The sequence below is a fragment of the Microcoleus sp. D3_18a_C4 genome (assembly GCF_036702415.1).
In the GTDB taxonomy this organism is placed as follows: Bacteria; Cyanobacteriota; Cyanobacteriia; order Cyanobacteriales; family Microcoleaceae; genus Microcoleus.
The window spans coordinates 1-57,671 of record NZ_JAUBTI010000019.1; the positions used below are offsets into that span (position 1 = coordinate 1).

Below are 57,671 nucleotides of genomic sequence, written 5' to 3' on the forward strand. Positions count from 1 at the left end.
CGTCCTTTTTGGACGGGCGGGACGCCCATCCCACAATAACAATTAAAATTGTAAGTTATTTAATTCGCGATCCTAAGCGGAGGAATTTGACCGGGCATGATATCCCGCTTGCATAAATCACTCGATAGGTTTTCAAAATGTTCGATCGCAGATAGGGATTTTTTAACTGCTTTTTTTCCACCAAATCTACAGAACGGTGAAATAAATCCTCTATTTCTTCCTGCATACTCAATAAATGAGACAGCGTGAGGCGGTGGGATGGCTCGTAAGTAACTAATACATCCACATCGCTATCAGGGCGAAAATCATCCCGCAGCACCGAGCCAAACAGGGCAAACTCGACTATGTTCCAGCGCTGGCAAAATTGCGCGATCGCATCCAGAGAGACTTTTAATCGATCGCTCACTACATATTGTAAATCCGATTGCAACTCAATCATGCGCGAGAAAACCTCCAACGAGAGCAACTAACGTCTGAGCTAAAGTGAAGCAATGGCATCGCTAACTTTCACCATAAGTGTCATCGGATCGATCTGCGAAACAGTAAACCCGCACTTCTGGTAAAACTGCTTCGCATCTTCGGAGATAGCGTGTACGAGAATTACCCGTATCCCTGCAATCTCAGCAGCTTGCAAAGTGCGAAGAATTGCATCCCGCAGCAAAGCGCGTCCGATGCCGCAGCCTTGCCAGTTGCGATCGCAGGCAAGCCTTCCAATCACCATAACAGGAATCGGATCGGGCATATTGCGCCGGACTTTACCCGTTGCAGCAGTTTGTGCTATTGCTCCAGTTGCAAGACAATAGTACGCAATGACTGCTTGGCGATCGCACAAAACATAAGTCCGTGAAGCCCCCTCTGACTCATTTTTCAGAGCGCGGCGCTTGAGCCATTCATCTAACTGAATGTTGCCTGAATCAAAGGTCTCAATTTGATGTAACGAGTTCAGTTTTTCAGGCGGGCAGAGTGGGTCTAAATCTCGATCTAATCCCACGGAGATTTTGTTTTTAGTAATGCGTTTAGCTTCTGATTTGGCGTCGGCGGTGCATCCAGCAGCGCCAAAAATTGCTTAAATTTAAGTTCATCTAACCCAAAAAAACAGCGGTCTAGAAGAACATCTTGAGCTTTTTGGTAAGCTGATTCAAGCATAAACTCCGATCGGCTCTTTCCCTGTAATTGGGCCGCGCGATCGATTACAGCGCGTTGATTCGGCTTAGCCCGAATGTTGATTGTGACATCGCGGGTCTGGCTGACTGATTCTTCAGATGCTGGCGGGTGCATAACAGTTACCTGTGGCTAGATACAGTAGTAATTAGAGCTAGTAGCCCTAGCATATTTATAATATTATGATTTTTTGTATACACAATGTCAACACATCTACTGAAATCTGCGATCGCGGATCTAGTTAACCGCGATGGAATCGTGAACTCACGCATTGTACGGGCAGCCTCCGCCGCCCCTGAGACAGGAGCGGCCTAAGTCCTGATGTTGCCTTTCTAGGCCTGTTTTTGATAGTTGACACAAATTTTTTAAACTTGTGTTAACTCTTGACTTACAGACTTACACAGTGAAAATATGCTAAGACGCAAGCAACAAACAAACCAACCTATGAACTTTTCCAAGAACTCAGGGGGCAAAAGTGCCACATCCCCAAAAATCAACTCAACACAGAATCTCGCCGTCGGAGGATTGCGGAAATTACTTTTTGCCGCCGGAATAGCCTCTCTGTGCGCTAGCTGTCAAAATCCTCAAGCACCCACCGCCACAACTCCCGGAGGCAGCCCCGGAACCAGCCCCGCAGCCACTCCCGTCGCAGTCAGCAGCCCCGGAGACCCAAATACTGTCAAAATTGTCTCCATGCTGCCCATGACAGGCAGCGCCTTGGGTCAAGCTCAAACAATGGTCAACGGCATCCAACAAGCCCTCGCCGAAACCAACTCCAAAGCTTGCGACGGCAAAATCCAAATCCAATACGAAGTTTACGATGACGCCACCGCCGCCGCCGGCAAATGGGACCCGGCCCAAGTAACCTCGAACTCCAACAAAGCCGTGGCTGACGCTTCGGTAGTTGCCGTCATCGGTCACTATAACTCCGGTGCCGCCAAACTTTCCATTCCCGTGCTCAACCAAGCTAACATCGTCATGATCAGTCCGGCCAACACTTATCCGGGACTGACTAAACCAGGAAAAGGCGAAGCCAAAGAACCCAACGTTTATTATCCCGCTGGCACTCGCAATTTCACCCGCGTTGTCCCCGCTGACGACCTTCAAGGGGCTGTAGCTGGCAACTGGGCGAAATCTTTGGGCGTGCAAAAAGTCTACATTCTCGACGACCAAGAACTCTACGGCAAAGGCATCGCTGATGTTTTTGAAGCAACTTCTAAAAAGTTGGGAATTCAAGTCCTCGGAAGAGAGGGAATTGATATTAAAGCTAGCGACTATAAGGCGTTAATGAATAAGATCAAAGCTTTAAATCCCGACATGATTTACTTCGGTGGCACTACTCAGAGCAACGCCGGACAAATAATTAAAGACATGAGAAATGTTGGGATGGCGGCTGATGCAGTTAAGTTCATGGGGCCCGATGGCATTAAAGAGCAAGCTTTAATTGACGCGGCTGGCAAAGATGCGGAAGGAATTTACGCTACTTTTGGCGGCTTGCCTCCTCAAGAATTGACTGGTGCGGGCGCGAAGTGGTACGAAAGTTACAAGGCAAAATATAATGCTGAACCGGAAGCTTATGCAGCTTATGCCTATGAAGCTGCTAAAGTTGCGATCGGCGCAATTAATAAAGTTTGCAAAAATGACCGCGCTGCTATCCGCGAAGCTGTCTTGGCAACTAAAGACTTTAACGGGGTACTCGGCACTTGGAGTTTTGACACCAACGGCGACACGAGCTTGACTACAATGTCAGGAAATGTTGTTAAAGGTGGCAAGTGGGAGTTCGTGAATGCGCTCAAGACGGAATAATTAATTAGAAGGAAGAGGGAAGTTCGGCAACGGATTTTATAACGGATGTAACGGATGTAACTGAGATCTTGCACCATTCTCAATTAGCCGTAGGGGCGGGTTCGCCAACAGCCTTAAAGCTTGCAAATAGGTTCTATAAACCCGCCCGACCCCACGAAAAATCCTCTTATTGATATTGCTGCAAGATGTCATATGTAACGGATATCGGGAAGAAGGAAGAAGGAAGAAGGGATAATAAAAGATTATGCCTTTTTCCTTCTCCCTCCAATGTCCGATGCCCGATTCCCAATTCCCAATTCCCAATTCCCAATTCCCAATTCCCAATTCCCAATTCCCAATTCCCAATTACTCAAAAACATGAAGAACTGGAAAAGTATTCTCTTATATCTAGGTGTAGCTTATATAGTTTTGTTGTTAGGCCCGATCGCAGGATTTGATTTGCCAAAAATCGTTGGAGAAATAGTCAGCAATCCTGAAGTTTTTATCCAACAATTATTAGTTGGTCTGGTCAACGGCGCGCTGATTGCAATTATTGCTTTGGGTTACACTATGGTTTATGGCATTATTGAGTTAATCAATTTTGCTCACGGCGATTTGTATATGTTGGGTGCTTTTGCTTCCCTAACCGTGTTCGGGGCTTTTGGGATGCAAGATGGCGCACCTTTGGCTATTGCTATACCGGTGATGTTAGTTGCTTTAATTGTATGTTCGGTGTTTTGTGCTGGACTCAATATTGTTGTGGAAAAGTACGCTTATCGACCTTTGCGAAATGCTCCTCGTTTAGCTCCTTTAATTTCAGCGATTGGAGTTTCTTTTATTTTCCAAAATATGGGGCTGTTTTGGGGAGGATTGAAAGCTTTTATTCCGGTGATGGGTTCTAATTCTGCTGCGCCGAAAAGTTTTCCCGATTTGTTGCCGCGAGTTGATATTTTCAAAGCTTTGGGAATTCAAACGAGTATTGTATTTACTACGAAAGATTTAATTGTGTTGGTGGTGGCGGTGGTATTGATGGTTTTGCTTCATGTGTTTGTGCAATACACTCGTCTGGGAAAGGCGATGCGGGCAACTGCTCAAAGCCGCGATGCTGCTAAAATTATGGGAATTAATGTGGATCAGATTATTGCTCTGACTTTTTTGATTGGGGGAGCTTTGGCGGGTTCGGCTGGGATTCTGGTTGGTCTGTACAACAATACTATTGTTTTTACGATGGGGTTTACGGCAGGTTTGAGGGCTTTTACGGCGGCGGTTTTGGGGGGAATTGGCAATATTGTCGGGGCGATGTTAGGAGGGGTTTTGATTGGGTTGCTGTCGTCTTTGAGCGATCAGTATTTGTCGAGCCGCTGGACTAATGCTTGGGTGTTTGGGGTTTTGGTGGTGATTTTGGCTTTTCGGCCTGGGGGTTTGTTGGGCGAGAATGTTCAGGAGAAGGTTTGAAGGTGCTGGGTTGAAAAAATGGCAAAAGACATTTATCATTATAATGTAAGGGCTGCCTTAGAAAAGGACGGGTGGATAATTACAGACGATCCTCTGACTCTACAATTTGGTTCGCGCGGTGTGTTTGTGGATTTGGGAGCTAAAAAGCTGTTAGCAGCCGAACGCGAGGGACAAAGAATTGCAGTTGAAATCAAAAGTTTTGTCGGCAAATCTCTAGTAAAAGATTGGGAAAATGCGATAGGGCAATACATTTTGTATTTAAAAATACTATCTAAAAAAGAACCCGATCGCACCCTCTATCTAGCAATTACTGAAGAGATTTATACCAGCTTCTTTAAGGAAGATATCGTACAAGTTGTACTTGCAGACGGAGTAATCAAAATTGTCGTTGTCGATACTATTCAGGAGGTTATTACCAGATGGATAAACTAGACAAATACCGCGACTTAATTTATAAAATTCTGTCGTACTATGCCAGCCTACCGTACAGATACGCCGAGATTAATAACAAAGTCATTGTCAGCGAAGACCGAAATGATTTTTTATTGATGAGTGAAGGCTGGGAGGGCCAAAAGCGACTTCACTACTGCCTCGTTCACGTTGAAATTCGCAACGGCAAACTCTGGATTCATTATGACGGTATTGAAGACGGGATTACCGATGAATTACTGGAGGGTGGGGTTCCTGAAAATTGCATTGTTTTGGCATTTCATTCGCCGGAAGTCCGCAAACATACCGGATTTGCGATCGCCTGAAAAATCCCCTTGCAAAATATCGAGTTAACCTGCGCTATCAAATTAAATATTCCCTGGTTTCAACCAGCCAAAAACTTCGCCTAAAGTCAACTGCATTTCCGGCATAAAATTGGGCATCGGAAGTATATCTGTTGGTTCTTGCAAGGAAATAGGCTGCTGCCTTGCGGGATAGGCTAAAATGTTTTTTTCATCCGGATCGAGCAACCAACCCATCTGACAGCCGGCATTCAAACAGTGCAAAATATTGTTTGTGACTTTGGTTTGGCTTTGGGCTGGGGACAATATTTCTATTGTCCAGTCTGGGTGAGCATTAAATGTATTGGCAATTTCGCCGTCAGCGTCTAGGGGAATGCGATTCCAAACAAAAATCGCGACATCGGGGACAATAGAACGTCCGCCAAACGTGCAGCGAAGTTCTGGTAGGGCTAGGGCAATTTGCGGTTTCTCTGCGATGTCGTTGGTGACTGTTACGAGTCTTCCTTGTAGTTTGCTGTGTTTTCCTTGCGGCATAGGTTTTTGGACGATCGCACCTTTGATGTATTCGCTAGCGGGTTTGGTTTCTGGGAGTTGCAAAAACTCGTCGAGGGTGATAGTTTTTTGAGGTGCTTGTACCATATAGCGATCGCCCGTTTGAAGTGTGTTGCGGTAACAGTTCCAGTATATTTGAAGTTTCGTCACTTTTGGTGCAATAATCGAACTCAAAAGACTCTAAACTGTAGCTAGCCCGATCGCCAGTTTCTAAAACCAACACTCGATGCGAGAAGAATATGATTTTTTTCTTCCTTCTTCCTTCTGACGAATACCTCACGCCTGATAATTAATCCGTGTATCCGTGTCAAAATCCGTGTCGTGCCTTCATTCTTCCTATGTCAAAAAAAATAATTAATGCGATCAAATCGACTGGTATTTTAGGGGCGATCGCCTCTTTGACTGTTTTGTTATTCGGCGGTTGGAGCGGCACTGTGATCGGCTGGCTGATGGGTACGGCTGCGGGCTTTATGAGCTGTCGGGATCAGAAGGTTTACAGCCCCAAAATGGGTGCGACTATCGGCAGTTTAGCGGGTTTGGGATTGGGAGTTTGGCTGTTAGTTGCGAGTGTGGTAGAAGGGGTTTTGATTAGACCTTTGTCGGGTCAACCTGCTGTTGCTTTGCCGACGACGCTGCTGTACGGGATTTGCAGTTTGACGATCGCAATTTTGACAGCTACGTTAATGGGTGCTTTGCAGGGTTTGCAGGGGGAACGCCAGCGACTGGCAACTCTGGTGACATTAGCTTTTATTCTAATTCTGTTTCCGTTTATCGACATTCAGGCTCAGACTGGCTGGATTGCTACTGTAGTACAGATTCAAATCTTTATTATGTTGGCGCTGGGTTTGAATATTACTGTGGGTTTTGCGGGTTTGTTGGATTTGGGATATGCGGCGTTTTTTGCGATCGGCGCTTACACGACGGCTTTGCTATCTTCTGGACAGTTAAATATTGCTTGGAATTTTTGGGTGGTACTGCCGATCGCGGCCGGTGTAGCTGCGATCGCGGGCGTAATCCTGGGTATTCCCACACTGCGGCTCAAGGGCGATTATTTGGCGATTGTTACCCTCGGTTTTGGCGAAATTATCCCGGTTGTCTTTAGGAATTTAACGGCGATTCGCATCGACGAACCAGTCTCGAAGATTGTTGCGGCGGTTTTGGGTAAACCTGAGTTGGTGCTGTGTCTGGTTGGGTGCGATCGACCTTTTAACCTCACCGGCGGCGAAGCGGGAATAAACCCGATCGGGCGTCCATCTCTCCCCATCGTCGGCACTTTCAGCACCGGCAACTACTTTCCCTGGTACTACCTAATTTTACTGCTAGTTGTCTTCGCTTACTTCATGATTTCGCGGCTGCGAGATTCCCGCTTGGGCAGGGCGTGGAATGCCATGCGCGAAGATGAATTAGCGGCTAGTGCGATGGGGATTAACCTCGTCAAAACCAAACTTTCGGCTTTTGCGATGGGAGCGACGTTTTCGGGCTTTGCAGGCGCATTTTACGCCGCCTATATCAGCGCAATTTTTCCCAGCGTTTTCGATTTCTCGGTGTCGGTAATCATCCTGTGTATGGTGATTTTAGGCGGTTTGGGCAACATGACCGGGGTGATTTTGGGCGCTATCATTATCATGTCTGCCGATCGACTTTATCTGCCACAATTAGCGCAAGTCCTCAAGGGTTTTCTGAATACTTTTGTACTCCCCAGGATTGCAATTCCCCAGTTGCGAGACTTTCTGGCCACCAGTTTAGACCCGATTCAAATGCGCTTATTTCTATTCGGCCTAACTCTTGTTGTCATGATGCTCGTGCGGCCGGAAGGACTGATTCCTGATAAAATACACCAAGCTGAACTGCATTCGGATGCTGAAGCGAGCAATGAGTCTTTAGCCGATGCGAGAAGTCAATAAGTAGGTAAGGGCAAAAACCATAGTATTTTGTAGGCGGGTTTAGCTAAGAATCTAGGATGCAACTCACATTTTGCACCATTCTCAAGAACAGGCTTTTCGGCCTGTTCCACAATAAAATTCACTCTTTGTGGAACAGGCCGAAAAGCCTGTTCATAAAAACCTTATTTAGAATGGTGCAACATCTCAGATACAAGGAAGTTTAGGGGTGTAAAAACCCCCTCCCCATCTAATGTTTATTTGTCACCAACTACTTAGTAAGGGTGAAAGATTAGCCATGAAAAATGTAACTGGTACTGCTTTTATCGTTGCGGAATTTAGAGCAGAAGAGAATGAAGAGGCAATTCCTCTGTATACTGATCATGTAGTAAAAATATGGCTGAATGAGGAAACAAAAAAAGTAGCTAGCCACATAGCTCAAAGCTCTCCCGCCGCTAAAGAAATGGTTAAGTTGCGGACTAAATATTTTGATGATGTTTTGTCCAATCAAATTTTAGGAGGTTGCAAGCAAGTAGTTATTTTAGGTTCTGGCTTGGATACTCGCGCTGCTAGAATTAATGGAGAAAAAGTGATTTATTTTGAAATAGACGATCGCGCGACTCTTCAATTAAAAGAAGAAAGTCTCAAAGCTAACAAAGTTACTGCTAATGTTCGCTACATCCCCGGCGATTACATAAAAGACGGTTTAATCTCCTTGCTCAAACAGAGTGAATTTGATTTCGCTCGACCGACCTATTTTTTGTGGGAAGGCAACACTACTTTGGTTGACAAAAAAGATGTAATAGTTGTGTTAGAACAAATTCGCGACAATGTTCCTAATTTTCGAGTGTCCTTTGATTATATGTCGGAAAAGGTGATTTTCAGAACGACGGGCTACCAAGATATCAATGATTACATAGATAAATACGAAAGTATGTATGCACCGTGGATTACTGGGTTTGAAAAGATTGCAGCTTTGGCTGACGAACTCAATCTCAAAGTTATTGAAAACTTTTCGACTGCCGATTTACACGCACAATATCGCCCTGGCCGTTCGCTAGAATCTAATCTTTTTAAGTTCTATTTTGTCTGTACGTTAGAAAATGTAGTAGGGTGCGTCAATCGATTTTAGATTTTAGATTTTAGATTTTAGATTGACCCCACGGATAAATGCGGGGGCTTGAAGATTTTCGATTTTCGATTTTGGATTGATTCCACGGATAAATCACGTGGCGGGTACCACCTTTGAAATTCTTGGTCACTCAAGAGATTTGAGTCAACTCACACAATTTGCTGCTGACGCACCGCAGAGTACAGACGATCGCACTTTGTCGGTACCCTAGAAAATGCAGGAGGGTGCGTCAGTGATTTCTTGGACAATCGCAAACCATTTATTAGGTCAAGCGAATTCGTAAAGAATCAATAAGACCCTGTTTAGCCAACCAATCTTTTACCTCTGGCGTTAAAAGTCCCAGGGTAGCACCCTCATTAGCAGCCACTCTCAGAAAACGAAGCACTGCTTCAGGAACCTCATCAGCATTTAAGCTATCCCAGCACTGCTTTAATTCCTCAATTAGCCGATCGACTTTATCAAAATCCTCCCTGCTTTGGGGAATTGAGTTAGACTTGCGAATTTGCACATCTAAATTTCTAATTCGTTGGACAGTTGGCTTAAATGCCGAAACTCGATCCAGCACATTCAGGAATTCCTTATTCGTGTTCGGCATCTTTTCAGTTCGGTACAGCCCCCAAGCTTGACTCAATTGCTCTCTCAGAGCTTTTTGTAAGTCCTTTACCCGAGAGTCAAAATTATTTCTGTTGAAATTTTCATTGTCTATAATCCACTCAGGATTTTTTTTAAATTCTGCCTCAACATTAGCAATAAATGTCAGCAAAATCTCAGCCTTTTGAGTTAAATCAAAATTGGCAATTCCTCTTTCGCGAAAAGCTCTTAAAGATTGCACAAAAAGTAGAGTTCCAGTGACAGCTTGCTCGATCTGTTTTTGTCGAGAGTGAAACCCTTCATAATTCTCTGCATACTTCCGAAGATTAATTGTCTTTTGAGACAACTCACTCAATTGATAGGATTTTTCTAGAAGCATATTGTCTATCCTTTAACCTCAGTAATTAGATTCCGCAGTTTAGCCAATCCATCTTGAATAGCTCTATGGCTCGATTCTACCGTTCCACCGCCTGACACTTCTAACTCCTCAATCCGGTCATTAACCTCGGCTAGAGAAGCATCAAGAAAATTATTGGTACTATTGAGAAATTCAGAAGATTCTGTCATTGCTTTTTGATGATTTTCGCTGAGATACTTGAGCAGCTTCCCAGGTTGAATGTCTGGACTATCTTTTTCAATTTGCAAGCGTTTCATGGTATCTACATAGCTAGAAAGCTCGATCGCCTTAAACTGTTTCAAGACAGGTATTAGGTCATCGAAATTTTTCTCCCCCCGAACTACACCTGCTTCTTTGGCTCGCTCCATTGCCTGTTTTACAACATCATAAACCTCCTTTTTATTGAGATTTTCTCCTAATTCAGATACTAGGGAACGATAAACAGCAAGTTGCCGATCGCACTCTTCTTGAATCGCTTTTTCTAGCATTTCATCCACAGCTTGACGCGCTTTATCAATTTCCGAGAACTTCTCCCGAACATCGGCCGGAATTTCAGATTGAGGCTGCCAAGATTTGCTAACCTGCTTCAAAGGTTCCAAAATTTGAACAGTATCAATAATTTGAAATTGTGTAGAGCTTCCTTTCGTGCAAGCGGTTCGACTCCTAACAATGTCTAGTAAAGCATCGCGGTGTTTTTGTAAAGTACCAAATAGCTTTTTCCAAGTAGCTGAACGATTTTCTAAATCTTTGGGCTCTAGTTTGAGAAACAAAGCATTGATCGAATCTTCAGTAGAATTGGTAGAATGTCCTGCCATTGTGGCGGCGATCGCCAGTAGCTCAACTGCAGCAGGTACAGGGTTCCAAGGTTCCCCAGACTCGCGGGGATACAGGCGAATTTGCTCTAAAACATATTGACTCCATTTTTCCAGTTGTTTGGCGTAGGTGCGAAAGTAGCGAGATCCATCGGGGAACCTCCAATGCTTGTAATGGCTGTATTGCAACATACCTTGAAAGGCGATCGCGGTTTCCCGAAACTCATCTGCATCATCAGGATTCAGAGGAAGAGATAGTTTAACTCCAGAAATCGTCTCCCTCGTCACTTTTCGACTATAAAAAGTAATATTTCTGCTTTTAAAATATGTCGTCCCACTACTAGCAAAAACCCCCTTAAGCAGCATTTCCGTATCCCATTCGATCCGCTCGCCGATAGCTGAGTAAATCAACGGCCGCAGTTCCCCAGCGAGATCTTGCGGGAAACTTTCTTGAGTGTTGTTCCACCTATCAAGAAATTCTTTTTGCCTAGTCAGCTTGTCGGGAACTTGTCCGGCTGCTGCCAGATTTTTTTTAGTTTTAGATTGTGACTCAACTTGATACTTACTAACAGAAGACCTAGACTCTTTAGCACCCGAAATAGATGATGATTTTTTTGTAGGCTGAACCTTCACGCCCAGCGCCGGAATATCAAATGCAGAGTGAACTTCTGGGTGCAAATCGCAAAGCTCGTTACTATCCGTCCACAAATCTAGGAGAATCTGGCGGCGATCGCTATTTTCTGGATCTTTCGCTTGAATATCTCCCTGAACAATTGCACTCAGCCGCATTTTGCCAAAGTGTTCTCGAACAGAAATAGCAGGAAACTCTCCGCCCTCGATATCAGCAGCAGAATTTTCTAGCGTCCACTTAAGAACATCTTTAATCAAAATCCGAGGGTTAAAATTGCCGGGATTGACTCTAGAAAGCATTTGTTCTAATCCTTCAGGCGTAAAAGGATACAAACCCAAAGCGTCTGCTTCTGAAAAACCTGCATGACAAGCTAATTTGTGTTCGCATTCATTGCAAGCACTAGGTAGAGATTCTCGATCCGCACCTTCGCGATTGCGAGAGTCAGCCCACCAATTTTGAATTGTTTTATCCTCCAAACGCACGGCGTTGAGATATCGACCCACAAATTGTTTGATATCTGCATAATTCACTAAAGATTGTTCGCCAACTGTGCCAAGGTCAAGATTAACGCTAAAAGTAATCCGCTGTTTTACAGTATCTAACCTCAAACTGTCAAAATAGCCCGTAGTACAAGCTAACGCCGTTCGGATCGCGCACAAATGTTTGCCACCCGCTTGTTGAGGTCGCGCTAACACAGCTTCTAAAACTTCGCGATCGATGCCTTGCAATTTAGCAAAATCTTCAATCAGCAAAACTAACTCTATTCCTTGTTGGGCTAAAGTTTCGCGAACTTCCCCCATCAATCTTTGTAAATCTTCCCGCCCCAAGCTCAAAACCTGAGCTATGGCTTCATCTAAATGTCGGTTCAACCAATCTACAGTTGCCCTTTGAATATCCTCATCGCCGATGAGTAAGCTATAAAATTCCCGCGCAGACTGCCCAGCTTTTTGCAAGTTTAAAACATTGAGAGGCAAGTCATTTAGCGAAAAATGTCTCCGTTCTTCCACAACTTCTACCGTATCTCGCTGTCCGAGAATGTGGATAACTAATTGATGGATAATACCCCCATCCTTTAGCCAGTATTCTTTTCGGAAAAATGGATCGTATAGGAAAGAATCAACAGCACCAACTAGGTAATCTTCCACGTCCGACAGTTTTGTGCGATCGCCCCGACCGTTTGGGCCAACAGCAGCCGCAAGCTGATTCAGAAGTTGTTCCCGCGCTTGCGCTTCTGTCAAGCTGCTAGTGGCTCGATTTAAACGCTGCCGGTATTCATCAAAAGTTGCTCCTGCCATCCCTTCTAATATTAAACTGAGAATATCTTTGAGATTCGTTCCAATTTTGGGTATGAGCAAAACTCGGCGCTTTTGGGTCGATTCAATATTGGCGGCCAGCCAGCGAATCAGGTGAGATTTTCCCGTCCCCGAACTGCCTAAAACTGGCACGAAAGCGAAATCTTGTTCAGCGAGAAAGTCTTTCAGAAATTGTTCCTCACTGTAGGTAACACGCGACGGTGCATCGATAAGTTCCTGGCGGTACATGGCAATTGGATGGTGAGTTGCCAGAAATATACTATCTGGAGTTTGGGTAGCCTCCACACCCATTACGCGGCGAACGCGATCGACATCCCAGCACACAAACTTTGTAAATGTCATAGTTCTACTCCCGTCCAAATAATATGAGAAAATCCTTCTTCATTTCCTACCCCGGGAAAGATGAATAAATCGGCATCAGACTCTTTTACAAGCTTGATGCACTTATCATCCTGAAGGCGAAATAAAGCAAATGCCGTGCTAGTTGATAAGTGATTGGGTAAGCGAAAACCAAGTTTTTCTTCTACCTGTTCTCGAAATTTTCCCGTTTCAAACAGAGGACATTTTTGAGCTAGGCGATCGATAAACTCTCTGATTGAAAGTTTAGCTTTTGCTTCTCCTTGAAATAAATCCTTTAAATTTCGTCTGAGATAAGCAGTTGGCTCAGCCACAACAAGTTTTTTGTTGGAATCTGAAGCATGACCCCAAGCAAACCCTAAATAACACATCCAGTCCTCGACTTGACCAAACAAACTATTGCTGGATATTTTCAAATCTAAAGACTCAGCAACTCCCTGCTCTGCGACACGCTGTTCTACTTCTTGCCATGTACCGGGAGCATCATAAATATCCTGTGCTAAATACCATGCTATTAACCGACCTAAATCTTCTTCATCTTCGTTATCAGAAGCAAACAATAGCTGTACCAGCGTATCGGGTAACAGTTTATCACCCATTTTAGGATGTCGAGATGCTTTGGGAAGCTCAAAATTTATAGCAATATCATCATTCTCTGCGATTAATAAGCGACATTTTATGCTTTCTCGCAGTGCAGCATCAAACATCGGATATTCGGCACTTTTGTTTCTCCCTTCTGACAATTCATGTGGAGAAAGCAGCCGAGTGAGTTTTTCTTTGTTTTCGCGCTGTTTGGGTGCTTCAAGTAAATATCTAAATATTCCTCGCATTCTGCTAGGAGTAGCCAAAGCAGTTTTTAAGACGCTCATAAATTAACCTCCCTGCAAAAATGGTTAAACATCAAGTATCTGCCTGAAAAAATATTAATCAGCTTGCGGTCATCGCGGCTCGGATCGGGTGTATCTACGGGAAGCATAATGATTAGCGGAGCTTGAGAAGTTCTGTTGAGTGACAGATAGTTGTGAGGGATAGCCTTTTCGGGCGGATGAAATATCAGGGTGGGAATGCGCGGCATCAGCATGGGTTCGTATTTTGCAAACACAAATATACAAGCATCGGCAATTCCATTTGTTTCTGCTATCAATATACTCTGAAATTCATCAGCCACAACAAGATTATTAATTCCCTGCTCGATTAACCAGTTAAAAAATTTAGAGCTTTTGAGTTTCCAGCTTTGAGATTCAAGAGACTCATAGAAAACGAGCATTAACTTATCTTCTCCCAGCAAGTATTTGAGTTTTTCACCTACAAAAAAATTCGGTTTTTGCCATACAGGTAATGGCGCGGGTATAATTCCCGAAAACTCTGGTTCCCTGTTTTTTCTGCAAACAGGACATCCACCGCAAGCGGGAGAAACTATCACCTGTTTTCTCGGTTCTGGCAGTACACGGGCGGGAATAGTGTAAGCTTCCGCAAAGATTTCTGAAATACAGCGTTTCGGCCGCAAAACCTCACGCATCAATTGCAGGTTTTTATAGCTCCAGTTTTGGCGCTGTTGGCGAATTGGCTCTACTTTATGTTCCCAAGTTTGACGATTCAGATGTGATTCATCTCGGATGCGGATGAACCGGGACTCTCTGTGCAGTTCCCAAGCTTCGTTATAAGCTGCTTCCGATTTAAAATTTCTTCTTCGCGGCGGTTCCTCGGCATCAATATCGATTAAACCCGATCGACTCATCAGCGTTAAAGTGCGGATGTTCCAAGCCTGATTCTGTTGGCTGTTCATGTCAATGTCTCCTGGTTGTAAGGATGGAGGAATATTGACGGGAACGCGAAACCGCCCATCGGGAAGAATTTCTTTCCTCAAAAACATACTTTTCCACCGCTGAAATCCCCGATCGATCGTTATGGCAGATTTGTCATTAAGCGATTTGGCAATCTCTAAGTCTTCATTGGTGTGTAAGGTGAGCGAGATTGCTGCTTTGCCGTCTCGACCTCCTCGACCCACTTCTTGATAAAAGCGATCGATAGTTTCTGGGATGCAGACATGAAGCACGGCTCGAATATCTGACTGATCCACACCCAATCCAAAAGCAGAAGTAGCAACAACTATATCAACTCGTCTCTCGCGCAAATTTTCAATCAGTTGAGAGCGTTCTTCTGGGCTGGATTCCCCGGTCATAATCGCACACCGTTTGAATCCAGCCGACAATAAATCCTGTTGCCATCGCCGGACATCTTCGCGTTTGGTGGCGTAAACAATCAGAGGGCGGGGAAGATGATAAACTGCTTCAATTAATCGCTGTTTCCTGATTTCTTCACTTTGACACCAAGCAAACCAATAAGACGGTTCCGGTCGCAACTGTACGGCAGATATCACTTGAAACGGGCCGGGTTTCCCGAATACAATTTCTAGGGTATCTAAACAGGATTCTGTTAAGGTTGCAGTCAGCAATAAAGTTGTAAAAGAAGTCCAGCGCAGCAAATCTCTTCGCAAACCTGGGAGTTCTTGAAAAGCGGGACGGAATTCATCGCCCCACTGTTCGACGATATGCGCTTCATCTATTACGAAATACCGCAGCATTTCTGATTTTGCGGCTTCGTAAAGAGCAGGTGCGAGAGAATTCATCAAGCTTTCGGGTGATGTGAAAACGATTCGCTGAGTGCCGTTGCGAATGCGATCGCGAATTTCCTGCCGTCTCTCTTGTCCTTGCCCAAACTCGTCGCCATAATAGGCAGTGGCATGGTTCACAAAAGGTTTTAAAGCTCGTTCCTGGTCAATGGCTAGTGCTGTAGTCGGCACAACAATGACACTGACACCAGCACTTTGCGATCGCACCAGCGCCGGCAGTTGAGCGCAAAGGCTTTTCCCCGATCCAGTAGGCAGGTTAATGGCGAGTGTCGAATTGTCAGGAGCCGTCAAAACAGCCCGAATTGCTTCACGTTGCCCTACACTCCGATACTTCTGCCAATTCACCAATTCCAGAAACGGATCTCCCTCTACTGGCTCGTAATTGCGGCGTTTTTTATCATCAAATACGGGTTTTTCTGGGGGATATTGTGCGGAAAAATCTAGCCAATCAGGCTGCCAAGGATGAGCGCTAATCAGATAGTAATCCGCACCGTCGCTCAAAATATCGATACCGCTTTGTTGCCACATTTCGCGAGCGGGAAAAAGAGAAGTCCGAGGTACTTTCAAAGTTGGGGGTATCCCGCCCTTTTGCTCGTATTCCCGCCGCAGAACCTGACGGATCAGAGCCGCAATATCTCCCATTCCCGGCGCATAAGAAGTTCCCGCAGCATCCAAAGTTTCCAGCAAGCGCCTGTAACCGACTTCTGAAAATTGACTTGTATCGCCAGGAATCTTATCTGTTTGGAGAATTTCTCTGAGCTTTTGAAAAGAATCAGCCATCACTCATCTCCCCCTTCCTGAGATTCAACCGGAGGTCGCCCAGAAACTACAATGAATCCTACAGAATCAAGCTTGATTCGCGGATGGCGAATTCCTTCTAAAATAGCTTGACTTAACGCAGTTTCTATGTTGACTTCTTTTGCTAGTAAAGAGTGCGAAGTTTGTTCGCTTTCAGCCATTCGGTTGAGGCGCAGCCGCAGTTGGTCTAGTCTATTTCCTAGTTTCTGGTCGGCGATTCGGGCGCGCTGTTCGCAGAGCGAGATAAAAAAAGTGCGATCGCGCAACAGTATTTCCGAAGTCTCACGCGCCTGACTGCACAGATCAGGCCACTTACTCTCATCAACAAACTCATTGAGAACCGATAATCGACTTTTTGCTAAATTATAATCTCGGCAGGGATGAGAACTTTTACCCTTGTACGAACCTTGCAGAATCTTTAAAACAGCTTCATCTTCAACAATGCTCATTGGTTCGTAGCGAGTATCAATAAAAATTGTCTCTACGATCGGAGGAAATAACGCATCAGCGCGCCGTTTCACAGATACAAATCTACTTCGCTCCAGCTCAAAATCTGTTGAAACTTGCTGGGCTAATTCCAAATCAGCCTCGACTACATAATTAAAGCGAAAACCCAACCATTCCATCCCTTCCCCAGCATCCCAAGAGCGATCGCATCGCCATAGAGCAAATGCTTGACCCCTGTCATCCCAATGGATATAAGATGCTAGTGCTTCCACAAATCCTTCCCCAATACGGTAGAGGTTGACACCAGGATATTTAGTTGATATTCTCCGATTATAAGTACCAGAGGGTTGTGCATAAGCAGCAAAGCGAGTTTGCAGATCGTGGAGGGGAATTAGAGTGCGCCTAGTAGGTTGATAACGCCCTACTTTTTCTAAATTCGGATCGTCAATTTGTTTGAATTGCAGTGCTTGACATATCCACTCTTCTGTTGCTCGTTTAATTTCCTGATGGCGAGCATCATAATCATCTAAACTTTGAAAATATTGGGTAGCGTTTTCATCCTGGGCATCTATTTCATCTAAAGCGTTTTGTTCGCTAATTTTTACCTGTTCTTCAGCAATTTCTTGTTGGATAGTCCCTATCCTTTCCAATAGTCCACTAGCACCAGATTGAAACATAGTGGTTAGCAGTCCTGGTAGTTTTTCATCTACATAAAACTGGAGACTGGCAATTGATTGATGAAAGATGCCGAAACCGTCTTTTAATAATTGATACCAAGCATCGTGAGGGCTATCCTCTAAGTCTGAGCCTGCGAATACTGTAAATTGAACATCTAAAGGGCGACCAATGCGATCGATCCTACCAATCCTTTGTTCTAAACGATTTGGCGACCAGGGAAGATCGAAATGAATCATCCAATCAACAAATTGAAAGTTCCGACCTTCTTCAGCAGAGGAATCGCAAACAAGGATAAAACAATTTCGGTCATTTTTGAACTGGTTGAGGCTTTTCTCAACATGAGAACGAGACAGTCCTAATTGATGGCTAGCTACAGATGCCTGACCAAAGGTATCTGATAAGCACCGGAAAATTTCAGCGCCTGTTTGGGCAAAACTGGTGAAAATGACAATTTTAGGTAGGGGAGTTCCCGATATCGGTCTGCGAATTTGCTGTTGCACCTGTTCGAGCAATTTATAAAGGTTGCTGCGATAAGATTGAAGTTGAAAAGTCTCTGAAAGATGATACAGTATCACTATCTTTAGTAATTCGAGGCGAGTTCCTTCTTCTGAAGGTTGCTGAATAATTCTTAGTAAAGATTGCAAAATCTGTTCTTCCCCAGAAAATTTAGGGGTTTCTGTCAGAATGCGGATATTATCAGCACCAAATTCTTGAATCAAGGCAGAATGGGAGATGCCGCTTAAACGGGTTTCCAGCACTTGCGCTAAAATCCCTAACCAAGTCCCGCTAGCACGGAATAAAAGTAGAAAAATTTGCTGATATTGTTGTTGGTTAGGAGCGACTGTGCGCCATTCATCAATTAGTTCGTGAATTTCGGGCGATCGCTCATCTAAGTCATACTCTACTTTTGGTGTCACATTTCGGGCAAAAATTACATCTTCCACCGCAGCGCGACGGTTGCGGAGCATTCGACGGTGTAACCGATAGGTGTCGCTGATGTGGGTGCGAATCGATCGCACAATTGGATCTCGATCGGCCGGGAGTGTTTCTTTAGAAAGCAAACAATTTTGTAATTCCTCTACGAGATTTAGCAGATATGTATCTTCAGCAAAAAGGTTTCGCAGTTGGTTGAGGTTAGTTTTAAGCACAAACGGATTTGCTTTCTCTTTAAATGAGAGTAAAACTCGACCAATTTGTTGGCGGTTTTGTACCCTCGCACGAAAACCTTCTAAATCATCAAGTTGGTAAGTGCTCGGATCGAGTAGGTGCAGCATCGCCAGGAAATCTTGCTCGTGATTGAGAACTGGAGTTGCAGATAATAGAAGTAGGCGATCGCTTTTATGAGCGAGGTGTTGGCAAGTCTGGAAACGCCTGCGCTTTATCGAATCTGAAGAGGTCGCCATTGCGGCAATATGATGTGCTTCATCTAAAATCAGGAAGCCCAAATCGGCATTCGGACTAACTCGATCGACATCCTCAACTGCAAGTACCTGGACACGATTGTCCAAGTCAGAGACATAGAATTTATGTTCTAATTCTTGAAGCCACTGTTCCCGCAGGTATTGCGGTACAAGCACCACTGCACGTCCCTGCGGTTCATCGAGGAGATACTGGCGAAGAATAGCACCTGCTTCGATCGTCTTTCCCAGTCCAACTTCATCAGCTAAGAGGTAACGTTGAATGGGGTCTTCGAGTACGCGGCGGACAACTTCAACTTGATGGGGATAAAGGTCAATATTGGCAGAAATCAGCCCTGTCATCCCGCGACTGACAGCGCGTTGTTCGATGAGACACTGGACAAAAGCTAAACGTCGATCGTGAAAGTAGGGCGTTTCCTGACCTTTCATCGCTAGAGTTTCGATGGGGTCATCGATGGGTAGATTGCAACGAACGTAAATTTCGTGCTCAGCAACTAATGCTATCTTTTTATCGGGTAGATCGATTCGATACTGACCTTTGTCTTGATCCCAGTCAAAAATTCGGCCAATTATCCATGTATCCTGGCTTTCTGGCTGGATGTAGCATCGTGTCTGAGGCGGGAGTTGAACTCTATAAAGCGAAGTTAATGGTAAGGTTTTTTCCAGGCGTTGCCCAATTGAGCAGAAGTATTCAACCGTTGCTGTAGAGTAGGATAGCTCGGTAACTTTTCCGATTCCTAAGTCGTTGTTTGGCGATTTTTCTGCGGAGACGCTTCGCGATCGCACCAGCAAACCAAGCTTTATCATAGTTCCCGCCTCTACATACCCTCTTACTAGAGTAGCCCATCCCCATGAAAAACTAGCAGTGTAATTTAATTTTCCACCCTTTTTGTCCTTACACTCAAGGGGAAACCTTAAACCGAAACGCAGTCATGAAGCTTAGCCCAAGACTTTCTGTAACGCATTCCGATCCCCAAATCTTTCCGTGTGGTAACGAGCATCCCACCACAGCCAAGCTGACGCACTTTAACAGAGGCGATTTGGTATTATATAGAATCCGACCTATAACAGCTTAACTAATATTAGGAATCACAACCAAAATGTCATTATTAGAAGCACAGCAACTTACAATGCGATTCGGCGGTTTGACTGCGGTCAACCAGGTGAGTTTAACATTGGAAAAAGGCTCGATCGCCAGTTTGATCGGCCCCAACGGTGCGGGCAAAACTACTTTTTTTAATATGCTGACAGGCATCTACAAACCGAGTGCTGGTCAGTTGCTCCTAGAACAGAAGAATATAACGGGTTTACCGCCCGATCGCCTGACCACTTTCGGCATTGCTAGAACTTTTCAAAATATCCGCTTGTTTAACAACATGACTGTGCTGGATAATGTTTTAGTAGGTAGACACTGCCGATTGAAAACAGGTTTGTTGGGTGCAATCCTCCGCCCTCCCTCTGCGAATCTGGAGGAGCGGGAAGCTAAAATAAAAGCGCTCGCTATGCTTGATTTTGTCGGTTTAGGTGTTGCTAAAGCGCCGGAGTTGGCAAAAAACCTTTCCTACGGCGATCAGCGCAGATTGGAAATTGCGCGGGCCTTGGCTTCCGATCCGAAAGTGTTGCTTTTGGACGAACCTACGGCGGGGATGAACCCGAACGAAACGGCTGATTTAACTCGCTTTATTTACCGGATTCGCGATGAGTTGAATTTGAGTATTTTGCTGATTGAACATGATATGAAGGTGGTGATGGGAATTAGCGATCGCGTTAGTGTTATGGAGTACGGTACTAAAATTGCTGAGGGAACTCCGGCAGAAGTTCGCGCCGATCCCCGCGTGATTGAGGCATATTTGGGAAAAGAAGAAGATGGACATGGTTAATGGGTAAATATCTCCATATTTTGATTAAGATTTAGGTAAAGATAGCCCACAAAGAGCAATTATGATGTTGGAAATTAAAGACATTCACACTTACTACGGAAATATCCACGCTCTCAAAGGAGTATCGCTAACAGTGTCGCAGGGAGAAGTTGTGACATTAATCGGCAGCAACGGGGCGGGGAAAACTACCACTCTCCGCACGATTCAAGGACTGCTGCGCCCGCGAATCGGCACTGTATTATTTGAGGGAAAGCCTTTAGAAGCACTATCTACAGAGGCGATCGTCCGTTTGGGGATTTCTCAAAGTCCCGAAGGGCGGTTGATTTTTCCGCGCATGACGGTGCAAGAAAACCTGGAAATGGGTGCTTATCTCCGCAACGATACTCTCGGTATCAAGTCGGATATGGAAAAAGCATTAAATTTATTTCCCCGTTTGCGAGAAAGAATTAGTCAAAAAGGGGGAACTCTCAGCGGCGGCGAACAGCAAATGTTGGCGATCGCCCGGGCTTTGATGTCGCGCCCCCGCTTGTTATTATTGGACGAGCCGAGTATGGGATTGGCACCGATGTTAGTCAGTCAAATTTTTGCGATCGTCCGCGATATTAATGCTGAAGGAACAACTATTTTACTGGTGGAACAAAACGCCCGCATGGCTTTAAGTGTAGCCCACCGCGGCTATGTTATCCAAACTGGTGAGGTTGTAGTCGCCGGTACTGCTAGCGATTTGCAGTCAAATGAAACTGTTCGCAAAGCGTATTTAGGTGAAAGTTAAATATGGGCATTGGGCATTGGGAATGGGGCATGGGGCATGGGGCATGGGGCATTGGTTATTGAAACTGACAACTAACAACCAAAAACCAACAAATAACAAATAATATCGTTTCCGCTTGCATCGGTATTGTTCAAACAGTCAACAGTCAACAGTCAACAGTCAACAGTCAACAATTCCGGAAGAGTGCAACCGGAATTGATATAACAAATTACCCTATTTGCGATCGCAACTTCCCCGTTTCCAATTCCGTCTCAAAAGCCGCCCGCACCTTTTCCCACTCCGCTTGGGCTTCCAACAGGCGATCGCGCGCCGTACTCACATCAAAAAGCTGTTCCCCTCCAGACTCAACCGCCGCGCGACCCATATACTCCAACTCCTTGCAAACAGCAGAAAAAGACACGGCTCCTAAATTGGCGCTGCTCGACTTCAGCGTGTGAGAAGCCAGCTTCAAACTATCAGCATCGCCCAGAAAAATAGCCTCCTTAATAGTTTCTAAATGTTGCGGTGCGTCTACCAAATATATCTTAATCAGCTCCCCCAAAAAATCGGGGTCTTCATCATCGTCTAGCTCGCGGAGATTTTGCAAAATATGAAAATCAATCGGCGAATCGGCTCCTGGTTGAACGCTCGAAGATGCCGCAGTATCACTGTCAATGTCATCAGAAATATCTTGATTGTTTTCCTCAGTAACGGCATCCAATTCATCCCGAACCAGAGGTGAACACTTGCTCAAGGCGATCGCCAACTCTTCCCGGCGTACCGGCTTAGTAATATAATCGTCCATACCGGCTTCCAGACACTTTTCGCGATCGCCCTGCATCGCATTAGCAGTCATCGCAATAATTCTCGGCTTCTTGTTAGCCGGCCATTCCTGACAAATGCGGCGCGTCGCTTCCAACCCATCCATGTTCGGCATCTGCACATCCATCAGCACAACATCGTAAGATTGCCGCTTCAGCGCCTCCAAAACCTCCAACCCATTAGCCGCAATATCAGCCCGATATCCTATCCTGTCGAGTAAATGCGTAGCGACTTTTTGATTTACCACATTGTCCTCAGCCAGCAAAATCCGAATCTGACTAGAATTAGCTGCATCCTGTCCGGCTGAATTCGCCGCACCCTGCCTCAAAACAGCAGGCGTCCGCTGCACGCGGTGTTGTTCTTGAGAATTTTCAAAATACTTCAATCCCGAAGTCAAAGTCACCACATTTGAAGCTTCTCCCCGGCCGCTTCTGCCAGTAACATATCCAAAAACTTGCAGCAACACATTATAAAACTGGGACTGTTTTAAAGGCTTAGTTAAGAAAGCCGAAAAATGTACTTCTGTAGTTTCAAGTTTTTTCCAAACTTCCGCCTTACTTAAATAAGTAAACAGCACCAAAGGTAGTGCTATTTTGCGAGGGTTTTTAACGCTGACATTCGGATTTAGACCCTCGTCGCCAGAGAAATTGCTCAGCTCAAATTTCCGAATCTCCACAGCCAAAGCCACACCGTCCATATCTGGTAGATTCATCGCCAAAATAGCTAAATCGAGCGGCGAGTTTCCTTTGATGATTTCCAAAGCCTCAGCACCCGAAGTTACAGCCACGGGTATCATTCCCCAAGACTCTGCCTGACGGATCAAAACTTGCCGGTTAATGGCATGATGCTCAACAATTAACAAGCGCTTACCAGCGGCAAATTCGGGTCTTTTTTCCTCAGCCCGGATGTCATTGGCTTCAGCAGTCACCGTGAAATAAAAAATCGAACCCGAACCCGATATCGACGGCGGAGTAAATTCTGCAGGCGACCTTCCCGCGATACTTTGTCCGATCGCAGAAACTCCCGGTTGAGACTTAGAACTTCGCGGATCGACCTGGCTGACAACCCACATTGTACCGCCCATCATATCGCTCAAACGCTGGCTGATAGCCAGTCCCAAACCCGTACCGCCGTAATGTCGCGTTGTCGAAGCATCCACCTGCGAAAAAGCTTTAAACAGGCGATCCATCCGGTCTGGCGGAATGCCAATTCCCGTATCTTGGACAGCAAATTGAATCTCGTATTGTCTCCTACGTGCCAACTCTCCCTGGTTAATTACTAGCGTTTGTGGCTCTAGAATATTAATTTTATCTGGCGAACTCTTAGCAGCTACCTGTTCAATTTCCCTAGCCGTACAGCACACCACAATTTCTCCCGATTCTGTAAACTTAACTGCATTGCCCAGCAGATTTACCAAAATTTGGCGCAGCCTCGTGACATCTCCTAAAATGTTTTTCGGAACAGAATCATCAATAAAGTAAGCCAGCTCTAAACCTTTTTCTGAGGCTCTCGGAGCCAGTAATTCCAGAGATTCTTCTATACAGTTTTGCAGCTCGAAGGGGCTGCGTTCCAAATCCAATTTTCCCGATTCAATCTTGGAAAAGTCGAGAATATCGTTAATAATAGTCAGCAAAGCATCGCCGCTGGTACGAATTGTCTCCACAAAATCCCGCTGTTCAGGAGTTAGTTCCATATCCAGCAGCAAGCCCGTCATCCCGATGACCGCATTCATCGGAGTGCGGATTTCGTGACTCATAGTCGCTAAAAATTCGCTCTTAGCTCTGTTAGCAACTTCCGCCGCTTGTCGCGCTTGATCCAAAGCTTCATTTTGCTCGGCCAACTGTCGCTGTCGCTGAACTTCCGTTTCTAAAAGTTGTGCTTGAGCTAAGGTAATTCCGACTTGCGCGGCAACATCTTCTAATAGTTCAATTTCGTCGGGAGTCCACTGGCGAGTTGCATCGCACTGGTGCAAAGTAATAATTCCATTCGGTTCTCCTTGATAGGAGGTGCGAACCGCCAACATAGATTTTAATCCGATGCGGCGGCACATGGGCCCCGAAGATTCCAGCAAAGGATCGGCAAACACATCGGGAGATGCCAGGGCTATATCTTCAGCGAGCAGTTTTTCTGTGTAGGGGTTATAAGTGACAGAAAGTTCTAAATCTAAAGCCGATTCGTGACCGGGTTCTAAGTATTCCGCGACGCAAGGAAGATGGGGATAAGGTTCGGAAAGATAGGTGTGAATTGTACAGCGATTGACACCAAATACGCGGCCGATTTGGGTGGCGGTAGTTTGAAAAATTTCTTGAGTGTCTAAGGTCGATCGCACTTTTTGAGTAATTTGTTTGAGTAGTAAAACGCGCTGGTACTGACGTTGCAAAGTTCGCTCTCGCTCTTCGCGGGCAATTTCAGCGCCGATGTAATTGCCCATCAACTTTAAAATTTCAAAATTCAGCGGTTTAAAAGGAGATTTAGTGGTGCGGGAAGTAAAGCTCAAAGTACCATAAACTCGCCCTTGCACTATTACCCTCGTCCCCACAAAAGCCTCCAACTTGCGGACGCTGTAGGCGGGGTGGTTGCGCCACTGAGTAGTGCCGGCTGATTCGACAGAAATAGGTTCGCTCGATCGCAAAACCTCTCGCTCAAAGGTTCTGCTCAAAGCAAAACCGTCTCCTTTAGCAAATCCAAAGGGAAAATCTTCCGGTACATAAGCCGCAATCACTTCGTAGCGATCGCCCAAAACCCTGCCCAACAGCCCGATATCCATCCCAAACTGACTACAGCCCATTGCCAGCAACCGGAGCGTTCGATCGTCAAAAGAGCCTTCCGAGCTCACCATTACCTCGTAGAGCGATCGAATTGCCCGCTCGCTTTCCCGCAGTTCCTCAACTCCTTCGAGGCGGTTGTAGACATCGTGCAAAGTCCCGAAAATTCCCGCTATTTCGCCTTGGAAATTCCGGCGGACTTGGGCAAATAGTTCCACGGAAACAAAGCCGGAATTACTGTGAATTCCCAAGGAGTTTTTCTCCGAAACCGACTTAGACTTAAATCGCAGTTCTCGCCGTTCAAATTCCGACTTCCCGGACAGCAAAGACTCCAATAAATTTGCACATTGCTCGCGCTCATCTGGATGCACCCACTCTAAAAAATTAGTTTGCAAACTTTCGGAAACCGCATAATTCGTAATTTCCGTCCAAGCGCGGTTGAGGAATTTCCAAACCCCCGCCGCATCTATGTGGAAAATTACTGTTGCTTTCAAAGAGTCAAATAGATGGAATTGTTCTCGATCATGCTCGCGGTTTTTGACTTCAAACTGCTTGTTGAGAGTAATATCTGTATGAGTTCCTACTACCCGCAGCGGTTTGCCAGTAGCGCTGCGTAAAACTTGACCTCGGTTCAGCACCCACACAGTGCTGCCGTCTTTACAGTACATCCGATATTCTGCTGCAAAATCCGGTGTCTTTTGGGCGAAGTGTTCTTCTAAAGCTGCCTTTACCGAGTCAATATCATCTCGGTGGATGCGACTCCACCATTCCGATCGGCGATTCGAGATTTCCCCTTCTTGGTAGCCCAGCATTTCTTGCCACCGCGCCGAATAAAAAAACTCATCTGTTTCGAGATTCCAGTCCCAAATCCCCTGATTGTTGACTGCTGGGGGGAGATTTGGCCGCTCTACGAAACTGTGGTGAGAAATTTCAGCCCTCTCGTGGCTATTTGCTGCTGTCCGCTGTATTTCTGCTGAGAGTTTTTTGTATTGAGCGTGGCTAGATTCTAGCTGGCGCTGCAAAGCGATCAAGCCAGAATGCAGAGATTTTGAATCCAGCGCTTGTAAAAGGATAGTTTTAGGATTGATAATCCCGATCGGGTGATTTGTTTCGTTGATGACTAATAAAGGCAACTGGCAGTAGTGTTTTTGCAGCAGCGCGACGGCTGCTTCGAGGCTAGAGTGCGATCGCACCAGCGGCGGCGAACTGCTGCAAATTGCTCCCGCTCTAATTTTGTTAGAGTCTCTTCCCAGGGCCTGCAACTGCACGATATCCCGCGAACTTACCACCCCAACCAGTTTGTGAATGTTGGGATTTGTAAATTTGGAATTGTGAGCCGCACCAGTCGAGTGTTGATCGGGGGTTTCAGTGATTAATACATAACTAACATTGTGTCTAAACATCAGTTGCGCCAAATAGCGAACCGAAGAATTAGAAGGAGCGTGAATTATTCGTGAGGCTGCTATTTGAGGGATTTGATAAAGTTTAATTAAACTTGCAGGTAGCTCTACTTTGTGATGCACAATTGGCAGCGGCGGAGGGAACGCGAAGGCCGCAGGTGGCGAAGTGCTGCTAATTGCTTTTGGTGTCGATTCCCCAATTCCCTGCAACATTTGCACCAAGCTTTGAGAGCTAATTAAACCGACAAGTTCTTCAGCCTCGCTGACGACGGGCAAATGGCCGATCTGATTTTTATCCAGCAGATTTGCTAAGGCAAAAAAGTCGGGAATTTCCGATTCTCTGGCTACAGTTACGGTTCTGATCATGATTTGCTCGATCGCAAATCCGCTCAAAGCAGCGCCGATCGAATTTAGCTGTACGACATCTCGCGTTGTAAAAATCCCCAGCACTGTCTGGCCGCCCGCATAGGGAGCTTTTGAGCCGTTGAGAGGCCGCCCGTTGCCTCCTGCGTGTACCGCACGCGGTATGCCGTTGTAGAAACCCGACTGTTCCCGCAATTGTGGGGAAGTCCCGTTCGTGAGATTTCCGAATTGAGAATTCCCGCGCGGTTCTACCACGAGGACGTAACTGGCTCCTGTGCTACTCATCAGCTCGATCGCCTTTTCTACGGGCGTCTCAGGGGTGACGGTGAGGGGATTGCGGTTGATGACCTGACTGAGGGAGGGAATAAACATCAGGGGGCATAAAAGTGATATTTGTTGGAAAAACCCGATCGCGAGCAGCAGGTTGATTGAGAGGCTTTACCCGCGAGATTTCCAAGCGCGCTCAAAGTTTCTGTACGATTAAACTTACCCCTACTTCCAGCATCTTGGCATTTAAAATTAATTCCGTGCCATATCCTGATAATTGACGGCTTCTGACTTTCAGAACCAATGCTATCTGCCAGAGGGCGGACATGAGGGCGGGCGGGTAATTCCTCGCCTAGCCTAACTGCTGCGGGTTTACGAGCAAGAATTTCTGCGATTGTCTAGACTGCACCCTACTTTCTCGCCCTCAACCGAACTCTCGCTCGCATTCTGTTTGAGGCAAGATACCTGCACGCTACCAATTTACCAGCGACAGGAGGGGAATCACAACAGGACGACTTAGATATGGCAACTGTGCAATTAGGGGTTCGAGGGTTCAAGGGTTCCAGGGTTCCAGGGCCAAACAGGCAGAAAATAAATAATTCTGAGCATAACTAATTCTATCGTATCGCAATTATGACCCAGAGGATTTGAGCTTCAATTCTGGCGATCGAACTTGATGAGAATAGCGCTGTTCCCCGCCACTGCAAAACTTGCATTGCCGCCCTTGGGCCTTAAGCTACCAACAACCTCATCCATTTTTTTAGAACTGAACTCCCGCACCGTGCCATTACCAGTTTTTATCAGCTCCGAAATATCAGCATTAACAGTGTAAGATGTTGCTCGGTCATTGACAACCAGCAAGTAAACATTCTTGCTAGCATCAAGAGTTGCAACTGCCATTAAATCCGAACTGTTAGTGATAGGAAAAAAGGTAGCTTTCCCGCCCTGCAAAGCCCTAATTCCCATCCGCAAAGCATAGTAGGCCGCGCGCCGTTTTCCCCCGTCCCCTAGCAAACCTTCCGCCCCTGCGGGCTTGCCCCAGTCGTACAAACAGAATATGTGACTGCCGTCAATATAATTATCCCCCGGTTGAGAACCTCGAATCAAATTCTTAATCAAATTTAAAGCTAAAGATAAATCGCCGTAGCTCATGTTGTAAGTTCCCCATTCTCCTACCCAAAGCTGCGAGTTAGCGCGGACAGTACCGTTCATCCAGCCGCGCACTTTGCGGGTGTAGTTAGAAATATCTGCATCGTAGTTGTGGATATTGACTGTATCGAAATAATTCGGTATTTCCTGCAAAGCACTAGCCGGCCAATTGCTGCCGCCTATGGTTTTCGGGCCGTGGATGCGGTAAGTGCGATCGGGCAAATAAGTTTTATAAACAAAGTCGATCGCCTCTTTTGCCACCTTAACCAATTCAAAATAGTCAGCCCTAGTCCCGCCCCAACCCTGATCGCGATTGTCCGGTTCGTTGTGAATTTCCCAATCATCAACGCGGTAATCATTGCGAACATTCAGCCAATAAACCGTAGCAAAAACGTGTTCCCACCACTCGTTCCAATCTTCTCCTGTGCGCGGCGGATTCAGTTGCAGCGCCCAACTCGGATTCCAGTTATTATCAACATTCCGAATACTCACAACCGGGCGAATATTTGCTTGTTTGAGACTATTAAAAATAGTCCTGGCATTGCCTTGCCAAACCCTACCTGGTCGTCCAGACCACCAATAATCGCTACCCTGGGGCGGATTAGTCATCATCTGATCCCAATGCGCCCAATTAATTATATTGGGATTTGTCTTAATTTCATCAATAGATGGCCAACCGTATTTACCATCATCATCTTCAGCTTCCCATCGAGACATACCCCCGTAAATGCGGTATGTATTAATTCCCAAATCTTGCAAATCTTTGATGTCGAAATTGATATTGCCCTCGACTGCACCAATGTAGCGAGTGCTGACACCCGCAGCAGTACCGGAAATTTTAATTGTTTCGATGTTTTGAGCAAAAGTTGTCATTCCGATGAACAACCCTATGCCAAGAGCCATTAAAATGGCGATGGTAAAATTCCGAATAATTGTTTTTGATAACACTGGGTTAATAACTCATGACAAACTGCCTAATACCTACTGACTAATTAACTTCAAGCGACGCTGAAGTTCTCCCGCCGCCGTAGCAATTACGACCGCCAAAATCGGGTGCAGCGGCTCGCTGTGCCGAACTTCTGTAAAAGTGAGCGCATGAATCACAGTAAAATAGGCACAGACTGCCAACAGCGGCAAAAACTCCCGCCAGCGATGCCGCACAACTATCATGCCCAAAGCAGCAAATACAGGCAAATTTCGCGCAGCTAAAATACCGACTATCCGTGGCGGCGAAAAGAATAGCCGCATTGCCTTCACATTAAACAGATCCTGATAAGGCCAGTCACTTATAGGGTTCCCCAACCAGAAAAAAACTGCCTTTTGCAAACAATACCAGAGATAGACAGCAGGCTCGCGGAGGATTGAAGCGATCGCCCGTTTGGTAAAATAGCGATCGCCCTCAATTGTAAAAGCATTGTGTCCCCCATTCCGAGCCGGATTGAGTTCTTCTTGCCAAATTTGAACAATATGGCGTTTTGGCAGTTTTTCATAAGCCAAATGATAAAACTCTGGACTTCCTTGCCACAGCAGCGCCGTAGAAACGCTGTAAATCAAAAAAGTTTTGTGCGTTCGATAATTATGGTAAGTCCAAGGTGCAGTAATGATGATAATTGCGCCCAAATAAGCAAGAAACAAAGCAATCTTGCGCTTAAAATGCCATTGACGCGGCATCAATAGTGGCACAATTGCTGGAAGCAACATCCCTGTCGGCCGACAAAGATTTGTAATTGCCAACAGCGCACCTGCTAATGAAAAATTTTGCCACTGCGGCTGTTCCAATGCCCGCAACAGGCCCAGCACTGTTAAAAGTATTAAAGGCGTGTATAAAACCTCTGTTTGCAGCAGCCTGACATGATGAATGAGGGAGGGATTGATCGCAACTAATCCAGCCGCTACTAAGGAACTTTGAGGGCCAGTAAAACGCCGTGCCAGGATAAAAGTTAGCGGTATGATTGTCGCCCCCAAAAAAGCTTGTACGTAGACTACAGATGCGGGAGAACGACCAAAAATTGCATAGCATCCAGCTATAAAAAAGGGATACACAGGCGTCCTGCCTGGCCTCTGAAAAAAATAACCGTTCAGCAGATCGTATGCGAAACGTTCATAGCCCGGTTCGTCGCCTCTGAGACGGGCGGGGGTATCGGGGAGAGTTTGGTTGGTGCGCCACGCCAAATAAAGGCGCAATGCCAGTCCCAGCAGCGTCAGACAAATGAGGGCCGAGACAATTATGCGGTGATTTCTTTGCTGCTGCGCTGCCAAGATGTCTGGTGTCATAAAAACTGAGTGCGAAGATTTGATTTGCCGCTCCCAATTTTTTAGGTTGGGAATGTCAAAAATTATATCATTTCACCTTCCATCTTTTGCGAGAATTGATGTTTTTTACCACGGATTATATTTAATGTGAACGGGCGAGCAGAACGCCTTACGCAGCAGGAAGACATCGCGCGATGGAATTGGTCAAAGAACACAACCCGAAACTTTCGCCCGCCATCAATCGCACCTGGATTGACTCGCTGGGGCGTGCAAAGGTAATTGCAAGTTACCGCATTCACCCCAGCGAAATGAGCGGGCGCACTACGGAGGGAATCAGCAGTCGGTGAATATCTCTGCTGGCATGGGAATAATAATTTTTTGAGTGAATCGCGATCGTCCTACTCGCAGGCTCAGTAGCATTCCGATCAAACTGGATATGATATTAAATGAACTTACTTGCCAAAAAATCTCTCATGTACCGATTCACTAACTGCGGCTGTTCCTGCTGTACCCAGTGGCTGCAATTAGGAATGTAATGAATCTGAAAATCCCGCACATAATCTGCGGTTCCATAGGTTAACTCTTTGTCGAAGGCGGCATCATTTTCTCCCCAAATCATCAGCGTCGGAACTTGCAGCACGCTCCAATTCTGGCGATCGAGAAATCCGCCAGGTATATTGCGGTAATAATTGATAGTAGCAGTCAGAGCGCCCCGTTTGGCAGCCGCATCTTTGTAAGCTTCCATATCTGAGGGGCTAAAGGTGCTTTTGTCAACTGCCATACCTTCCAAAGCAGCCGAAATTGCCTGATAGTCGCCCAACTGAATTAACAACTCCGGCAAAACTGGCAACTGAAACAAAAAGATGTACCAACTTTTCAACAATTGTTGGGGAGTGCGTAGCCCTTCAGCAAACTTGGCCGGATGGGGTAGATTCATCACAATTAATTTATCCACCATTTGGGGATAAGCATAAGCAAAATTCCAGGCGATCGCGCCTCCCCAGTCGTGACCAACTAAGACGCAACTTTCGTATCCCAAACCCTGAATAATGCCCTTGACATCTTGCACAAACTCTGCCATCACGTAAGCCGATCGATCGTGAGGTTTGTCGCTGTCGTTGTAACCCCTGAGATCTACAGCGACGACTTTATAATCTGATGCAAATTCCGGGATTTGATGTCGCCAAGAATACCAAAATTCAGGAAATCCGTGCAGCATGAGCATCAGCGGCCCAGAACCTTGAGTGACATAGTGCAGTTTAATGCCGTTCGTAGCGATAAATTCGTGTTTCCAAGCAGCTTCTAGCACAGACATATTTGATGCTTCCTCTAGCTATCGAGATAGCCTAGCAGTTACTCTCTTTAAGAGGAACCAACTTTAGGCATATGTAGCAATTCTCCCAGCACCTGTAAACTCTTCCTCTTCTCTTCTCTTCCTTTGTGGAACAGGCGTCCCGCCTGTGGTTCTTCGCGAAAGCGGTTCATAAAAAAAGTCGCTCGCCCGTTTCCCACAAAGATTGCTATCTCTGTCAAAATAATAGTATAATGTTGCTGGCATCCAGACAACTGTTAAGCCAAAAATTACTCATTTTCGATCGCGCGCAAATCCAGAAGCGCAAGAATTTGAGGTGTTGTGAAGGTGCAAGTTCAAGAATTAAGATCGGGCGAGTGTACTAGGAATTAAAGGAGTTAATACTATGTCGGGCGATCGGCTGCAAAACATTGTTAACCGCTTGACTGATCGTCTAAAGCGCGATGTATTAGTTGAAAAATCTCTCTACGACATTCGAGAAGTTTTGCAGAGCGATCGCGCCGTACTGTACTATTTTTACAGACAGTGGCAAGGTCGAGTGACTTACGAGATGTTGAGTGCGATCGAACTCTCAATCTTGGGTTCAACGGGGCCCGACGAGTGTTTTAACGACGAATACGCTGCTTTGTACGAAGCCGGCAGAGTTAGAGCAATTGCAGATATTGAAGTAGAACCAATTAACCCATGCCACCGAGATTTTCTGCGTAGCCTGAAAGTTCGCGCCAATTTAGTCGTGCCAATTTTAACGAACAAAAGACTGTGGGGGCTGTTAATTGCTCATCAGTGCAGCGGGCCCCGCACTTGGTTGCGATCGGACATTGAATTCATGCAGCAACAAGCACAAAATATGGCAATGTCTCCCACAATTCAAGATAGTTAATCTTTCATCCAAAATCCTGCTTTGTGACTATTAGGGTGCATTGTCGGTGCAATGGAAAATTACCAACCAACCAAAATATGGTGTTCTATTGTTAGGCGGAGGTTTGTAGCGACTCATAGGGCTGGATGAGAATCTCAGCGGGAATTCCTAACTCTTGATTCAGCTTCCGAATCATTTCCAAAGTCAAGGATCGTTTGCGAGATAATATCTCAGATACTCTAGCTCGACTGCCAATACATTGTTCCAAATCCCTACCAGACCATCCGCGGGCGTCCATGTAGTATTGAATGGCTGCAATGGGATCGGGTATTGCGATCGGAAAGTGTGCCTTCTCGTAAGCTTCTACTAGGGTACTGAGCACATCTAGGCGATCGGACTCAGGTGTATTTGGAGCTGCATTCAACAGCAATTCAACCTCTCGAAGGGCTTCCTGATAGTCAGTGTGGGTTCTAATTGGACGTATTTCCATATATCAATTTGTGTTTAGATTGTTTCTGCACTACCTTGTCATACTCGGCATGAGTGCCAATAAAGCGGATAAAAATAATGCCGATGTCATAACGAATGGCAACAATCAGCCGATAGGAATTGCCTTTGATGTTGAACACAACACGATTGTTGCCAATGATGCTGGCATTACCATGAGCGGACTTAACATCGACTGGACTCTGCCAATCGGCGCGAGACGCTTCGTAGTATCAAGTTTTTAGTGCTTCTGAGGCATCTGGATGAGTTTCCCAAAAGTTTCGCAAGGTGCTGCGGGACAAAATACGCATAGAACTTTATGACTGGAACTCCCGAAACACGAGACAATTGAAATATCGGTTCTGCCATTCTCATAGGGCAAAGAATAACGTGCTATCTCATCATTTTACCACAGAATCTTTGTCTCTAGGAATAGTTGGTGGCAAGGAGTTTTCGGATGCTGGGGGAGCGAAACCCAAGAATGATATCTTGAGGAGACACGCCACGTTCAATCAGTTCTCGATCGATGTAGATTTCCGTACTGTTGTGTTGAATCCAGATTTTATTTTCGATGATATCGAGCTGCATGGCACACCCATAGATGCGATATTCGTCGCGCCATTCGTTGTGCATGACGAGGTATCGATCGCGGGCGAAATCGAATATTAACTGAGCATTTGCGTCATTGGTAGAAAAGTCTTCTAGAAAGTCACACACAATTTTGCGGTATTCGTTTAGTCTATCCATTGGTCGATCGCCTCACGAGTTGCATTGTAAATAATTAGTCTAATTTCATAACGTTCGATGACAGTTTTTGCGGGTTCAAATCTGAGAAACATTTGGTAGGTATCGGTGGGAACTGCCAGATAGAGTATACGTTCTGGTTCGCTAGAGACTTCGATGGCAATGCGATAGTTGAGGAATTGACCGAGGGCGGTGTGGAATTCAGAAATGGTAGATCCACCTACGAAACTTTTGACTTCCACAGCTATTTTACGTCCTTCTTTTTCAGCGGCGATCGCTTCAGAGGCTGCAAGATATATGTAGACATCAGCAACACCATAGCGTAACTGGTAGGGAGCGTGGGTAATCTTCCAGCCATCTTTTTGTAGGGCGATAAAGACTTCTCCACTTGTTAGGCCGGCGCAACTACTAGAAACTTGAGCTGTCACAAAGGTAAGTAAAGTACAATTCCCTGCCATTCCTCTTGCTCGCTGCAATCGATTAGCAGTATCAACTCATCAATTGCCTGTCGAATTGGCATTCGATCGTTGACAACAAACATCCCTGCCATCGGTTCTTTTGCTACTAAGCGATCGTAAGCAAAATCCGGCATCGTTGCACGATCGTGAGTGAGAAGGATACGCCTATTCATTGCTGTCCAAGCTAAAATTGCTGGATCGTCTACTTCTCGTAACCCAACATCTTGAACCCGGAGTAGGTCAAGATTAGGCTGACGCAAAAACAGCCCTCGAACAATGTCACCATTGAAATTCTCGTCGCTTAACAAACTCAGCATAACTGTTAATACTGATATTATCTCAGCTTTGGTTGAGATAATAAACGATCGCGAATTAAGCTTAGATCGGGTTGGATACCAGACAAACGTTGCTGAACTGATTCAGCTAACATTTCTCTCCGATCTAAATATGCTTCTACAGCATCTTGGTGTCGGAGATAGTAGCCAATTGTGTTGTAGACATCGGACAAAGATAGAGTCGAATATCGATGCACGATCGACTCAGGGGATGCACCATCTTGAAACGCACGAATCACAGTCTCCAGCAAAACCCTTGAACTGCCAACTCGAATTGCTCCGGTTTCATCTTCTTGGAGGGGTGGTGTCTCACGTTCTAAAACGAGGCTCATAGAAAATTATCCTAGATTCGTACATGACAATTGTAACTTATCTAAGAACACAATTGTTCTGTTAAAAAGCCGATCGCACTATCTCACAAGTAATTCTCAGGTTTCTTGTTTTTAGATACCGCTTCGAGGAAAGACTCATCTCCTTGGCGAATCGATCGTCCGTAAACAAGTACCTCCTCAAAAGCTGGTTCATCTTTGAAAGACCCTGTAATTTGTTGCAGCCAATTCGTCGGCCCAGGAGTCGCAATTTGCTTCTGCTTAACAAAAAAGATATTTTTTGTTAACATTTAATATTAGTTATCAACTTATTTTCCTAAAAATCACTCTTAATATGTGCTTTAAAAATAGAATTTAGCTGAAATTTTGCTGGCTCTTTTCTGGGAACTTTTTCTACTAAACCGCGTCTGGTTAAAGATTGTATAATGTGCATAAATTTAGCTTGAGATACTTCCATATTAGCAGGTTTTTGGGAAATATCTATCGGTTTATCTTGAGTGGCTAACCAGTTTATCACATTTTTTTCTAATTCTGATAGCCGCTCCAACTGCGATTCTAAATTGGTTTCTATGTCACCTAAAAACAACTCATTTTCATCTGTCAGAAAAACGGAAACGCTCCCGTTCAAGAATTCTATAATTGTTGAACAAATAATATTTAACCAAGCCGGATGACTTTGATATAGTGTTATTAATTCCTCCCATTTTTCCTCATCTTGTAATTTTTTTTGTCTCAAGATTTCTTTTGCTTCTTCTCCTAATCCTTGAATTTGTAATACTCTTGTGTATTTGTTTTCTTTTTCTAAAGTCTCTATTTCTCCAGGTTTTTCCCAACTAATTAAAATTAAACAACTCTCATGAGATAAGGTAGCAATTTGCTGAAAAAATTTACAATAATCTTTATAGTCTGTTAAATACTGACCCGCTAAGTTACCAGTTTTAAAAATATTCTGCACGTCATCAAGGATTACTAAACAACGAGATGAGCGAAAATAATCTATTATTTCTGGTAATGGAGTTGCGTGGGATTGAGAAAAAAACTGTTTAAGTTCATCTTTAAGGTCGATCAGTTTAGGCAAATGCTCAAGACTGCGATAAATAATATAATCGAATTGTGTGTTAATTTCTGAGATTAATTTCAGGGTTAAAGCCGTTTTCCCTATGCCACTCAATCCATAAATTGTGATTAATCTAGTCTTATCTTCTAAAATCCATTCTTTAAGAGTATGAATTTCTGAATTACGCCCGTAATTATAGTTTAATTCTGGTGCTGTTGTTAGATCAATGATTGGGAGTTGATTTTGGACTTGGGAAGAGGGCGATCGCTTTTCTATATCCTCTAAAGATTGAGGATTTTCTCTACAAATATTAACATGACTTTTATTAATGTTAGGATTACTAATAATCAACGAAGAATTACCAAAACTGTAGATAGTAGATATAGCTTTATTTTCTAAAATAGAACGAACATTCCTTTGATCAATATCTTCGGCAAAAACATCAGAGAGAAGTTTCCATAATTTTGCTCCCTCTCTTTTAACATGATCGTAACTATAACCATTATTTCCCGCAATTTTATGAAAATTTTGACGTTGTAAAACACTTTCTAATATAGATTTGTGTAAAGAATCAAGATGTTGCCCTGTTTTAGCGAATACCTGTTCATCAGTCCATTTTGACAATTCTTTAACGTCCATATATTTTTAACCTCACTCAATCTTTTTAGTTTCGCCACCAAAACCCACTTTTTGCCACTAAAAGTTAATTTTTGTAAAAGGTTACTAAAGATTAGCACCTAATGGCACTATATCACACCAAATCCCACCATATCAATTTTCCTACTAAATGCCACTCCAGTCTAAAGATTAGAAAGTACGATCTTAAATGTTAATCAATTTTCAAGAATAAATCACATGAAAACACAAACTTTTGATGAAACAGCAAGATCAGTGCCTTTTACCCTAAGTTTTTTAGAGAGACTCGACCCAGCATTGTACGATCAAGCGATTCAGGATTCAGAAGTCCTAAAACAATCCTATGATCCGAAAACTCAAACATCGAATATTTCTGTCTCTGCTAATGATGGCACTTCCTTGACATATAGTGATACAACTAGCGGCTTTTTTGAAGGTACAGATGATGCGGAACAATCTGATACTTAAAGCTAAAATTTGCATTAGGTGAAGACGATTATCATGGCTTTCTGGATAAAATAAGATGGATTATACGGTACGGTAGGGTGCGAAGCATTCTATTGTCCCGTTTTAAGCTGTTAGCTATCGTAAGTAGTAAAATCCTGATTTGGATACCGCATAAAGATCAATTAACCAACATATCTGATTCATCACCTCAAAACGAGATTATAAATTAAAATATGATATTAATTTTTACGAACAAGCAGGATACACATACTGATGAAGTTATCAGAAAACTACATAAAAAAGATATTGAAGTTTTTAGGTTAAATTCAGAAGATTTGCTTCGGAAATATCAGGTAAATCTTTACATTGATGAAAATGGTTTATGGACTGGACAGATTACTGACGAACTTGGTAGAATATTAAATTTAGCCAAACTAAAAGTAGCATGGTTGAGAAAACCTGACTTTGATTTTTTTGGTAAAATTGCTGAATCTACAGAGGAACAGTTTATAGCTTCAGAAACAAAAGCTTTTATCAATATACTATATTCTATACCCAGCATAAGATGGATAAACGATCCATTTATCGCCAATAAAGCGAAAGTTAAATTTCAACAACTTTTACTGGCTAATAAATACGGGATCAAAATCCCCAAAACACTGATAACCACCCAACCAGAAACAGCGAAAGAGTTTTTTCTAGAGTGCGGAGAAGAGATTTTAGTTAAAACCATTTATACTGGAAATGTGACCATTGATGGGCTCAATCAAGGAATCCCCTCAAGAAAGATTGGCAAAGATAATTTTTATAAATTCTATAAAAACATTTGTTTATCACCTACTCAATTGCAAGAATATATCGAAAAAGCTTTTGAATTAAGGATTACAACTATTGGTAAAAAGGTATTTGCCGTTAAAATTGATTCACAAGCCCATGAAGAGACCAAAATTGATTGGCGACTCCATACTAAAATTAATCCACATTCTATCTTTGAACTACCGGCAAAAATAGAAAAATTCTGCATCGAATTTTTGGAGGAGCAAAAACTATTATATGGGGCGATGGATTTTATTGTGACTCCCAACAATGAATATGTATTTTTAGAAAATAATCCTTTTGGTCAATACCTTTGGCTAGAAATAGAAACAAAAATACCATTAACGGAAGAGATTTGTAATTTATTAATAAGCTATCTTGATGCTTGATTACTGTTTTTTAGGCTTCACCCTTCGAGTATTTTAATTGTAGGGTGCGTCAGGTGAGTTTCTTAAACGATTATTGAAGGTTTAAATACCTGACGCACCTTACTAATTGTGATAATTGCGTAACAGTTGTTACTATTAACTAACAGCTACGGCCTCCCCCAAAGGATGCTGCTGCAAAACCGCTTGCAAATACTTCCCAGTATAAGACCTCTGATTTGCCGCCACATCCTCCGGCGTCCCCGCCACAATAATTTCGCCGCCCTTATCTCCCCCTTCAGGCCCCAAATCGATCGCCCAATCGCAGCACCGAATCACATCTAAATTGTGTTCGATTACCAAAATTGAATTACCCTTATCCACCAATCTTTGCAGCACATTTAACAAATGGTGAACATCATAAAACGACAAACCCGTCGTCGGTTCATCGATCAAATAAAGCGTCTTCCCAGTAGCGCGGCGCGACAGTTCCGTTGCTAATTTTACCCGCTGCGCTTCGCCACCCGAAAGCGTCGGCGCCGGCTGCCCCAACTGAATGTAACCCAAACCAACATCAAGCAAAGTTTGCAGTCTCATAGATGCCCTGGGAATATTTTTAAACATTTCCAAAGATTCCTCTACAGTCATGTTCAAAACATCAGAAATCGACTTGCCTTTGTACTTCACTTGCAGCGTTTCTCGGTTGTACCGTGCACCCTTGCAAACCTCGCACTGCACGTAAACATCCGGCAGAAAATTCATCGAAATTACGTTCACGCCTTGGCCGCCGCAAGCTTCGCACCTTCCCCCTTTCACGTTAAAAGAAAACTGCCCCGCTTTGTAACCTCTGGCCTTCGCTTCAATGCTTTCGGCAAACAAATCCCGAATCACATCAAAGACTCCCGTGTAAGTAGCGGGATTAGAACGCGGAGTGCGGCCGATGGGAGATTGGTCAATTACAATTACCTTATCAATCACATCCTCTAGAGAGCGTTCCCCTTTAGTTTTGAGGGCGTCCATATCGGGTGGTAAAGGGACTTTTTTGGTGATATAATGTTGCAGCGACGGGTACAGCAATTCATTGATTAAAGTTGATTTTCCCGAACCGGAAACCCCCGTCACGCAGACAAGTTTTCCCAGCGGAATTTCCACGTCAATATTTTTTAAATTGTTGCGCGTCGCATTTATGATTGAGAGAGCTTTGCCGTTGCCTTTTCTCCTTTCATTAGGCGTTTCAATTACTCGCTTTCCCGACAAATAAGCACCAGTCAAAGATTCCTCTGCAGCCAGCAAATTTTCTAAACTTCCTTGCGAGATAATTTTGCCACCGTGAACGCCAGCACCGGGCCCGATATCCACAATGTGGTCGGCCGCTCGCATGGTTTCTTCATCGTGTTCTACGACAATCAAAGTATTGCCTAAATCGCGCAATTTTGTTAAGGTTTGCAGCAGGCGAAAGTTGTCTCTTTGGTGGAGTCCGATGCTGGGTTCGTCCAAAACGTAGAGTACCCCCGTCAAACCCGAACCGATTTGAGTCGCCAGCCGAATTCGCTGGGCTTCTCCGCCAGAAAGCGTCATTGCTGCGCGGTCTAAAGTCAGGTAATCTAACCCGACATCGAGCAAAAATTGCAGCCTTGCTTTGATTTCTCTCAGGGCTAAATCGGATATTTGGAATTGCCGATCGCTCAATCCCAAATTATTTACTCGTTCGCGGCATTCGCGAATCGAAATACTGGTTAAATCTACAATTCCGTACTGTCCCAACCGCACCGAAAGCGCCTCGGGTTTCAAGCGTTTGCCGTGACAAACCTCGCAAGAGCGATCGACCCGATACTGTTCCAACTTCTGCTTGATCAAATCAGAACCAGTATCGTCGTACTGGCGCTGCAACATGGAAATAACGCCATTAAAATCTCTCCTAAAATCAGTGCTGCCGTCGCGCTTTTTACCTTCTGCGCTGCGCTTGGACTCATTGCCGTACAAAATTACCTGCTGGTGTTCGGGCCTTAATCGATACCAAGGAGTGTCGATATCAAACCCGCAAGTATCAGCAATACTGCAAAGCAAAGAGAGATAATAGGAATTGTCTTTGTCTGACCAAGGTGCGATCGCACAATAAAGAGGTGCTTTCTCATCGGGAACTACCAACTCCGGCGCAAAAGTTCGCAAACTCCCCAAACCGTGGCAGTTTTGGCACGCGCCGTAGGGCGAATTAAAAGAAAATAACCTGGGTGAAAGTTCCTCCATTACTGCGCCGTGTTCGGGACAAGCAAAGTTTTCGGAAAATACGATCGGCCCCTGTGGTTGGGAATTTTCTTCAGTCGGTAACTCTTCAATAATCGCAATCCCCTCAGAATGGCGCAAACAAGTTGCCAGAGAATCAACTAAACGTTCTTCTAAACCGGGTTTTTTAATTAACCGATCGACAACTATCTCGATATTGTGCGTATGATTTTTATCTAATTCGATATTTTCCGAAAGTTCTAAAATTTCTCCGTTAACTTTGACGCGAATAAATCCTTCCGCAGCTAAACTCGACAATAATTTGCGGTGAGTGCCTTTTTTTCCGCGCACAACTGGTGCCAGAAGGTGAAAGCGAGTGCCGTCGGGAAGTGCCATGACTCGATCGCACATTTCATCAATTGTCTGCGGCGCAATGCAGCGATCGCAAATCGGACAGTGCGGTTCGCCGGCTCTGCCGTACAGCAATCTGAGATAATCGTAAATTTCTGTAACAGTGCCAACAGTCGATCGCGGGTTGTGAGAAGTTGACTTTTGGTCGATCGAAATAGCCGGACTCAAGCCCTCGATCGCGTCCACATCCGGTTTGTCCAACTGTCCCAAAAACTGGCGCGCGTAGGCGCTGAGAGACTCCACGTAGCGGCGCTGTCCCTCGGCAAAAATTGTATCGAAAGCGAGGGAAGACTTACCAGAACCGGAGACGCCAGTAAAAACGATCAGGCGATCGCGCGGCAGTTCCAGATCGATATTTTTCAGGTTGTGCTGTCTCGCACCGCGAACCCGAATCGTATTTTGGTTGTGAGAGTGAGAATTCGTCACATTATGCCCGTTGCGGGATGCACTTGGCTGGCTGTTTGAGGTTTCGGCGCGTTGGGACATGAGAGTAGTGCAAAACAGTGCTTAACCATCTTAGCGCTGCAGATCGAATAGCTGGCATCCAAACTCAAGAATATCAAAGAATCGTCAAATAAGTTTCCGTCGGCCCGTCGGGCAAAACCTTCAATCTTTGATTTTTCAAATCGACTTCAATTCCCAGCGCTTCCATCGGAATCACCCCTAAAAGTGGAGTTTTTCCCTCTGGCAATTCCAAACACTCAAAAGTCCCTTCGCGCCCGCACAGAGAAATCTTGGCATCTTGAAAAATCCTCGCCTCACTAATACCCGTGGCTGTTTCCACAACTACTTGCTTGAGAATTTTCAAACCCAATCTGGCGATGACATCTTTAGGCAAACACAAAGTTGTCGCGCCCGTATCCACTAAAACATTTTCTAGAGTAACAGACCTGACTTGCTCGATTGGAATCAGATTATCTTCTGCTTTCCCTTCATCCAGCCGATTCGTAATTACTAGGGTTGTGATAACTTTTCCCATTGGAGTTTCCGTAGTTGTTTCCATGACGTTCAAATTATCATAAATTGCTGCTTTAATTTTAGCATATACAGCGGATTTCAGGTTTGTGAAGTAGGGACACGGCAATGCCGTGTCCGGGAGCATCTCAGTTTTGCATTTACAGTGCGAGCGTCCCCGCTCGCGTATTGTACAATACGCGAGCGGGGACGCTCGCACTACAACAAAAAAAATGCTTTTTACAAAACTGAGATGCTCCCCCGTGTCCCTACTAGCTAGTCAAAATCATCAAATTATTGCACGCCAATAAACTTGTGAGTTTGCAAAGATAGCCTGTAACTAGGATTTTGTTTCAGCAATTCCAAAATAATGGGAATCGCTGATTTTTTTGAGTTCCATTCTGGTTGCAAGAAAACCGGAATATTCACATTATTTTCCAAATGCTTGTGATAAAATTCAACTTCTGCGCCAGTGCTAATCACTAACTTAATTTCATTGGCTCTAGTCCAAAAAAGCTCTTGCACCGGATATTTAGGATTGACGTGTTCCTTCGGAGAAAGAGTAATCCAAGCCTGCGGGGAAACATCCTGCCAGTAAGCACCCGAAGTTTCAATACTCACCTGCTTGTCAGCTTCTAACAAAGCTTCAACTAACTCAGGCAAATCGCGGTGAATGAAAGGTTCGCCGCCAGTAATGACCACCCTCGGAGACTGCAATTGAGCGAGCAATTGGGCGATCGACTGCGGCACAGACGGCAAACCTTTGCCCCCATTTTCGTAGCCTGTGTCGCACCAAGGACACCCCACAGGGCAACCTGCCAATCTGATAAAATCAACTAAAGTCCCCGTCCAGTAACCTTCGCCTTGAACAGTACACTGAAAAGTTTCGTGAATTGGTAATTTTAGTTGTAAATTAGACACCCGAAGTTACGCCTCAAATCAATTAGTTACGTTGTTTAGATATAATATTCTTAAATTGTTATTTCTTCGCGGTTTGCAGCAAATAAAAACAGTTCTGAACGCATAAACGGGGTTTATGAAAAAAAATATCCGTTTTATCTCAGAAGCTTGACTCAGAAATCGGGTTTCTTCATAGCTTTTGTATAAATCCTTAGAAATCCACCACAAACCGCAAATAACTCTTTAATTATGCTGTTCAGGTTCCATCAGAGTAGCCCAACGGCGTTTCAGGGCCAAAGTCAGCCCGTCAGCAATGGGGACAACACTGAGAGTAACTCTGGGATCGTTACGCAATTTGTCGTTGAAACTACGAATGGCGAGGGTGCTTTCGTCTTGTACTTGAGGATCGGCAACTCGTCCAGACCACAGAACATTGTCAATTACAATTAAACCGCCATTGCGTACAAGTTGCAGCGATCGCTCAAAATAAGCCTCATAATTTTCTTTATCGGCGTCGATGAAGGCAAAATCAAAGGTTCCTGCTTGTCCCTCGGCTATTAGTTTGTCGAGAGTATTTATTGCTGGGCCCAACTGCAAAGAAATCTTATTAGCAACGCCCGCAGCTTCCCAATAGCGTCGTGCGATCGCAGTATATTCCTCGCTGACATCGCAGGCAATAATTTGACCGTTAGGAGGCAGCGCTAAAGCTACGCACAGCGAGCTATAACCAGTAAAAACGCCAATTTCTAAGGTTTTGGTCGCTCCCATAAGCTGCACCATGAGCTCCATAAACTGACCTTGTTCGGGAGCAATCTGCATCATCCCCATAGGATGCTTAGCAGTTTCTTCTCGTAGTGAAGCGAGAATATCTGGCTCCCGCAGAGAAATAGATAACAGATAATCGTAAAGTTGATGTTCTAGGCCAAGAGTTGAGTTCGCCATTGGTTTGTCCTTGCTGCTCACTTTTGATTTTAGATTTTAGACGCCCTGTTAATGGAAATCGGAGAATGTAGAGTTAATTTAGGCATATATTTTGCTGTGGCTGATGGCAGGTTGCAGTAGCAGTGTGTCGGTTACACAGAGGCCACTTGCAAAACGCACGCTCTACTTCCAAATCAGTTTATCTCAGCCGCAGGTGATTTCGCAGCTCTGGAAAATAAAAATCGATAGAGGGGAGCGTTTTGAGATTCCTACTTTTCTAGCACTAGCACCGCGTAACCCCGTTAGTGATACCAGTTCAAAAAACGAATGCAACTGTATACAATCTGCAAACCCATACATAATCAGCCATTCCCCATCTCAAATCTCAAATCTCAAATGGTATGAGTTGGGGAGAAAGTGACTTCATCCTGATTACTAAGGAATGAGAGTTAAATAACTTCCACTCTTGAAAGTGGGATGGGCGTCCCGCCCGTCCAAAAATGACGGGCGGGACGCCCATCCCACAAAAACAACTAAAATTGTAAGTTATTTAATTCGCGATCCTAACTAGATGAACTGCGAAAAACATAAGTATGTCATTGCCAGTGAAATGAAGCAATCCCAAAGGTTGTGATTCGTTTACATTTTGTTACATTGTCAAGTTTGTTTGTGTCGTTCTACTTAATCGTCAATGAGTAATTATTGAGGACTTATATCATGTCCGATCGATTATCCCTAATACGGTAGGGGCGGGTTCACGAACAATATCTGCCAATAATTGACAATCTCAAAAACCCGCCCTTTTAATCGATCCCAAACCAAAAAACCGTTTCCTTTAACTATTATGGATGGGTTCAAGCCCGTGTATGTTCCTGGAACAAACTAGGCGTCTGGAAACCCTTGTCTCCCGGAGTATTACTAATCACTAATAAACTGGGTTCAATAGGACGATTTCTTAACTGTCACACTTTATGAATCCATACTTAAACAACCTACCCCAAATCTCAACTACCTTGCACGATTGAGGTAGAGCAAGTATTGGCGGGAAAAAACAGGTTTACCGCAACCCTTGGCCTGCACTTTTACTCATAACTAATGAACCGGGATTAATAGGACGCTCACTTAACTGTCACAGTTTATTCCTCCAGACCTAAACCACCTACCCACAATCAAAACAACATTCTACCAAGGCGATCGCTATGTATTACACTTTCGCAGGTTTTGGTGCCGCCACAGGCATATTTTTGCTGCTAGTTTTTGCCATTCTGCAATGGCTGCACGTCTCCGCCGGCAGTTTTATTGATTGGATAATTGCCATTGCTATTTTTGAATGGCTGTTGCTGATAGTTACAGTTCCCTGGAATATCCACTTTGAAGCTAAAGAAGTTTTAGCGCAAGCCGCCGAATCGACTAAAAAAAACATTGCTGTCGATCGGGAACAACTACAATACGTTACTGTATTAGTTAGCCGATCGCTCTTGGCGGCGATCGCACTTCACCTGTTTAGCGCGATCGCACTTTACGCCCTAGCCGCCGCCGGAATTAGTGCTGTTGGCTATCTCAGTTCCGCTGCTGCACTGCTGTTAACTGTACTGCGTCCAGCTATCCGAGGTTATCAGTATTTAGCCCAGCGGCTGACAAGTATCCGCCGCCAATTTTTGCACCCCCGTGAAGATATTGTCGAACTCCGCAGCCGCTTTGCACAATTAGAATCTACAGTTAAAGATTTGGCCAATCAAATAAGTTCAGACAATCCGAATTCGTGGGTGGCTGTCCAAAATCGGGAACGGGAAGCGATCAGAAGAGAATTAACTACTTTATCCGCATCTCTACAATCTTTGCAAGCGACAAATCAGGCAGAGCACACTAAACTGAGAAGAGATGCAGAAAGTGCGATCGCCCAACTCACCGATGACGGACAATTTCTCAACCACGTCCGCGAAATCCTCCGCTTCTTTAAAGAAGCATAAAAGAAGTGATTAGTGATTAGTCATTAGTGATGAGCCATTTCTCATTAGTGATTAGTCATTAGTCCTTCTCCCAATTACCAATTCTCAAGTTCCCATTTGCACATATCTATCTTTAGATAGATGGCAAAGGCTCGCGAATACTAAAAGTCTTAAGGAAGAGAAAATTTTATCAGTCTTGAGGAAGACTCAATAAATATATTTTTCATATAGCAACCGCCCTGACGGTTAGGACGTTCTTAATGCTGAAACCCTTGCGGAAGATTGCTTTTTCCTTCTCTCCTAGATAACTAAAACCTTCTTCCTTCTTCGTTCTTCCTTCAATATCTGCTATGACAGCAACTTCTTGCCAACTATAACCAAAGATAGTTTGTGAATGAGCTAGCTTTGGATTAATATTTAAACATAAGCCAAAGACCTTTTTGAAAAGATAACTCAGGAATAAATCATGACTAATCGCCAACCAATACCCCCCAAAGAAGAAGTTAGCAAATCAACACCGGCCGACGAACAAATCGAAGCCAATATGGAAGCCCCCCACTACGACAGGGGCATTACTCCTGCGGAGACAGCAGCCCGACAAGAACGCGAAGGCGCTAACTTCATGCACACAACCACCGAAGCGAAGCAGAAAAGTGCAAAAACTGATGACCAAACCGATGACGAAAGCATTCACACTACAGATGGTTATACAGTAGACAAAGAAGGTCTGGTTAACAATTACGCGATCGAACCGGAAATGTACATCAACGAACCGGGCGATTTGAGAGCCAAAGAAGAAGCCGAAGCCGCAGAACGGGCTCGAATTCTCGCAGAAATCAAAGATAAAAAAGGCGAGGAAGGAAAACTGACAATGGATGCAGACACCCGTGGCAAAGGGCCGGGCATTATCTAGATTGTGTGGTTGGTAGTTGCATTTGGGCGCGCGAGCTTGCAACGGCAAAGCACAGGGGCGGGTTTTGATAGTTCCGGCAATTATCGATCGATATTTCCGGTAAAACCTGCCCCTATTTTGTTTTACACATCTGTTTTTTGAGTTGAGATGTTACATCTTACATCTTGCACCAATATCAATAATCCTTTTTTGGGCTGGGTCTCCTGCCCGACCCCTACTCCTCACAATAAAACTCATTCTTTGTGGAACAGGCAGGAAACCCTTTTCTTGAGAATGGTGCAAGATGTGAGTTACATCTGAGATATTGCACCATTCTCAATTACTTGTTTAGGAACAGGCTTTCCGGCCTGTTCCACAAGAGATGAATTTTTTTGTGGAACAGGCCGGAAAGCCTGTTCTTCAGAATGGTGCAAGATGTGAGTTACATCGTACACCTCTCAATTACCGTATCAATCGGCAAGTTTTCACACCCAGCCCAAAAACGCCTTAAAATACCTCAAGCTTTAACATTTTCCCTCAGCCAATTAAACTTAGCCTCAGCTAGCGCCAAATTTTCCAGAACGTTAGGATTGATATCCTCGCGTTCAAATTCTGGTTGATCTAATTCTATATTGCGACCATATTCTATATGTCTGATCGTACCGCGCATCCTATCTGCCAGACACAGTGAAATTCCATAATAAAACCGCGAAGCAAAGCCCATATCTTGATCGAGTTTGATTACTAACTGTCGCCTGGGAATTGCCAGCAAGTGAGTTTCTTCGATCGCCTTCACCGTTGCCAAAGGAGGGCGAGCATCAATGAAAGAGACTTCTCCCACCAGTTCTCCGCTGGCTATTTTAGCGAGTTCTCTAGTCCGCTCAGCCTCGATTAAAACGCTTAAACTCCCCTTCAAAACAATGTATAGCGCATCTATCTGCCTCCCTTCCTGGATCAAAATCCCGCCCGGATCTAAAACTTCCTTTTTGCCTTTTTGGACGATCCAGTTGATATCGTCATTATTTAACTGGCTCAAAATAAAAAGTGCTTTTTTTCTGCTGCTGTCGGCCATAAGTTTTAGCTCTCGATCGCTTCTTCTTTATATAAAATTTAGATGGCGCGCGATCGCAACTTCTTCCGAAGCAGTCCTCGCTCAATAAAGTTTTTCTTATCCTGCCTAACTTATTAGCAAAACCCATATCCGGCAGGCTTTGCCAATAGCAGATGAATCACGCTGAATCATAATCTCTCAATACTAGCATTTGTTAAACAATCTTTTTTAACTCGATCGACCTCAAAAAACTCGTGTAAAATTCCCGTCTCAAAAGGAATTGGGTTCACCCGCCCAGCTTTGGTGCGGGATGGGGCGCGGCAGACAATGCTCCGCGCCCAGTCTTGCTCACTAAATCGATCGCAAATCAGGATAGCCGGCCAACATATCGTCAGCAGTCAGAGTGTCCCCGTTCGCTTGAGGAGTCCACAGCACCTCAACCGCCAGCAACTGCTCGCTCGATACTCCCCCAATCTGGCGCAAAGCTTGGCGCAAATCTTCAGAGTTTTTCACTGCTGGCAATTGCAATTTACCTTGAGTACCGACAATCACCGTCACCACAATAAATTCCCCAGGATCTGAATTCACATCAGAAGCCACCAGCGCCCCATTTTCCTGCAAACCTGGCAGGATATTGCTGCTCCCTGCTTGCCGGAGCTGATTGTTATAATTCGAGAGCGTTTCTTCAGTAAATTTACTGCGTTCTGCCAAAGAAAGTTGATTAAACTTAGCTTCGGCTGCTTCCAAGCGAGTTTGCACAGATTCAGCGCCCGCGTAAACCCAGTATTCAGGATGCCGCAGCAGCGCCAGAGTAGATTCTTGCAGCACTTGAGCGCGACCGGCTGCTGTATCGGTATCCGCTTTTCGCGCTAGGGAGTCGAGTTCGGCTTGCAAACCGCGGGCCTCTGCTAGCAAACCAACTTGCAAGCGGGCGACAGATACAGTGGTAGTAGGGGCGCTGTTGCCCAGTTCGTCAGTTCCGCCCCCGGCGCGGCGGAAGCTTTGGACGAGGAAATTAGCGATCGAAATAAAAATCAAAATCGAGAACAGGCCGCCAAACCCGCCCCCAAAGCCAAAAAACGGCAGTAAGAACGGGAAACCGAAGCCGCCGCCAAAGCCGCCACCATAGCCGCCGGGGTAGTAGCCTCCTCCCGACGGCGCGTAAGTGCGACTAGGAGACGAGTAACTGCGCGCCGGAGCACTAAAAGATCCGCCGCCGATGCGTCCGCCGCTGCGGGCAGCCAGAGCTCCATCAGCGTTACCCAGGGCTAGCGTCAGTACCAGACCGATCGCAAATAGTGATTTCAAAAGCGGTTTGATCTTTGAAATTAGTTGCTTGTACATAAGACCGTTACTTTTCGATACATTTATAATTTACAGTTTATTCTCGCTTCTGGGCAGCCTGGTTATAGGTGTGAAGCCAGCGAGATATCCGTACCAACCGATCCCACCACAGTTATGCCTGAGTCTGCAAACGAGAAAACCTAGAAAGGACTTGCATTCCGATGCGGAGAACAATAGACCTCTGGAATAATTATTGTGGAACAGGCATCTTGCCTGTTCAAGACTTGATTTTCACTTCTAGGTCTAATCGACATCGCGGGTTTTACAGAACTTTACTTAAGTACAGGGCGATCGGCCAACAATAAGCTCTAGACTTTTAAAGAAGCGCCACGAGTCCTAGAAAACAGGGCTTTATCTACCGTAAAAAAAACATTATGTTTCTAACTCACCGCCCCCGCCGCCTCCGCAACCATCCCCAACTCCGCCGGATGGTACGCGAAAATATCTTGACAACCAGCGATTTAATTTACCCCCTATTTGCCGTACCGGGGGAAGCTTTTGCTAAAGAAGTCACATCGATGCCCGGAGTTTACCAGCTATCGGTAGACAAAATAGTAGAAGAAGCAAAAGAAGTCTACGACCTCGGCATTCCCGCTATTATTTTATTCGGCATTCCCGCAGACAAAGATACAGATGCTACAGGTGCTTGGCACGATTGTGGCATCGTTCAACAAGCGACGGAAGCAGTTAAAAAAGCCGTACCAGATTTAATCGTCATGGTCGATACTTGTCTGTGCGAATATACCAGTCACGGTCATTGCGGCTATTTGGAAGTCGGAGATTTAAGCGGCCGCGTCTTGAACGATCCCACACTAGAATTGCTGAAGAAAACCGCAGTTGCTCAAGCTAAAGCCGGTGCAGATATTATCGCACCTTCGGGAATGATGGACGGTTTTGTCGGAGCAATTCGCGAAGGATTGGACTCCGCTGGATTTGAAGATATTCCCATCATGTCTTACGCGGCAAAATACGCCTCAGCTTATTATGGCCCATTCCGAGATGCAGCAGAGTCTGCTCCGCAATTTGGCGATCGACGCACCTATCAAATGGACCCCGGAAACGGCCGCGAAGCTCTGAAAGAAATTGCTCTCGACATTGCCGAAGGCGCAGATATGCTCATGGTTAAACCCGCTTTAGCTTACATGGACATCATCTGGCGCGTGAAGGAAGCAACTAATCTGCCAGTTGCTGCTTACAACGTTTCTGGCGAATATGCGATGGTGAAAGCCGCCGCCCTCAACGGTTGGATAGATGAAGAAAGAGTAGTGATGGAAACTTTGACAGGATTCAAGCGTGCTGGTTGTGATTTGATTTTGACTTATCACGCCAAAGACGCCGCCCGCTGGTTGCAAAACTGATTCACTTAATTTGAGATTAGAGATTAGAGATTTGACTCCACACCACAATCTTCGGGTGTTCTTGTGGAGTCAACACCTCTCTCGATAGATGCTTTTTGAGCAATTAGGCAAGACACTAGCTATAGCTTACACTTACCGATAAACGACGCCTCGAAACCGGGTTTTTACCCTTTCAGTGGGCTGTAACTGAGATATTGCACCATTCTCAGGAACAGGCAAGATGCCTGTTCCACAAAGAGTGAATTTTCTTGTGGAACAGGCATCTTGCCTGTTCATAAAAAGCTTATTGACAATGGTGCAACATTTCAGTTGTAACGAAGTATTGCTATGAAAAAACCCGGTTTCTCTGTAGACAAACTCCCAACCCCTAAAAAATCAGTCATTCCCCATCTAAAATCTCTAATCTCAAATATCAAATGGTATGAGTTCTAAGTTGGGAATTTTGAGTCAAAGACTTTTTTTCAAAATTTACCCCAAAAAGTATTAATCATCACCGAAATTAGTTAGAAAATATGTATGAATAAAAATAGTTTTGTAAATGGGGAATTCAACCATTGATAGTTCCCAAGCAAAATCAACTTTCACTCGTGTAAAACAGTAAAAGTAACACAGTTGAGATACAACTTCAAGGCAGATTGAGCATGACATCAACGACTAGGGATTCCAGTCACATTCAATTTTGTATAGGTCGCGATCGCGCCGACATCGTACAGATCCAAGAACTATTTAAAGCCGCCGCCTTTTGGGCGAGGGAACGCAAGATAGAAGATTGGGAAATTGCGATCGCCAACAGCGAACCAGTTGTTACAGTTTGGGACGGCTCACGAGCGATCGGCTTTGCCAGAGCCACCTCAGATGGCATCTATCGAGCTACCATCTGGGATGTCGCCATTCACCCGGATTACCAAGGTGCAGGACTCGGCCGCAAATTAGTGCAAACCGTCTTGAGTCACCCTCGGATGTGCCGAGTAGAGCGAGTTTACCTGATGACAACTTACAAACAAAGCTTCTACGAGCGCATCGGTTTTCAGCCAAACGCTAGCACCACAATGGTACTTGAAAATCAGCTTCTAGAAGAAAATCTCGAATTAGAAATTAGCAACGGCGAATTGCTAACTGCTAATTGTTAAATCCGCACAAAAATTGCACCAAAATCTATAATATGTAGGGTGCGTCGCAGCGCACCTTACTCCCTATTAGACATCTCCAATAATTCTTGTGGAACAGGCCGGAAAGCCTGTTCAAGACAGGCTTTTCACTCCTATGTCTATTAAATCCCGTAGATTGCTCGTTGCCGAACTTTCTTCATCAGAAAGTTGCCAAAGGAATAGAACACTGAGTCCGGTTAAAATTGCACTCTTCGGACTCAGAAGGCACCGCCAGAACCTCCAACTTTCCGCTCATCAAACTTAAAAGAGTCTGATTCATCAATAACCTCATTCCCGAAGACACCTGAGAATTATCGCTGCTCTTGGTAATATCACACTCCAAATCGTGCTTCAGCAAATCCCAAGACTCGCTCCAAGCACTCACTGAACGCTGATCGTCCACCCAAATGTGAACGTATCCAGATTCCGGCGAAGAATGCGCCGAAACAGAAATACTCCCCTCCTCCATCTGAGCCACAGCAGTATCTACCAAATTGACTAAAACTTGCCTAAACCTCGGCAAATCTGCCAATACATAAATCCCGGGGTCTGGCGGCAATATCTCCAAACGAATGCCGCGATTAGCAGCTTGCAAGTAAGTTAAATCATCAACCTCGTCAAAAACCTTAGCTAACTGAATCGGCTCAATATCCATCCTTTCAGTGCCGTGTTCAGTTTTAGCAACAGAGATAATTTCATCTATTAATTTCACCAGCTTGAGTGCCGCGACGTGAGCTTGCTCGACAAACTCTCGTTCCTCAGCCGGATCGTCGCACAAATCCGAGAGAATTAATTGCAGCGTACCAATCATAGTGCTCAGGGGCGATCGCAACTCGTGAGAAGTTCGAGCCAAAAAACCCGCCTTAAATTGGCTCATCTCCGATGCCATCTGATAAGCCAATTGAGTTTGCTTAAGTTGCTCGGAAAGAGCATCAAACTTCTCTAAGTGAATTTCTTGAGGAGGTGGGGCTACTTTGGGCGCCGGTTCGGGCTGTTGCGAGCTTTTTTGCCGCAGGCGCCAAATCAAACTGCTTCCCAAACCCAGCCCCAGTCCCATACCTAAATATATAAAGTTGCTCCAGCCGATCGGCGCCATATTGCTTTGCCTTGGAGTTTAGCTTTTAGCATTCTAACTCGATCGTGCCTTGTCGCAATATTTCCCACCCGCTGCCCGTCCATTTAGCCACAGTCGAAGGCAAACTCGAAGCAGTTGTCGCTGTTGCTAATTCAGAAGGAACTAATGTCAAGACTTCGGGAAACTGAGCCTCAATTTCTGCCACCGATTCCAGAGGCGGCTGACCGGATAAATTAGCACTGGTAGTAGCCAAAGGGCCTGTCTGCTCTAGAATCTTTAGGGCAAGGGTAAGGTTAGGGACTCGTACTCCGATTGTAGTTGGGTCGATCGAATTCATGGCCGCCGGGACTTTTGGCGAAGCCGGCAGTACCAAAGTTAACGCCCCCGGCCAATAGGATTCGGCCACTTGCTGCCACAATTTAAACTCTGCTGGACTCCCCTGCACGTAAGGCCATAAAGCCTTGGCCGATGCTGCCATCAAAATTAGCGGTTTGTCTTGACTGCGACGTTTAGCGGCAAAAATCAACTCCGAGCGATCGGGACGCGCAGCCAAAGCGGGTACAGTATCTGTAGGAAAACTGACAATATGATTACCAGAAATTGCCCCTTGAACTAGGGCATCGATCGAAACTTGTGTCATGACATTTTAGATTTTAGATTTTAGATTTTAGATTTTAGAAGTACGACATATTCTTGAAACCTACAGACGGTAGGCTAAGGCAAACCGATCGATTCCTGCTAAATCCGAAAATATCTGAACTTTGCCATAACTCCCGTGACTTTGCAGCATATCAGCTACCGCCGTTTCTTGTCCCGCCATCATCTCAACCAGCCAAACTCCCCCCGATTCTAAATAATCGGGAGCCGTTTCTACCAAATGCCGGATGCACTCTAACCCGTCAAAACCGCCGTCTAAGGCCAGATGAGGTTCGTGCTTCAAAACTTCCGGTTCCAGAGTCAGCACCGTGCTGCTGGGAATGTAAGGGGGGTTAGACACCATCCCGCTGACTTGACCTTTGAGAAATTCTAGCGGTTCCCACCACGAACCTTGATAAAAATTAATTCGCGATTCAAAGCCCAAATTCTCAGCATTCAGTCGAGCAACTGCCAAAGCTTCCGAACTGCAATCTACTGCATAAACCCTAGCATTTGTCAACGCAGAAGCTAAGCCGATCGCGATCGCCCCGCTGCCCGTCCCCAAATCCACCCAATGCGATTTGGTCAATTCTCCCCCCCGAAGCTCGGAGAAGTTTAAATCTTCTCCCCCCCTTACTAAGGGGGGGTTGGGGGGGGTAGATTTTTGATTGATATTTTCTGCTTCTAAACGGCTTTTAACAGCTTCTACAGCCAAATCGATCAGCAATTCTGTTTCAGGACGCGGAATTAGCACCGCCGGCGTTACTTTGAGCGAAAAATGCCGCCAATGTGCAACTCCCGTTAAATACTGCACCGGCACCCGTTCCTGCAAGCGCCGCTGCCACAATTGAGCAAGTTCCGATAAAGACAACTTTAATTCAATTTTTGGCAAATCTTTAAACGACTCCAAACGCAGAGCCAACCTATCCAAACCCGCCAGCTCTTTCAGCAGCCAGTCGATTTCTGCTAGGGGAATGTCAGAGGATATCGCCTCGGTTTTAGCTTGATTCGCCCATTCCCAAAGCTCTAAACCAGAAACAAACATAAGACTTTGTAATAATTGCTAATTGCTAATTGCTAATTGTTAATTGCTAATTGCTAATTCGTAAATAGTAGGTTGAGTCGAGAAACCCAACCTACTATTTAATGACTGATAACTGATGACTAATGACTGATGACTGCTGACTAACTATTAGCGAGCTGGAGCCGGAGAGGCTGGAGCCGGCCGAGCTGGAGCCGGAGCAACCTGTGGATTTTGGCCCGCACCGGCAGGTTGGAGCGATCGCACAAATTCCAGCGACTCCCGCGAGGGAACCAAAATCATTTGGGTCAAAAACGGGTCGTTCTCAGTACGCAAAGCTTCCAAAACGCTCTCCAAGTTCACCACCTCAATCTTAATTGTGGCGGTCACGTTGGGCTGCTGCTGCTTAAAACGATCGACCATTCCCTGTAAATCCTCCTTGTTAAAAAACAAGGGAATCACCTCTTGCTGACCCCGCTGAATCGTCAAATAACCATTTTCTGCGCCGCCTCTTGCCAAAAATAGAGGTACACCGTTGAACTCATTAACTTGTTGACCAGTCTGCTGAAGTACAGTTTTAGCGGACTGCACCTGCTGCGGAGCGGGAACGAAAGCAAATTGCACTTCCTCCGGCTTGCCTTTATTTGCTTGAGTGAGCTGATAAATTTCCCCCAGCGACACCGGCATCACGCGCACCGTGGCCGCCAACTGAGGATTTCTGGTTTTCAGTTGATCGACAAAAGCTTGAGCGTCTTTCTGGCTGATGAAAATTCCCGCCACGGAAGCATTACCAGTTTGACCCTGACCCTGCTTGGGAACAGAAGCGATCAGGGGCGCACCCTGAGCGTCTGTAATCGTAAATACCGGCACCGATCGCAATTTTTCCAAAATTTGCGGCTCCGGCAGTGCCAGTGCAGACATCTTGCCAATTGGGGAGGGGCCCAGCAGAGTGCTGCCGACAATTCCCAATATTGCGCCCAAACGAACTAATGATTTCATGTTTTTTCCATCAGGAGCGATCCTGAAACACATTAACGCAAAGACTCGCGCTTTCACACGATCGGCAAAAACTGCCTCAATTTGTTTTCATTTTGACTAAATGTAAACATCAGAGACAGTTCTGCTTCAATCTATTATTTAACATTGTGCGATCGGGATGACAGGATTTGAACCTGCGACATCCTGCTCCCAAAGCAGGCGCGCTACCAAGCTGCGCTACATCCCGGTGTGATAGTTAGCTATCTTTTAACCATTAACACACAAAACCGCTTGCTTGTCAAGCTTTATTAAATATTTAGCTCTCGATGGAGCTAAGGCGAAGTTTTTTTCAGGTTGTGCGGTTTGACGCCACCCAAAAATCGATACCAGCCCCTGACTCCTATCGCGATCTGCTCAAATCGACTGACAATACTTGCACAGTTTCATAACGGCGCTGATGCCGAGATACATCCAAGCGTAACTGAGGGCAGCGCACAGGTGCAGTCGGTGTTGGCAGCGTCAATATTGTATTGTAGATCCTCAACAAATCAACGCCGACCTGCACCTCGCTCGCTAATCAGGATACCAAAACATACCTTTAATCCCCTCTGGATCGGACATAAAGCCCAAATTGCGGTAAAAATCCACCACATGAGGGTCAGCAAATAAGGTAATGTTGCTGATATCTTCACTGCGGAGTTTTTTAATGATGTATTTCATCAGCGCCTTGCCCATGCCTTTGCCCTGGTAGTCGGGATGAACTACCACATCCCAAAGCGTGGCATTAAAAGCATGGTCTGAAGTCGCTCTGGCGAAACCCACCAGCCGTCGCTGGCTGCCCCGCATCTCCCACATAGAGACGACTAGGAAGCTGTGCTGAATAGCTTTTTTGACTTTACGCAGGGGACGGCGGGACCAACCCACTGCATTACAAAGTTCTTCGAGTTCGTAGAGGTCAATGTCCCGATCGCAACTGAAAAAGATGCGAGCGTTTCCGCTGGCGGGCTTGCGAAACGTTGGGGAAAGCGGATCGCCTAACCCAACAGCCACATCTTCCTCAAAATCCGCTGTTTGGGGTACAGAGGCAGACTCAGAACTACTAAATAAGTTTTTCCAAAAACCCATGCAGGCGCGGTTAAGGTAGTAGAAGTTGGACGACGAGAAAGAGAACCAGACAGATAAACCCACCCCGATCGGCGTAGGATCAATTGCCGGTAGCCTCTTGAGGAACAGTTTACGGTACACTCATCTTACGCCGAAAACAGGGATTTGTCGTCCAACATTGAGTCTGCGCTTTTTTGATTCTGTCAAGTTTGGTAGAAATGTTCTGCTAGCCAGTGCCCGGATAACCCGCTTTTAAGGTAAAATTTGTTGCCGAACCAGGACAGAGGCATATTAGGAAATGCTTCTTTTGAGTGCCGCCGATCGCGCCGGAACTTATACCCTTGGTGGGAAATACCACTGGAATGGCGCAACGGTAAGGAACCCCACGCTTAAAAGCGGGGGCTTTTAGGAAGTCCGGCTCGTTCCGAGCGGTGCAAGAAGAAAGCCCGAACCTTACCAGAGACTGGATTAGACCTACGTTTTTTGAGTCATGATACCGGAAAATGCGACGCTAGTTTTCCGCTCTATCGCCCAAAGTTAAACAGGATTAACGGGGTTAAACCAGTGCTTTTGGCATAACAAGCTCCTAAAACATTCTCGAAGCGAACTTTACCCAGCAATGGAGGACTTTGTGTCTAATTTCGTTTTTCTACTTGATATCCACAAACGACCGCTCAATCCAATTCGTCCAGGATTGGCTCGCAAATTGCTAACCACTGGCAAAGCTGCTGTTTTTAAAAGATATCCATTCACACTCATTCTCAAGGTAGAGATAACAGCACCCCAGGAACCAATCACTCTTAAATTAGACCCTGGCTCCAAGGCTACTGGAATCGCATTAGTGCGAGGAGAGAATATAATCTTTGGTGCAGAGCTAACTCACCGAGGTCAAGCTATTAAAGCTAGTTTGGAGTCTCGCCGTTCATTGCGTAGAGGTAGGAGAAATCGTCATACTCGTTATCGGAAAGCTAGATTTCTAAATAGAACTCGCCCGAAAGGGTGGTTGGCTCCAAGCCTACAACATCGTGTCGAAACAACCCTAACCTGGGCAACTAGATTGATGAAAGTCGCTCCCATTGGTTCTATTGTTCAAGAACTTGTGCGGTTCGACTTGCAACAACTAGAAAATCCAGAGATTAATGGACTGGAATATCAGCAAGGCGTTTTATGTGGTTACGAGAGCCGCGAATATTTGTTAAACAAATGGGATAGAAAGTGCGCGTATTGTGGAATTACGGATACGCCACTACAAGTCGAACACATTCATCCCAGAGCCAAAGGCGGCTCTAATCGCATTTCTAATCTGTGCCTTGCTTGCGATGCTTGCAATAAAAAGAAAGGTACTCAAGCTCTTGAGCAATTCCTCTCTAAAAAGCCCGATATTTTAAAGCGGATTCTATCCCAAGCAAAACGTCCCTTAAAAGATGCAGCAGCAGTTAATT

Annotated in this window: 51 protein-coding genes, 1 tRNA gene and 1 pseudogene (1 of these 53 running past the window's edge); 17 read left to right on the forward strand and 36 right to left on the reverse strand. The window is 45.1% G+C overall.

Annotation, left to right across the window (positions count from 1 at the left end):
• Nucleotides 1-55: 55 nt before the first annotated feature.
• Genes QUB16_RS11650 through QUB16_RS11660 form a run of 3 tightly spaced genes read right to left on the reverse strand, consistent with a single transcriptional unit; the run spans nucleotide 56 to nucleotide 1,278 of the window.
• Complete coding sequence (locus QUB16_RS11650; RefSeq protein ID WP_333316122.1) at nucleotides 56-439, reverse strand: nucleotidyltransferase family protein; 384 nt, start codon at nucleotides 437-439, stop codon at nucleotides 56-58.
• 39 nt (nucleotides 440-478) lie between these two features.
• Nucleotides 479-991 carry a GNAT family N-acetyltransferase gene (locus QUB16_RS11655; RefSeq protein ID WP_333316124.1) on the reverse strand — a complete coding sequence of 171 codons (513 nt, stop codon included), beginning with the start codon at nucleotides 989-991 and terminating at the stop codon, nucleotides 479-481.
• Nucleotides 982-1,278, reverse strand: coding sequence for a DUF1778 domain-containing protein (locus QUB16_RS11660; protein ID WP_333316126.1), 297 nt, complete (start codon nucleotides 1,276-1,278; stop codon nucleotides 982-984). The genes QUB16_RS11655 and QUB16_RS11660 overlap by 10 nt, the downstream gene beginning before the upstream one ends.
• A gap of 327 nt (nucleotides 1,279-1,605) precedes the next feature.
• Here QUB16_RS11660 and QUB16_RS11665 point away from each other — a divergent pair, with 327 nt between their 5' ends.
• The 4 genes from QUB16_RS11665 to QUB16_RS11680 all read left to right on the forward strand — a co-directional run bounded on the left by QUB16_RS11665 (nucleotide 1,606) and on the right by QUB16_RS11680 (nucleotide 5,156).
• Nucleotides 1,606-2,967, forward strand: a complete 1,362-nt coding sequence (locus QUB16_RS11665) for a branched-chain amino acid ABC transporter substrate-binding protein (RefSeq protein ID WP_333316128.1) — start codon at nucleotides 1,606-1,608, stop codon at nucleotides 2,965-2,967.
• A 357-nt stretch (nucleotides 2,968-3,324) separates the two neighbouring features.
• A complete protein-coding gene (locus QUB16_RS11670) occupies nucleotides 3,325-4,401 on the forward strand; it encodes a branched-chain amino acid ABC transporter permease (RefSeq protein WP_333316131.1) in 1,077 nt (358 codons plus the stop codon).
• An 18-nt stretch (nucleotides 4,402-4,419) separates the two neighbouring features.
• The gene (locus QUB16_RS11675; RefSeq protein WP_333316133.1) at nucleotides 4,420-4,833 is read left to right on the forward strand and encodes an element excision factor XisH family protein; all 414 of its coding nucleotides are present in this window, start codon (nucleotides 4,420-4,422) and stop codon (nucleotides 4,831-4,833) included.
• A complete protein-coding gene (locus tag QUB16_RS11680) occupies nucleotides 4,821-5,156 on the forward strand; it encodes a XisI protein (protein WP_333316135.1) in 336 nt (111 codons plus the stop codon). Before QUB16_RS11675 ends, QUB16_RS11680 begins: the two co-directional genes overlap by 13 nt.
• Before the next feature lie 42 nt (nucleotides 5,157-5,198).
• Here QUB16_RS11680 and QUB16_RS11685 read toward each other — a convergent pair whose 3' ends face one another.
• Entirely contained in the window at nucleotides 5,199-5,771 is a 573-nt protein-coding gene (locus QUB16_RS11685) for a Uma2 family endonuclease (protein ID WP_333316239.1), read from the reverse strand.
• A gap of 251 nt (nucleotides 5,772-6,022) precedes the next feature.
• Between QUB16_RS11685 and QUB16_RS11690 the strand changes: the two genes are divergently transcribed.
• Nucleotides 6,023-7,588 carry an ABC transporter permease subunit gene (locus QUB16_RS11690; RefSeq protein ID WP_333316137.1) on the forward strand — a complete coding sequence of 522 codons (1,566 nt, stop codon included), beginning with the start codon at nucleotides 6,023-6,025 and terminating at the stop codon, nucleotides 7,586-7,588.
• Between the two features lie 274 nt (nucleotides 7,589-7,862).
• The gene (locus QUB16_RS11695) at nucleotides 7,863-8,696 is read left to right on the forward strand and encodes a class I SAM-dependent methyltransferase (protein ID WP_333316138.1); all 834 of its coding nucleotides are present in this window, start codon (nucleotides 7,863-7,865) and stop codon (nucleotides 8,694-8,696) included.
• Nucleotides 8,697-8,958: 262 nt separating this feature from the next.
• Here QUB16_RS11695 and QUB16_RS11700 read toward each other — a convergent pair whose 3' ends face one another.
• The 5 genes from QUB16_RS11700 to dpdE are packed head-to-tail and all read right to left on the reverse strand — an operon-like array spanning nucleotide 8,959 to nucleotide 19,577.
• The gene (locus tag QUB16_RS11700; protein WP_333316140.1) at nucleotides 8,959-9,666 is read right to left on the reverse strand and encodes a hypothetical protein; all 708 of its coding nucleotides are present in this window, start codon (nucleotides 9,664-9,666) and stop codon (nucleotides 8,959-8,961) included.
• 5 nt (nucleotides 9,667-9,671) lie between these two features.
• Nucleotides 9,672-12,782 carry a protein DpdH gene (gene dpdH / locus QUB16_RS11705; protein ID WP_333316142.1) on the reverse strand — a complete coding sequence of 1,037 codons (3,111 nt, stop codon included), beginning with the start codon at nucleotides 12,780-12,782 and terminating at the stop codon, nucleotides 9,672-9,674.
• A complete protein-coding gene (dpdG, locus tag QUB16_RS11710) occupies nucleotides 12,779-13,666 on the reverse strand; it encodes a protein DpdG (RefSeq protein WP_333316144.1) in 888 nt (295 codons plus the stop codon). The genes dpdH and dpdG overlap by 4 nt, the downstream gene beginning before the upstream one ends.
• Entirely contained in the window at nucleotides 13,663-16,209 is a 2,547-nt protein-coding gene (dpdF, locus tag QUB16_RS11715) for a protein DpdF (protein ID WP_333316146.1), read from the reverse strand. The genes dpdG and dpdF overlap by 4 nt, the downstream gene beginning before the upstream one ends.
• Nucleotides 16,209-19,577, reverse strand: a complete 3,369-nt coding sequence (gene dpdE / locus QUB16_RS11720; RefSeq protein ID WP_333316148.1) for a protein DpdE — start codon at nucleotides 19,575-19,577, stop codon at nucleotides 16,209-16,211. Before dpdE ends, dpdF begins: the two co-directional genes overlap by 1 nt.
• Nucleotides 19,578-19,870: 293 nt before the next feature.
• Here dpdE and QUB16_RS11725 point away from each other — a divergent pair, with 293 nt between their 5' ends.
• Together QUB16_RS11725 and QUB16_RS11730 are read left to right on the forward strand one after the other, a co-directional pair.
• Nucleotides 19,871-20,650 (forward strand): ABC transporter ATP-binding protein, encoded by a 780-nt coding sequence (locus QUB16_RS11725; protein WP_333316150.1) that lies wholly within the window; start codon nucleotides 19,871-19,873, stop codon nucleotides 20,648-20,650.
• Nucleotides 20,651-20,714: 64 nt separating this feature from the next.
• Nucleotides 20,715-21,422 carry an ABC transporter ATP-binding protein gene (locus tag QUB16_RS11730; RefSeq protein ID WP_333316241.1) on the forward strand — a complete coding sequence of 236 codons (708 nt, stop codon included), beginning with the start codon at nucleotides 20,715-20,717 and terminating at the stop codon, nucleotides 21,420-21,422.
• Nucleotides 21,423-21,630: 208 nt separating this feature from the next.
• Here QUB16_RS11730 and QUB16_RS11735 read toward each other — a convergent pair whose 3' ends face one another.
• The 3 genes from QUB16_RS11735 to QUB16_RS11745 form a co-directional block, all read right to left on the reverse strand.
• Nucleotides 21,631-27,123, reverse strand: coding sequence for a response regulator (locus tag QUB16_RS11735; protein ID WP_333316151.1), 5,493 nt, complete (start codon nucleotides 27,121-27,123; stop codon nucleotides 21,631-21,633).
• Nucleotides 27,124-27,672: 549 nt separating this feature from the next.
• Nucleotides 27,673-29,115 (reverse strand): hypothetical protein, encoded by a 1,443-nt coding sequence (locus QUB16_RS11740; RefSeq protein ID WP_333316153.1) that lies wholly within the window; start codon nucleotides 29,113-29,115, stop codon nucleotides 27,673-27,675.
• Between the two features lie 33 nt (nucleotides 29,116-29,148).
• Entirely contained in the window at nucleotides 29,149-30,441 is a 1,293-nt protein-coding gene (locus QUB16_RS11745; RefSeq protein WP_333316155.1) for a glycosyltransferase family 39 protein, read from the reverse strand.
• 173 nt (nucleotides 30,442-30,614) lie between these two features.
• On the opposite strand from QUB16_RS11745, the gene QUB16_RS11750 reads away from it, so the two are divergent.
• A complete protein-coding gene (locus QUB16_RS11750) occupies nucleotides 30,615-30,767 on the forward strand; it encodes a hypothetical protein (protein ID WP_333316157.1) in 153 nt (50 codons plus the stop codon).
• 95 nt (nucleotides 30,768-30,862) lie between these two features.
• Here the strand turns inward: QUB16_RS11750 and QUB16_RS11755 are convergent, their stop codons facing one another.
• Both QUB16_RS11755 and QUB16_RS11760 read right to left on the reverse strand, forming a co-directional pair.
• Nucleotides 30,863-31,735, reverse strand: a complete 873-nt coding sequence (locus QUB16_RS11755) for an alpha/beta hydrolase (RefSeq protein WP_333316159.1) — start codon at nucleotides 31,733-31,735, stop codon at nucleotides 30,863-30,865.
• Nucleotides 31,736-31,798: 63 nt separating this feature from the next.
• On the reverse strand, nucleotides 31,799-31,978 hold the full coding sequence (locus QUB16_RS11760) for a hypothetical protein (RefSeq protein ID WP_333316160.1): 180 nt from the start codon (nucleotides 31,976-31,978) through the stop codon (nucleotides 31,799-31,801).
• Between the two features lie 139 nt (nucleotides 31,979-32,117).
• On the opposite strand from QUB16_RS11760, the gene QUB16_RS11765 reads away from it, so the two are divergent.
• Nucleotides 32,118-32,612, forward strand: coding sequence for a GAF domain-containing protein (locus tag QUB16_RS11765; protein WP_333316162.1), 495 nt, complete (start codon nucleotides 32,118-32,120; stop codon nucleotides 32,610-32,612).
• 91 nt (nucleotides 32,613-32,703) lie between these two features.
• Here the strand turns inward: QUB16_RS11765 and QUB16_RS11770 are convergent, their stop codons facing one another.
• The 8 genes and pseudogenes from QUB16_RS11770 to QUB16_RS11805 all read right to left on the reverse strand — a co-directional run bounded on the left by QUB16_RS11770 (nucleotide 32,704) and on the right by QUB16_RS11805 (nucleotide 36,639).
• Complete coding sequence (locus QUB16_RS11770; RefSeq protein WP_333316164.1) at nucleotides 32,704-33,081, reverse strand: helix-turn-helix domain-containing protein; 378 nt, start codon at nucleotides 33,079-33,081, stop codon at nucleotides 32,704-32,706.
• A pseudogene (locus tag QUB16_RS11775) lies at nucleotides 33,062-33,250 on the reverse strand (type II toxin-antitoxin system HigB family toxin); the annotation flags it as partial. The gene QUB16_RS11770 and the pseudogene QUB16_RS11775, both read right to left, overlap by 20 nt.
• Before the next feature lie 253 nt (nucleotides 33,251-33,503).
• The gene (locus QUB16_RS11780) at nucleotides 33,504-33,824 is read right to left on the reverse strand and encodes a XisI protein (RefSeq protein ID WP_333316166.1); all 321 of its coding nucleotides are present in this window, start codon (nucleotides 33,822-33,824) and stop codon (nucleotides 33,504-33,506) included.
• On the reverse strand, nucleotides 33,812-34,279 hold the full coding sequence (locus QUB16_RS11785) for a XisH family protein (RefSeq protein WP_333316167.1): 468 nt from the start codon (nucleotides 34,277-34,279) through the stop codon (nucleotides 33,812-33,814). The genes QUB16_RS11780 and QUB16_RS11785 overlap by 13 nt, the downstream gene beginning before the upstream one ends.
• On the reverse strand, nucleotides 34,246-34,596 hold the full coding sequence (locus QUB16_RS11790) for a DUF5615 family PIN-like protein (RefSeq protein WP_333316169.1): 351 nt from the start codon (nucleotides 34,594-34,596) through the stop codon (nucleotides 34,246-34,248). Before QUB16_RS11790 ends, QUB16_RS11785 begins: the two co-directional genes overlap by 34 nt.
• 17 nt (nucleotides 34,597-34,613) lie before the next feature.
• Nucleotides 34,614-34,946 (reverse strand): DUF433 domain-containing protein, encoded by a 333-nt coding sequence (locus QUB16_RS11795; protein ID WP_333316171.1) that lies wholly within the window; start codon nucleotides 34,944-34,946, stop codon nucleotides 34,614-34,616.
• Between the two features lie 83 nt (nucleotides 34,947-35,029).
• Complete coding sequence (locus tag QUB16_RS11800; RefSeq protein ID WP_333316172.1) at nucleotides 35,030-35,233, reverse strand: transferase hexapeptide repeat containing protein; 204 nt, start codon at nucleotides 35,231-35,233, stop codon at nucleotides 35,030-35,032.
• A gap of 26 nt (nucleotides 35,234-35,259) precedes the next feature.
• Entirely contained in the window at nucleotides 35,260-36,639 is a 1,380-nt protein-coding gene (locus tag QUB16_RS11805) for an NB-ARC domain-containing protein (RefSeq protein ID WP_333316174.1), read from the reverse strand.
• Nucleotides 36,640-36,855: 216 nt separating this feature from the next.
• Here QUB16_RS11805 and QUB16_RS11810 point away from each other — a divergent pair, with 216 nt between their 5' ends.
• The gene (locus tag QUB16_RS11810) at nucleotides 36,856-37,104 is read left to right on the forward strand and encodes a hypothetical protein (RefSeq protein ID WP_333316176.1); all 249 of its coding nucleotides are present in this window, start codon (nucleotides 36,856-36,858) and stop codon (nucleotides 37,102-37,104) included.
• A gap of 212 nt (nucleotides 37,105-37,316) precedes the next feature.
• Nucleotides 37,317-38,288, forward strand: a complete 972-nt coding sequence (locus QUB16_RS11815) for an MvdC/MvdD family ATP grasp protein (RefSeq protein ID WP_333316177.1) — start codon at nucleotides 37,317-37,319, stop codon at nucleotides 38,286-38,288.
• Between the two features lie 135 nt (nucleotides 38,289-38,423).
• Here QUB16_RS11815 and uvrA read toward each other — a convergent pair whose 3' ends face one another.
• The 4 genes from uvrA to QUB16_RS11835 form a co-directional block, all read right to left on the reverse strand.
• Entirely contained in the window at nucleotides 38,424-41,384 is a 2,961-nt protein-coding gene (gene uvrA, locus QUB16_RS11820; protein ID WP_333316178.1) for an excinuclease ABC subunit UvrA, read from the reverse strand.
• A 73-nt stretch (nucleotides 41,385-41,457) separates the two neighbouring features.
• On the reverse strand, nucleotides 41,458-41,901 hold the full coding sequence (locus QUB16_RS11825; RefSeq protein ID WP_333316243.1) for a retroviral-like aspartic protease family protein: 444 nt from the start codon (nucleotides 41,899-41,901) through the stop codon (nucleotides 41,458-41,460).
• A 245-nt stretch (nucleotides 41,902-42,146) separates the two neighbouring features.
• Nucleotides 42,147-42,773, reverse strand: coding sequence for a 7-carboxy-7-deazaguanine synthase QueE (locus QUB16_RS11830; RefSeq protein ID WP_333316180.1), 627 nt, complete (start codon nucleotides 42,771-42,773; stop codon nucleotides 42,147-42,149).
• Nucleotides 42,774-42,995: 222 nt separating this feature from the next.
• The gene (locus QUB16_RS11835; RefSeq protein WP_333150977.1) at nucleotides 42,996-43,694 is read right to left on the reverse strand and encodes a class I SAM-dependent methyltransferase; all 699 of its coding nucleotides are present in this window, start codon (nucleotides 43,692-43,694) and stop codon (nucleotides 42,996-42,998) included.
• Nucleotides 43,695-44,872: 1,178 nt separating this feature from the next.
• Here QUB16_RS11835 and QUB16_RS11840 point away from each other — a divergent pair.
• Entirely contained in the window at nucleotides 44,873-45,643 is a 771-nt protein-coding gene (locus QUB16_RS11840; protein WP_333316182.1) for a hypothetical protein, read from the forward strand.
• A 202-nt stretch (nucleotides 45,644-45,845) separates the two neighbouring features.
• Here QUB16_RS11840 and QUB16_RS11845 read toward each other — a convergent pair whose 3' ends face one another.
• Nucleotides 45,846-46,103 carry a hypothetical protein gene (locus QUB16_RS11845; protein WP_333316184.1) on the reverse strand — a complete coding sequence of 86 codons (258 nt, stop codon included), beginning with the start codon at nucleotides 46,101-46,103 and terminating at the stop codon, nucleotides 45,846-45,848.
• On the opposite strand from QUB16_RS11845, the gene QUB16_RS11850 reads away from it, so the two are divergent.
• On the forward strand, nucleotides 46,089-46,535 hold the full coding sequence (locus QUB16_RS11850; protein ID WP_333053284.1) for a hypothetical protein: 447 nt from the start codon (nucleotides 46,089-46,091) through the stop codon (nucleotides 46,533-46,535). The genes QUB16_RS11845 and QUB16_RS11850 overlap by 15 nt on opposite strands.
• Before the next feature lie 290 nt (nucleotides 46,536-46,825).
• Here the strand turns inward: QUB16_RS11850 and QUB16_RS11855 are convergent, their stop codons facing one another.
• From QUB16_RS11855 to QUB16_RS11865, 3 genes are all read right to left on the reverse strand, one after another.
• A complete protein-coding gene (locus QUB16_RS11855) occupies nucleotides 46,826-46,969 on the reverse strand; it encodes a hypothetical protein (RefSeq protein ID WP_333316185.1) in 144 nt (47 codons plus the stop codon).
• 62 nt (nucleotides 46,970-47,031) lie between these two features.
• Nucleotides 47,032-47,586, reverse strand: a complete 555-nt coding sequence (locus tag QUB16_RS11860; protein WP_333316187.1) for a cyclic nucleotide-binding domain-containing protein — start codon at nucleotides 47,584-47,586, stop codon at nucleotides 47,032-47,034.
• A gap of 330 nt (nucleotides 47,587-47,916) precedes the next feature.
• Nucleotides 47,917-48,909: a DUF1517 domain-containing protein gene (locus tag QUB16_RS11865; RefSeq protein WP_333316189.1), complete on the reverse strand. Its 993-nt coding sequence runs from the start codon at nucleotides 48,907-48,909 to the stop codon at nucleotides 47,917-47,919.
• A 374-nt stretch (nucleotides 48,910-49,283) separates the two neighbouring features.
• Here QUB16_RS11865 and hemB point away from each other — a divergent pair, with 374 nt between their 5' ends.
• Together hemB and QUB16_RS11875 are read left to right on the forward strand one after the other, a co-directional pair.
• Complete coding sequence (gene hemB / locus QUB16_RS11870; protein ID WP_333316190.1) at nucleotides 49,284-50,267, forward strand: porphobilinogen synthase; 984 nt, start codon at nucleotides 49,284-49,286, stop codon at nucleotides 50,265-50,267.
• A 641-nt stretch (nucleotides 50,268-50,908) separates the two neighbouring features.
• A complete protein-coding gene (locus QUB16_RS11875; protein WP_333163027.1) occupies nucleotides 50,909-51,397 on the forward strand; it encodes a GNAT family N-acetyltransferase in 489 nt (162 codons plus the stop codon).
• A gap of 178 nt (nucleotides 51,398-51,575) precedes the next feature.
• Here QUB16_RS11875 and QUB16_RS11880 read toward each other — a convergent pair whose 3' ends face one another.
• The 6 genes from QUB16_RS11880 to QUB16_RS11905 all read right to left on the reverse strand — a co-directional run bounded on the left by QUB16_RS11880 (nucleotide 51,576) and on the right by QUB16_RS11905 (nucleotide 56,250).
• Nucleotides 51,576-52,511: a sensor histidine kinase gene (locus QUB16_RS11880; RefSeq protein ID WP_333145144.1), complete on the reverse strand. Its 936-nt coding sequence runs from the start codon at nucleotides 52,509-52,511 to the stop codon at nucleotides 51,576-51,578.
• A gap of 25 nt (nucleotides 52,512-52,536) precedes the next feature.
• Nucleotides 52,537-53,130 carry an L-threonylcarbamoyladenylate synthase gene (locus tag QUB16_RS11885; protein WP_333316193.1) on the reverse strand — a complete coding sequence of 198 codons (594 nt, stop codon included), beginning with the start codon at nucleotides 53,128-53,130 and terminating at the stop codon, nucleotides 52,537-52,539.
• A gap of 60 nt (nucleotides 53,131-53,190) precedes the next feature.
• Nucleotides 53,191-54,171, reverse strand: coding sequence for a HemK/PrmC family methyltransferase (locus tag QUB16_RS11890; protein WP_333316195.1), 981 nt, complete (start codon nucleotides 54,169-54,171; stop codon nucleotides 53,191-53,193).
• Between the two features lie 147 nt (nucleotides 54,172-54,318).
• Nucleotides 54,319-55,146 (reverse strand): Tic22 family protein, encoded by an 828-nt coding sequence (locus QUB16_RS11895; RefSeq protein WP_333316197.1) that lies wholly within the window; start codon nucleotides 55,144-55,146, stop codon nucleotides 54,319-54,321.
• A 152-nt stretch (nucleotides 55,147-55,298) separates the two neighbouring features.
• Nucleotides 55,299-55,372: transfer RNA gene (locus QUB16_RS11900), tRNA-Pro, on the reverse strand.
• Nucleotides 55,373-55,698: 326 nt separating this feature from the next.
• Nucleotides 55,699-56,250 (reverse strand): GNAT family N-acetyltransferase, encoded by a 552-nt coding sequence (locus tag QUB16_RS11905; RefSeq protein ID WP_333316245.1) that lies wholly within the window; start codon nucleotides 56,248-56,250, stop codon nucleotides 55,699-55,701.
• A 610-nt stretch (nucleotides 56,251-56,860) separates the two neighbouring features.
• Here QUB16_RS11905 and iscB point away from each other — a divergent pair.
• On the forward strand, nucleotides 56,861-57,671 hold the 5' portion of the coding sequence (iscB, locus tag QUB16_RS11910) for an RNA-guided endonuclease IscB (protein WP_333316199.1). The gene runs 467 nt beyond the window's last position; the window shows 811 of its 1,278 coding nt (coding positions 1-811); its start codon is at nucleotides 56,861-56,863; its stop codon lies off the right edge, out of view.

Bases quoted from the DNA above. Each gene is read 5' to 3' on its own strand.
- QUB16_RS11650 (WP_333316122.1), bottom strand. From the start codon at position 439: ATGATTGAGTTGCAATCGGATTTACAATATGTAGTGAGCGATCGATTA.
- QUB16_RS11660 (WP_333316126.1), bottom strand. From the start codon at position 1,278: ATGCACCCGCCAGCATCTGAAGAATCAGTCAGCCAGACCCGCGATGTC.
- QUB16_RS11665 (WP_333316128.1), top strand. From the start codon at position 1,606: ATGAACTTTTCCAAGAACTCAGGGGGCAAAAGTGCCACATCCCCAAAA.
- QUB16_RS11670 (WP_333316131.1), top strand. From the start codon at position 3,325: ATGAAGAACTGGAAAAGTATTCTCTTATATCTAGGTGTAGCTTATATA.
- QUB16_RS11675 (WP_333316133.1), top strand. From the start codon at position 4,420: ATGGCAAAAGACATTTATCATTATAATGTAAGGGCTGCCTTAGAAAAG.
- QUB16_RS11680 (WP_333316135.1), top strand. From the start codon at position 4,821: ATGGATAAACTAGACAAATACCGCGACTTAATTTATAAAATTCTGTCG.
- QUB16_RS11685 (WP_333316239.1), bottom strand. From the start codon at position 5,771: ATGGTACAAGCACCTCAAAAAACTATCACCCTCGACGAGTTTTTGCAA.
- QUB16_RS11690 (WP_333316137.1), top strand. From the start codon at position 6,023: ATGTCAAAAAAAATAATTAATGCGATCAAATCGACTGGTATTTTAGGG.
- QUB16_RS11695 (WP_333316138.1), top strand. From the start codon at position 7,863: ATGAAAAATGTAACTGGTACTGCTTTTATCGTTGCGGAATTTAGAGCA.
- QUB16_RS11700 (WP_333316140.1), bottom strand. From the start codon at position 9,666: ATGCTTCTAGAAAAATCCTATCAATTGAGTGAGTTGTCTCAAAAGACA.
- dpdH (WP_333316142.1), bottom strand. From the start codon at position 12,782: ATGACATTTACAAAGTTTGTGTGCTGGGATGTCGATCGCGTTCGCCGC.
- dpdG (WP_333316144.1), bottom strand. From the start codon at position 13,666: ATGAGCGTCTTAAAAACTGCTTTGGCTACTCCTAGCAGAATGCGAGGA.
- dpdF (WP_333316146.1), bottom strand. From the start codon at position 16,209: ATGGCTGATTCTTTTCAAAAGCTCAGAGAAATTCTCCAAACAGATAAG.
- dpdE (WP_333316148.1), bottom strand. From the start codon at position 19,577: ATGATAAAGCTTGGTTTGCTGGTGCGATCGCGAAGCGTCTCCGCAGAA.
- QUB16_RS11725 (WP_333316150.1), top strand. From the start codon at position 19,871: ATGTCATTATTAGAAGCACAGCAACTTACAATGCGATTCGGCGGTTTG.
- QUB16_RS11730 (WP_333316241.1), top strand. From the start codon at position 20,715: ATGTTGGAAATTAAAGACATTCACACTTACTACGGAAATATCCACGCT.
- QUB16_RS11735 (WP_333316151.1), bottom strand. From the start codon at position 27,123: ATGTTTATTCCCTCCCTCAGTCAGGTCATCAACCGCAATCCCCTCACC.
- QUB16_RS11745 (WP_333316155.1), bottom strand. From the start codon at position 30,441: ATGACACCAGACATCTTGGCAGCGCAGCAGCAAAGAAATCACCGCATA.
- QUB16_RS11750 (WP_333316157.1), top strand. From the start codon at position 30,615: ATGGAATTGGTCAAAGAACACAACCCGAAACTTTCGCCCGCCATCAAT.
- QUB16_RS11755 (WP_333316159.1), bottom strand. From the start codon at position 31,735: ATGTCTGTGCTAGAAGCTGCTTGGAAACACGAATTTATCGCTACGAAC.
- QUB16_RS11760 (WP_333316160.1), bottom strand. From the start codon at position 31,978: ATGCCAGCAACATTATACTATTATTTTGACAGAGATAGCAATCTTTGT.
- QUB16_RS11765 (WP_333316162.1), top strand. From the start codon at position 32,118: ATGTCGGGCGATCGGCTGCAAAACATTGTTAACCGCTTGACTGATCGT.
- QUB16_RS11770 (WP_333316164.1), bottom strand. From the start codon at position 33,081: ATGGAAATACGTCCAATTAGAACCCACACTGACTATCAGGAAGCCCTT.
- QUB16_RS11780 (WP_333316166.1), bottom strand. From the start codon at position 33,824: ATGGATAGACTAAACGAATACCGCAAAATTGTGTGTGACTTTCTAGAA.
- QUB16_RS11785 (WP_333316167.1), bottom strand. From the start codon at position 34,279: ATGGCAGGGAATTGTACTTTACTTACCTTTGTGACAGCTCAAGTTTCT.
- QUB16_RS11790 (WP_333316169.1), bottom strand. From the start codon at position 34,596: ATGCTGAGTTTGTTAAGCGACGAGAATTTCAATGGTGACATTGTTCGA.
- QUB16_RS11795 (WP_333316171.1), bottom strand. From the start codon at position 34,946: ATGAGCCTCGTTTTAGAACGTGAGACACCACCCCTCCAAGAAGATGAA.
- QUB16_RS11800 (WP_333316172.1), bottom strand. From the start codon at position 35,233: ATGTTAACAAAAAATATCTTTTTTGTTAAGCAGAAGCAAATTGCGACT.
- QUB16_RS11805 (WP_333316174.1), bottom strand. From the start codon at position 36,639: ATGGACGTTAAAGAATTGTCAAAATGGACTGATGAACAGGTATTCGCT.
- QUB16_RS11810 (WP_333316176.1), top strand. From the start codon at position 36,856: ATGAAAACACAAACTTTTGATGAAACAGCAAGATCAGTGCCTTTTACC.
- QUB16_RS11815 (WP_333316177.1), top strand. From the start codon at position 37,317: ATGATATTAATTTTTACGAACAAGCAGGATACACATACTGATGAAGTT.
- uvrA (WP_333316178.1), bottom strand. From the start codon at position 41,384: ATGTCCCAACGCGCCGAAACCTCAAACAGCCAGCCAAGTGCATCCCGC.
- QUB16_RS11825 (WP_333316243.1), bottom strand. From the start codon at position 41,901: ATGGAAACAACTACGGAAACTCCAATGGGAAAAGTTATCACAACCCTA.
- QUB16_RS11835 (WP_333150977.1), bottom strand. From the start codon at position 43,694: ATGGCGAACTCAACTCTTGGCCTAGAACATCAACTTTACGATTATCTG.
- QUB16_RS11840 (WP_333316182.1), top strand. From the start codon at position 44,873: ATGTATTACACTTTCGCAGGTTTTGGTGCCGCCACAGGCATATTTTTG.
- QUB16_RS11850 (WP_333053284.1), top strand. From the start codon at position 46,089: ATGACTAATCGCCAACCAATACCCCCCAAAGAAGAAGTTAGCAAATCA.
- QUB16_RS11860 (WP_333316187.1), bottom strand. From the start codon at position 47,586: ATGGCCGACAGCAGCAGAAAAAAAGCACTTTTTATTTTGAGCCAGTTA.
- QUB16_RS11865 (WP_333316189.1), bottom strand. From the start codon at position 48,909: ATGTACAAGCAACTAATTTCAAAGATCAAACCGCTTTTGAAATCACTA.
- hemB (WP_333316190.1), top strand. From the start codon at position 49,284: ATGTTTCTAACTCACCGCCCCCGCCGCCTCCGCAACCATCCCCAACTC.
- QUB16_RS11875 (WP_333163027.1), top strand. From the start codon at position 50,909: ATGACATCAACGACTAGGGATTCCAGTCACATTCAATTTTGTATAGGT.
- QUB16_RS11880 (WP_333145144.1), bottom strand. From the start codon at position 52,511: ATGGCGCCGATCGGCTGGAGCAACTTTATATATTTAGGTATGGGACTG.
- QUB16_RS11885 (WP_333316193.1), bottom strand. From the start codon at position 53,130: ATGACACAAGTTTCGATCGATGCCCTAGTTCAAGGGGCAATTTCTGGT.
- QUB16_RS11890 (WP_333316195.1), bottom strand. From the start codon at position 54,171: ATGTTTGTTTCTGGTTTAGAGCTTTGGGAATGGGCGAATCAAGCTAAA.
- QUB16_RS11895 (WP_333316197.1), bottom strand. From the start codon at position 55,146: ATGAAATCATTAGTTCGTTTGGGCGCAATATTGGGAATTGTCGGCAGC.
- QUB16_RS11905 (WP_333316245.1), bottom strand. From the start codon at position 56,250: ATGGGTTTTTGGAAAAACTTATTTAGTAGTTCTGAGTCTGCCTCTGTA.